50 protein-coding genes, 1 rRNA gene and 1 pseudogene (1 of these 52 running past the window's edge) are annotated in these 57,671 nt (G+C 55.0%); 36 read left to right on the top strand and 16 right to left on the bottom strand.

Going from position 1 to position 57,671, the window contains the following annotated elements; all coding sequences use genetic code 11:
• The 6 genes and pseudogenes from hrpB to fhuB all read left to right on the top strand — a co-directional run.
• Positions 1 to 755, top strand: partial view of an ATP-dependent helicase HrpB gene (gene hrpB / locus ACOTYB_RS00260; RefSeq protein WP_220316740.1) — the end only. 1,675 nt of this gene lie to the left of the window's left edge; only the last 755 of its 2,430 coding nucleotides appear in the window; its start codon lies beyond the left edge, outside the window; the stop codon is at positions 753 to 755.
• Positions 756 to 899: 144 nt separating this feature from the next.
• Complete coding sequence (gene mrcB, locus ACOTYB_RS00255; RefSeq protein WP_003856245.1) at positions 900 to 3,425, top strand: bifunctional glycosyl transferase/transpeptidase; 2,526 nt, start codon at positions 900 to 902, stop codon at positions 3,423 to 3,425.
• A 237-nt stretch (positions 3,426 to 3,662) separates the two neighbouring features.
• Positions 3,663 to 5,866, top strand: a pseudogene (fhuA, locus tag ACOTYB_RS00250) (ferrichrome porin FhuA).
• A gap of 50 nt (positions 5,867 to 5,916) precedes the next feature.
• Positions 5,917 to 6,714 (top strand): Fe3+-hydroxamate ABC transporter ATP-binding protein FhuC, encoded by a 798-nt coding sequence (gene fhuC, locus ACOTYB_RS00245; RefSeq protein ID WP_003856242.1) that lies wholly within the window; start codon positions 5,917 to 5,919, stop codon positions 6,712 to 6,714.
• Positions 6,714 to 7,604 carry a Fe(3+)-hydroxamate ABC transporter substrate-binding protein FhuD gene (gene fhuD / locus ACOTYB_RS00240; protein ID WP_003856240.1) on the top strand — a complete coding sequence of 297 codons (891 nt, stop codon included), beginning with the start codon at positions 6,714 to 6,716 and terminating at the stop codon, positions 7,602 to 7,604. The genes fhuC and fhuD overlap by 1 nt, the downstream gene beginning before the upstream one ends.
• On the top strand, positions 7,601 to 9,583 hold the full coding sequence (gene fhuB / locus ACOTYB_RS00235) for a Fe(3+)-hydroxamate ABC transporter permease FhuB (RefSeq protein ID WP_045342637.1): 1,983 nt from the start codon (positions 7,601 to 7,603) through the stop codon (positions 9,581 to 9,583). The genes fhuD and fhuB overlap by 4 nt, the downstream gene beginning before the upstream one ends.
• A gap of 93 nt (positions 9,584 to 9,676) precedes the next feature.
• Here the strand turns inward: fhuB and hemL are convergent, their stop codons facing one another.
• Positions 9,677 to 10,957: a glutamate-1-semialdehyde 2,1-aminomutase gene (gene hemL, locus ACOTYB_RS00230; protein ID WP_003856235.1), complete on the bottom strand. Its 1,281-nt coding sequence runs from the start codon at positions 10,955 to 10,957 to the stop codon at positions 9,677 to 9,679.
• A gap of 177 nt (positions 10,958 to 11,134) precedes the next feature.
• On the opposite strand from hemL, the gene clcA reads away from it, so the two are divergent.
• Positions 11,135 to 12,535 (top strand): H(+)/Cl(-) exchange transporter ClcA, encoded by a 1,401-nt coding sequence (clcA, locus tag ACOTYB_RS00225; RefSeq protein ID WP_023315429.1) that lies wholly within the window; start codon positions 11,135 to 11,137, stop codon positions 12,533 to 12,535.
• A gap of 85 nt (positions 12,536 to 12,620) precedes the next feature.
• Positions 12,621 to 12,965: an iron-sulfur cluster insertion protein ErpA gene (gene erpA, locus ACOTYB_RS00220; RefSeq protein ID WP_003856230.1), complete on the top strand. Its 345-nt coding sequence runs from the start codon at positions 12,621 to 12,623 to the stop codon at positions 12,963 to 12,965.
• Positions 12,966 to 13,023: 58 nt separating this feature from the next.
• Here the strand turns inward: erpA and ACOTYB_RS00215 are convergent, their stop codons facing one another.
• From ACOTYB_RS00215 to mtnN, 3 genes are read right to left on the bottom strand one after another with little or no spacing between them, the layout of a single operon-like run.
• Positions 13,024 to 13,647 carry a TRIC cation channel family protein gene (locus tag ACOTYB_RS00215; RefSeq protein ID WP_003856227.1) on the bottom strand — a complete coding sequence of 208 codons (624 nt, stop codon included), beginning with the start codon at positions 13,645 to 13,647 and terminating at the stop codon, positions 13,024 to 13,026.
• A gap of 23 nt (positions 13,648 to 13,670) precedes the next feature.
• On the bottom strand, positions 13,671 to 14,480 hold the full coding sequence (gene btuF, locus ACOTYB_RS00210; RefSeq protein WP_032608538.1) for a vitamin B12 ABC transporter substrate-binding protein BtuF: 810 nt from the start codon (positions 14,478 to 14,480) through the stop codon (positions 13,671 to 13,673).
• Positions 14,473 to 15,171, bottom strand: a complete 699-nt coding sequence (gene mtnN / locus ACOTYB_RS00205) for a 5'-methylthioadenosine/S-adenosylhomocysteine nucleosidase (protein WP_003856223.1) — start codon at positions 15,169 to 15,171, stop codon at positions 14,473 to 14,475. The genes btuF and mtnN overlap by 8 nt, the downstream gene beginning before the upstream one ends.
• An 82-nt stretch (positions 15,172 to 15,253) precedes the next feature.
• On the opposite strand from mtnN, the gene dgt reads away from it, so the two are divergent.
• From dgt to ACOTYB_RS00190, 3 genes are all read left to right on the top strand, one after another.
• On the top strand, positions 15,254 to 16,768 hold the full coding sequence (gene dgt / locus ACOTYB_RS00200; protein WP_045342642.1) for a dGTPase: 1,515 nt from the start codon (positions 15,254 to 15,256) through the stop codon (positions 16,766 to 16,768).
• A gap of 132 nt (positions 16,769 to 16,900) precedes the next feature.
• Entirely contained in the window at positions 16,901 to 18,334 is a 1,434-nt protein-coding gene (gene degP, locus ACOTYB_RS00195; protein WP_409248724.1) for a serine endoprotease DegP, read from the top strand.
• 146 nt (positions 18,335 to 18,480) lie between these two features.
• Complete coding sequence (locus tag ACOTYB_RS00190) at positions 18,481 to 19,638, top strand: CdaR family transcriptional regulator (protein WP_003856217.1); 1,158 nt, start codon at positions 18,481 to 18,483, stop codon at positions 19,636 to 19,638.
• A 73-nt stretch (positions 19,639 to 19,711) separates the two neighbouring features.
• Here ACOTYB_RS00190 and ACOTYB_RS00185 read toward each other — a convergent pair whose 3' ends face one another.
• The 4 genes from ACOTYB_RS00185 to map all read right to left on the bottom strand — a co-directional run bounded on the left by ACOTYB_RS00185 (position 19,712) and on the right by map (position 24,599).
• A complete protein-coding gene (locus ACOTYB_RS00185) occupies positions 19,712 to 20,098 on the bottom strand; it encodes a DUF3461 family protein (RefSeq protein ID WP_003856216.1) in 387 nt (128 codons plus the stop codon).
• A gap of 111 nt (positions 20,099 to 20,209) precedes the next feature.
• Positions 20,210 to 21,034, bottom strand: a complete 825-nt coding sequence (gene dapD, locus ACOTYB_RS00180) for a 2,3,4,5-tetrahydropyridine-2,6-dicarboxylate N-succinyltransferase (protein WP_003856214.1) — start codon at positions 21,032 to 21,034, stop codon at positions 20,210 to 20,212.
• A 32-nt stretch (positions 21,035 to 21,066) separates the two neighbouring features.
• Positions 21,067 to 23,742 carry a bifunctional uridylyltransferase/uridylyl-removing protein GlnD gene (glnD, locus tag ACOTYB_RS00175; protein WP_409248725.1) on the bottom strand — a complete coding sequence of 892 codons (2,676 nt, stop codon included), beginning with the start codon at positions 23,740 to 23,742 and terminating at the stop codon, positions 21,067 to 21,069.
• Positions 23,743 to 23,804: 62 nt separating this feature from the next.
• Positions 23,805 to 24,599, bottom strand: coding sequence for a type I methionyl aminopeptidase (gene map / locus ACOTYB_RS00170; protein WP_045342643.1), 795 nt, complete (start codon positions 24,597 to 24,599; stop codon positions 23,805 to 23,807).
• A 321-nt stretch (positions 24,600 to 24,920) separates the two neighbouring features.
• On the opposite strand from map, the gene rpsB reads away from it, so the two are divergent.
• The 20 genes from rpsB (at position 24,921) to tilS (ending at position 48,401) form a co-directional block, all read left to right on the top strand.
• Positions 24,921 to 25,646, top strand: coding sequence for a 30S ribosomal protein S2 (gene rpsB, locus ACOTYB_RS00165; RefSeq protein ID WP_003856207.1), 726 nt, complete (start codon positions 24,921 to 24,923; stop codon positions 25,644 to 25,646).
• Positions 25,647 to 25,763: 117 nt separating this feature from the next.
• Positions 25,764 to 26,615, top strand: coding sequence for a translation elongation factor Ts (gene tsf / locus ACOTYB_RS00160; RefSeq protein ID WP_003856196.1), 852 nt, complete (start codon positions 25,764 to 25,766; stop codon positions 26,613 to 26,615).
• 149 nt (positions 26,616 to 26,764) lie between these two features.
• The gene (gene pyrH, locus ACOTYB_RS00155) at positions 26,765 to 27,490 is read left to right on the top strand and encodes a UMP kinase (protein ID WP_003856194.1); all 726 of its coding nucleotides are present in this window, start codon (positions 26,765 to 26,767) and stop codon (positions 27,488 to 27,490) included.
• Between the two features lie 167 nt (positions 27,491 to 27,657).
• Positions 27,658 to 28,215 carry a ribosome recycling factor gene (gene frr / locus ACOTYB_RS00150; RefSeq protein WP_003856180.1) on the top strand — a complete coding sequence of 186 codons (558 nt, stop codon included), beginning with the start codon at positions 27,658 to 27,660 and terminating at the stop codon, positions 28,213 to 28,215.
• Positions 28,216 to 28,307: 92 nt separating this feature from the next.
• A complete protein-coding gene (ispC, locus tag ACOTYB_RS00145; protein WP_023315432.1) occupies positions 28,308 to 29,507 on the top strand; it encodes a 1-deoxy-D-xylulose-5-phosphate reductoisomerase in 1,200 nt (399 codons plus the stop codon).
• A gap of 185 nt (positions 29,508 to 29,692) precedes the next feature.
• Entirely contained in the window at positions 29,693 to 30,451 is a 759-nt protein-coding gene (gene ispU, locus ACOTYB_RS00140; RefSeq protein ID WP_003856176.1) for a (2E,6E)-farnesyl-diphosphate-specific ditrans,polycis-undecaprenyl-diphosphate synthase, read from the top strand.
• A gap of 12 nt (positions 30,452 to 30,463) precedes the next feature.
• Positions 30,464 to 31,321, top strand: a complete 858-nt coding sequence (gene cdsA, locus ACOTYB_RS00135) for a phosphatidate cytidylyltransferase (RefSeq protein WP_003856175.1) — start codon at positions 30,464 to 30,466, stop codon at positions 31,319 to 31,321.
• A gap of 11 nt (positions 31,322 to 31,332) precedes the next feature.
• Positions 31,333 to 32,685, top strand: a complete 1,353-nt coding sequence (rseP, locus tag ACOTYB_RS00130; protein ID WP_003856174.1) for a sigma E protease regulator RseP — start codon at positions 31,333 to 31,335, stop codon at positions 32,683 to 32,685.
• Positions 32,686 to 32,716: 31 nt separating this feature from the next.
• Positions 32,717 to 35,134, top strand: coding sequence for an outer membrane protein assembly factor BamA (gene bamA / locus ACOTYB_RS00125; protein WP_003856172.1), 2,418 nt, complete (start codon positions 32,717 to 32,719; stop codon positions 35,132 to 35,134).
• 123 nt (positions 35,135 to 35,257) lie between these two features.
• Positions 35,258 to 35,752: a molecular chaperone Skp gene (gene skp / locus ACOTYB_RS00120; protein WP_003856169.1), complete on the top strand. Its 495-nt coding sequence runs from the start codon at positions 35,258 to 35,260 to the stop codon at positions 35,750 to 35,752.
• A gap of 3 nt (positions 35,753 to 35,755) precedes the next feature.
• Entirely contained in the window at positions 35,756 to 36,781 is a 1,026-nt protein-coding gene (gene lpxD / locus ACOTYB_RS00115; RefSeq protein WP_003856168.1) for a UDP-3-O-(3-hydroxymyristoyl)glucosamine N-acyltransferase, read from the top strand.
• Between the two features lie 104 nt (positions 36,782 to 36,885).
• The gene (gene fabZ, locus ACOTYB_RS00110; protein WP_003856165.1) at positions 36,886 to 37,341 is read left to right on the top strand and encodes a 3-hydroxyacyl-ACP dehydratase FabZ; all 456 of its coding nucleotides are present in this window, start codon (positions 36,886 to 36,888) and stop codon (positions 37,339 to 37,341) included.
• 3 nt (positions 37,342 to 37,344) lie between these two features.
• Complete coding sequence (lpxA, locus tag ACOTYB_RS00105; protein ID WP_003856164.1) at positions 37,345 to 38,133, top strand: acyl-ACP--UDP-N-acetylglucosamine O-acyltransferase; 789 nt, start codon at positions 37,345 to 37,347, stop codon at positions 38,131 to 38,133.
• Positions 38,133 to 39,281 (top strand): lipid-A-disaccharide synthase, encoded by a 1,149-nt coding sequence (lpxB, locus tag ACOTYB_RS00100; RefSeq protein WP_003856161.1) that lies wholly within the window; start codon positions 38,133 to 38,135, stop codon positions 39,279 to 39,281. The genes lpxA and lpxB overlap by 1 nt, the downstream gene beginning before the upstream one ends.
• Positions 39,278 to 39,874: a ribonuclease HII gene (rnhB, locus tag ACOTYB_RS00095; RefSeq protein ID WP_003856158.1), complete on the top strand. Its 597-nt coding sequence runs from the start codon at positions 39,278 to 39,280 to the stop codon at positions 39,872 to 39,874. The genes lpxB and rnhB overlap by 4 nt, the downstream gene beginning before the upstream one ends.
• Positions 39,875 to 39,912: 38 nt before the next feature.
• Positions 39,913 to 43,395 carry a DNA polymerase III subunit alpha gene (dnaE, locus tag ACOTYB_RS00090; RefSeq protein WP_003856156.1) on the top strand — a complete coding sequence of 1,161 codons (3,483 nt, stop codon included), beginning with the start codon at positions 39,913 to 39,915 and terminating at the stop codon, positions 43,393 to 43,395.
• A 12-nt stretch (positions 43,396 to 43,407) separates the two neighbouring features.
• Positions 43,408 to 44,367, top strand: coding sequence for an acetyl-CoA carboxylase carboxyl transferase subunit alpha (gene accA, locus ACOTYB_RS00085; protein ID WP_003856154.1), 960 nt, complete (start codon positions 43,408 to 43,410; stop codon positions 44,365 to 44,367).
• Between the two features lie 100 nt (positions 44,368 to 44,467).
• Positions 44,468 to 46,600: a lysine decarboxylase LdcC gene (locus ACOTYB_RS00080; RefSeq protein ID WP_409248726.1), complete on the top strand. Its 2,133-nt coding sequence runs from the start codon at positions 44,468 to 44,470 to the stop codon at positions 46,598 to 46,600.
• 66 nt (positions 46,601 to 46,666) lie between these two features.
• Positions 46,667 to 47,056, top strand: a complete 390-nt coding sequence (locus ACOTYB_RS00075) for a VOC family protein (protein WP_003856151.1) — start codon at positions 46,667 to 46,669, stop codon at positions 47,054 to 47,056.
• Positions 47,057 to 47,114: 58 nt separating this feature from the next.
• A complete protein-coding gene (gene tilS / locus ACOTYB_RS00070; protein WP_220153589.1) occupies positions 47,115 to 48,401 on the top strand; it encodes a tRNA lysidine(34) synthetase TilS in 1,287 nt (428 codons plus the stop codon).
• Between the two features lie 26 nt (positions 48,402 to 48,427).
• Here tilS and rof read toward each other — a convergent pair whose 3' ends face one another.
• Positions 48,428 to 48,688: a Rho-binding antiterminator gene (rof, locus tag ACOTYB_RS00065; protein ID WP_003856148.1), complete on the bottom strand. Its 261-nt coding sequence runs from the start codon at positions 48,686 to 48,688 to the stop codon at positions 48,428 to 48,430.
• Positions 48,675 to 48,875 carry a YaeP family protein gene (locus ACOTYB_RS00060; RefSeq protein ID WP_003856146.1) on the bottom strand — a complete coding sequence of 67 codons (201 nt, stop codon included), beginning with the start codon at positions 48,873 to 48,875 and terminating at the stop codon, positions 48,675 to 48,677. Before ACOTYB_RS00060 ends, rof begins: the two co-directional genes overlap by 14 nt.
• 195 nt (positions 48,876 to 49,070) lie before the next feature.
• Between ACOTYB_RS00060 and ACOTYB_RS00055 the strand changes: the two genes are divergently transcribed.
• The 3 genes from ACOTYB_RS00055 to nlpE are packed head-to-tail and all read left to right on the top strand — an operon-like array spanning position 49,071 to position 50,767.
• Positions 49,071 to 49,616 (top strand): YaeQ family protein, encoded by a 546-nt coding sequence (locus ACOTYB_RS00055; RefSeq protein WP_003856144.1) that lies wholly within the window; start codon positions 49,071 to 49,073, stop codon positions 49,614 to 49,616.
• On the top strand, positions 49,613 to 50,029 hold the full coding sequence (gene arfB, locus ACOTYB_RS00050) for an alternative ribosome rescue aminoacyl-tRNA hydrolase ArfB (protein WP_003856142.1): 417 nt from the start codon (positions 49,613 to 49,615) through the stop codon (positions 50,027 to 50,029). The genes ACOTYB_RS00055 and arfB overlap by 4 nt, the downstream gene beginning before the upstream one ends.
• Before the next feature lie 39 nt (positions 50,030 to 50,068).
• Positions 50,069 to 50,767, top strand: a complete 699-nt coding sequence (gene nlpE, locus ACOTYB_RS00045) for an envelope stress response activation lipoprotein NlpE (protein WP_017383734.1) — start codon at positions 50,069 to 50,071, stop codon at positions 50,765 to 50,767.
• 44 nt (positions 50,768 to 50,811) lie between these two features.
• Here nlpE and proS read toward each other — a convergent pair whose 3' ends face one another.
• From proS to metN, 6 genes are all read right to left on the bottom strand, one after another.
• Positions 50,812 to 52,530 (bottom strand): proline--tRNA ligase, encoded by a 1,719-nt coding sequence (gene proS, locus ACOTYB_RS00040; RefSeq protein ID WP_003856138.1) that lies wholly within the window; start codon positions 52,528 to 52,530, stop codon positions 50,812 to 50,814.
• Positions 52,531 to 52,642: 112 nt separating this feature from the next.
• Positions 52,643 to 53,350 carry a tRNA (N6-threonylcarbamoyladenosine(37)-N6)-methyltransferase TrmO gene (gene tsaA / locus ACOTYB_RS00035; RefSeq protein WP_003856135.1) on the bottom strand — a complete coding sequence of 236 codons (708 nt, stop codon included), beginning with the start codon at positions 53,348 to 53,350 and terminating at the stop codon, positions 52,643 to 52,645.
• Positions 53,347 to 53,751, bottom strand: coding sequence for an Rcs stress response system protein RcsF (rcsF, locus tag ACOTYB_RS00030; RefSeq protein WP_421765730.1), 405 nt, complete (start codon positions 53,749 to 53,751; stop codon positions 53,347 to 53,349). The genes tsaA and rcsF overlap by 4 nt, the downstream gene beginning before the upstream one ends.
• Before the next feature lie 106 nt (positions 53,752 to 53,857).
• Positions 53,858 to 54,673, bottom strand: a complete 816-nt coding sequence (gene metQ, locus ACOTYB_RS00025; RefSeq protein WP_421765729.1) for a methionine ABC transporter substrate-binding lipoprotein MetQ — start codon at positions 54,671 to 54,673, stop codon at positions 53,858 to 53,860.
• Positions 54,674 to 54,713: 40 nt separating this feature from the next.
• Complete coding sequence (locus ACOTYB_RS00020) at positions 54,714 to 55,367, bottom strand: methionine ABC transporter permease MetI (protein WP_003856130.1); 654 nt, start codon at positions 55,365 to 55,367, stop codon at positions 54,714 to 54,716.
• Complete coding sequence (gene metN / locus ACOTYB_RS00015; protein ID WP_220153590.1) at positions 55,360 to 56,391, bottom strand: methionine ABC transporter ATP-binding protein MetN; 1,032 nt, start codon at positions 56,389 to 56,391, stop codon at positions 55,360 to 55,362. The genes ACOTYB_RS00020 and metN overlap by 8 nt, the downstream gene beginning before the upstream one ends.
• 188 nt (positions 56,392 to 56,579) lie before the next feature.
• On the opposite strand from metN, the gene gmhB reads away from it, so the two are divergent.
• Positions 56,580 to 57,146: a D-glycero-beta-D-manno-heptose 1,7-bisphosphate 7-phosphatase gene (gmhB, locus tag ACOTYB_RS00010; protein ID WP_032608554.1), complete on the top strand. Its 567-nt coding sequence runs from the start codon at positions 56,580 to 56,582 to the stop codon at positions 57,144 to 57,146.
• A gap of 366 nt (positions 57,147 to 57,512) precedes the next feature.
• A 16S ribosomal RNA gene (locus ACOTYB_RS00005) occupies positions 57,513 to 57,671 on the top strand; the annotation flags it as partial.

The following is a 57,671-nucleotide window of genomic DNA, read 5'->3' as shown; positions in this document are numbered from 1 at the left end:
TGACGCGTGCCTGCCCGCAGCTGCTTCAGCAATCTGACATCGTGGAATGGGATGATACCCAGGGCACGCTGAAGGCGTTCCGTCGTAGCCAGATTGGCAAACTGACGCTCGGGACGAAACCGCTGGCGAAGCCGTCGGAGGAAGAGTTACACCAGGCGATGCTGAATGGCATTCGGGAAAAAGGGCTGAGCGTACTGAACTGGACGCCGGAGGCTGAACAATATCGTATACGTCTGCACTGCGCCGCGAAGTGGCTGCCGGAACAGGGGTGGCCAGCGGTGGATGATGAGACGCTGCTCGCGACGCTTGAACAGTGGCTGTTGCCGCAGACGAGCGGCGTACACTCGCTGCGCGCCCTGAAGGCGCTTGATGTTAAGGCTGCGTTACAGAATTTACTGGACTGGTCGTTACGTCAACGTCTGGATAGTGAACTGCCTGGGCATTACACTGTGCCAACCGGGAGCCGGATTGCCATTCGTTATCATGAGGATAATCCGCCGGCGCTGGCGGTTCGGATGCAGGAGATGTTTGGTGAGGCCACCACGCCGTCCATTGCTGAAGGCCGTGTGCCGTTAGTGCTTGAGCTGCTTTCGCCTGCGCATCGTCCCTTGCAGATCACCCGCGACTTGGGAGCGTTCTGGGCGGGGAGCTATCGTGAAGTGCAGAAAGAGATGAAAGGGCGATATCCCAAACACGTCTGGCCGGACGATCCGGCGAATACCGCGCCGACACGGCGCACGAAAAAATATTCGTAATGGGGAAAGTGCGGGCTGATGCCCTCACCCCGGCCCTCTCCCACAGGGAGAGGGAGAAACAAACTTTGAGAGATTTCTTCTTTCACTGACCTGTGCAAGATAAGAAAATCTGGCCTTTGCGCCTGAATGTTGCGGAGAAAAAGCATGGCGGGGAATGACCGCGAGCCAATAGGACGTAAGGGAAAGCCGACGCGTCCGGCGAAAGAAAAGGTAAGCCGTCGTCGCCTCAGAGATGAGGAGTATGACGATGACTATGAAGACGATTATGAGGATGAAGAACCGATGCCGCGTAAAGGGAAAGGCAAAGGGCGTAAGCCTCGTGGTAAGCGCGGCTGGTTCTGGCTGCTGCTGAAGCTGTTCATTGTTTTTGTTGTCCTGATCGCGATTTACGGCGTTTATCTGGATCAGAAGATCCGCAGCCGTATTGACGGGAAAGTCTGGCAATTGCCTGCGGCAGTATACGGCCGCATGGTGAACCTTGAGCCGGACATGTCCATCAGCAAGAACGAGATGGTGAAGCTGCTGCAAGCCACGCAGTATCGTCAGGTCACGAAAATGACCCGTCCAGGCGAATTTACCGTCCAGGCGAAAAGTATTGAGATGATCCGCCGTCCGTTCGACTTCCCGGACAGTAAAGAAGGGCAGGTTCGCGCGCGTCTGACCTTTGACGGCGATCGTCTTGAAACCATTGAGAACATGGATAACGATCGCCAGTTCGGTTTCTTCCGTCTCGATCCGCGTCTCATCACCATGCTGTCGTCCGCAAACGGCGAACAGCGGCTGTTCGTGGCGCGTAACGGCTTCCCGGATTTGCTGGTGGATACCCTGCTGGCAACCGAAGATCGCCACTTCTACGAGCACGACGGTATCAGCCTTTACTCCATTGGTCGTGCGGTACTGGCGAACCTGACCGCCGGGCGTACGGTGCAGGGGGCGAGTACCCTGACCCAGCAGCTGGTGAAAAACCTGTTCCTCTCCAGCGAGCGCTCTTACTGGCGTAAAGCCAACGAAGCGTACATGGCTGTGCTGATGGATGCGCGCTACAGCAAGGATCGTATTCTTGAGCTGTACATGAACGAGGTGTACCTCGGTCAGAGCGGCGATAACGAGATCCGCGGCTTCCCGCTGGCGAGCCTGTACTACTTTGGCCGTCCGGTAGAAGAGCTGAGCCTTGACCAGCAGGCGCTGCTGGTGGGCATGGTGAAAGGCGCGTCGATCTACAACCCGTGGCGTAACCCGAAACTGGCGCTGGAGCGTCGTAACCTGGTGCTGCGTCTGCTGCAACAACAGCAGGTGATTGACCAGGAGCTGTACGACATGCTGAGCGCGCGTCCGCTGGGCGTTCAGCCGCGCGGTGGGGTGATCTCTCCGCAGCCTGCCTTTATGCAGATGGTGCGTCAGGAGTTGCAGTCTAAGCTCGGAGATAAAGTGAAAGATCTCTCAGGCGTGAAGATCTTTACCACCTTTGATTCCGTGGCGCAGGATGCGGCAGAAAAAGCGGCGGTAGAAGGTATTCCGGCGCTGAAAAAGCAGCGTAAGCTGAGCGATCTGGAAACCGCGATGGTAGTGGTTGACCGTAACACCGGCGAAGTTCGTGCCATGGTGGGCGGTGCTGAGCCGCAGTATGCGGGCTATAACCGCGCAATGCAGGCGCGTCGTTCGATTGGTTCTCTGGCAAAACCGGCAACCTACCTGACCGCGCTGAGCCAGCCGAACCTCTATCGACTGAACACCTGGATTGCCGATGCGCCAATCTCCCTGCGCCAGCCTAACGGCCAGGTATGGTCACCGCAGAACGATGACAGACAGTTCAGCGGTCAGGTGATGCTGGTGGATGCGTTAACCCGCTCGATGAACGTGCCAACGGTTAACCTCGGGATGGCGCTGGGCCTGCCAGCCATCACCGACACCTGGCAGAAGCTGGGCGTACCGAAAGATCAGCTGCACCCTGTGCCAGCGATGATCCTGGGGGCGCTTAACCTGACGCCAATCGAAGTGGCGCAGGCGTTCCAGACCATCGCCAGCGGCGGTAACCGAGCGCCGCTCTCCGCCCTGCGTTCGGTGATTGCCGAAGATGGCTCCGTGCTGTATCAGAGCTTCCCGCAGGCGGAGCGCGCTGTTCCGGCGCAGGCGGCCTATATGACGCTGTGGACCATGCAGCAGGTGGTTCAGCGCGGTACCGGTCGTCAGCTGGGGGCGAAGTATCCTGGTCTGCATCTGGCGGGTAAAACCGGGACCACCAACAACAATGTCGATACCTGGTTCGCCGGTATTGATGGTCGTGAAGTGGTCATCACCTGGGTGGGGCGCGATAACAACCAGCCGACCAAACTGTATGGCGCGAGCGGTGCGATGTCGATTTACCAGCGCTACCTCGCGAATCAGTCTCCGGTGCCGCTGAACCTCGTTGCTCCGGAAGATATCGTCGATATGGGCGTGGACAGCTCGGGTAACTTCATTTGCGGCGGTGGCGTGCGTACGCTGCCGGTCTGGACGACCAACCCGGATGCGCTGTGCCAGCAAAGCCAGCCAGAAGAACCGACAGGTAACCCGTTCGATCAGTCTTCTCAACCTCAGCAGCCGCAGCAGCAACAGCCGCAGCAGCAGGAAGAGAAGAAAGACAGCGACGGCGTCGCCGGCTGGATCAAGGATATGTTCGGCGGGAACTAACCCTACTGATACCCCCTTCTCAGGAAGGGGGTATTTTTTCACCTCAGTAACTCATTTCCTTAACCCTGTTTACAATCCTTATTAACGACCCATTTTCCGTTGATTATTTCTTAAACCCTCAATTCTTGTAGGGCCGCATATCGCTTGCTATGCCGTCAGCGTTTCGCATATTATTCTGCGGTCATAATAATAATTCTCGTTTACGTTATCATTCACCTTTTCCATCAGAGATCCATCATGGCGCTTTCCAATACTGCTCAGCCAATTAACACGTCGCTGCGTAAACTCGCAGTCGTCGTAGCCACAGCGGTTGCCGGCATGTCTGCTTACGCACAGGCCGCTGAAACCCCCAAGAAAGAAGAAACCATCACCGTGACTGCCGCACCGGCTGCACAGGAAAGTGCCTGGGGTCCTGCACCGACGATTGCAGCAAAGCGCACTGCAACGGCGACGAAAACCGATACACCGATCGAGAAAACCCCGCAGTCTATTTCCGTGGTTACACGTGAAGAGATGGACATGAAACAGCCGGGAACGGTTAAACAGGCGCTGGCCTATACCCCAAGCGTTTTCGCAACGCGCGGCGCATCAACAACTTACGATGTGGTTTCGATTCGTGGTTTCACGACCTCCAGCACCGTGAATACTAACCAGTATCTGGATGGTATGAAGTTGCAGGGAGACAACTACTCTGAAGCGTCCATGGACCCGTACTTCCTTGAGCGCTGCTGCGTGGCCCGACGTCTGTACTGTATGGCAAAAGCCATCCTGGCGGCGTAGTGAGTATGGTCAGCAAGCGTCCAACTACGGAACCGTTGAAAGAAATTCAGTTCAAAATGGGGACGGATAACCTCTGGCAGACCGGTTTTGATTTCAGCGACGCGATTGACGATGACGGCGTGTGGTCCTACCGTCTGACCGGTCTGGGGCGCAGTGAAAATGCGCAGCAGGAAATGGTGAAGTCTACTCGTTACGCGATTGCGCCGTCTTTCAGCTGGCGTCCTGATGATAAAACCGATTTCACTTTCCTGAGCAACTTCCAGAGCGATCCGGATGCGGGTTACTACGGCTGGCTGCCGCGTGAAGGTACCGTTGTGCCTTACTATGATGCTAACGGAAAAGCGCACAAACTGCCGACCGACTTCAACGAAGGCGATGAAGACAATAAGATCTCCCGTCGTCAAAAAATGGTGGGTTACAGCTTCGCGCATGAATTCAACGACACCTTCACCGTGCGTCAGAACCTGCGTTATACCAAAATCAACACGCTTTACCGTTCAGTTTACGGTAACGGCTATATCGCCCCGGCCCAGATCAGCCGCGCGTACGTGCGCTCAGATGAAGACCTCAACTCGTTCACGGTTGATACACAGCTCCAGTCGAAATTCGCGACCGGCGCCGTTGACCATACCCTGCTGACAGGTGTGGATTACCTTCGTATGCGCAATGACATTGATGCTGACTACGGTACCGCCGATCCGATCAGTATGAACAATCCGCAGCACGGCAATGCGAACGTTAATGTGAACTTCCCGTATGCCATGCTCAATCGCCAGGAGCAGACCGGGCTCTATGCGCAGGATCAGGCGGAATGGGATAAGTGGGTACTCACCTTGGGTGGCCGCTATGACTTTGCGAAAACGTCTGCCTTCAACCGTAATAACGGAACCACCGCGGAAATTAACGATCAGGCATTTACCTGGCGCGGGGGGATTAACTACCTGTTCGATAACGGGATTACACCATACTTCAGCTACAGTGAATCTTTCGAACCGCTCTCTGGCACTACTCAGGGTGGTAAACCGTTCGATCCGGCACGCGGCAAGCAATATGAAGCGGGCGTGAAGTATGTTCCGAAAGATCTGCCTGTTGTGGTGACGGCAGCGGTATACCAGCTGACCAAGAACAACAACCTGACCGCCGATCCGGCGAACCCGACCAGCGGCTTCAGCGTGCAGGGCGGTGAAATCCGCTCCCGTGGCTTTGAGCTGGAAGCGAAAGCGGCGGTGTCGGCTAACGTGAACGTGACGGCGGCCTACAGCTACACCGATGCGGAATACACCCACGATACCTGGTATGAAGGTCGTCGTCCGGCAGAAGTACCGCGCAACATGGCATCCCTGTGGGCGGATTACACCTTCCACGAGACGGCGCTGAGTGGCCTGACCGTCGGTGCAGGCGCGCGTTACATCGGTAACACGGTGACGTACTACTCCTCAGCGTCGCCTAAAGCCTATGAGTCCTTTAACGTCGCGGGTTATGCCCTGGCGGATGCGACCGTGAAATACGATCTGGCGCGCTTCGGTCTGCCGGGCTCTTCCGTCGGCGTCAACGTGAACAACATCTTTGACCGTGAATACGTCTCCAGCTGCTACAGCGAGTATGCATGCTACTGGGGAGCAGGACGCCAGGTTGTTGCCACGGCGACCTTCCGCTTCTAACCTCTTTATGGGCACGGTTCGCCGTGCCCTTTTTATTTAAGTTGGCTGACATGCAGGATAACAAAACGCAATCCGACTCCACCTTCACGCTCAATAATCTCTCCTTTCGCGTACCCGGGCGCACCTTGCTGCATCCGCTCTCTTTGACGTTTCCCGCAGGTAAAGTGACCGGTTTAATCGGGCACAATGGTTCCGGTAAATCGACGCTGCTGAAGATGCTGGGCCGTCATCAGCCACCGTCCGAAGGCGACATTTTGCTGGATGACCAGCCGCTGGCGAGCTGGAGCAGTAAGGCCTTTGCCCGCAAGGTGGCCTATCTGCCGCAGCAGTTGCCGCAGGCGGAGGGGATGACGGTGCGCGAGCTGGTGGCGATTGGACGTTATCCGTGGCACGGTGCGCTCGGGCGTTTTGGCGTTGCTGACAGAGAGAAAGTGGAAGAGGCGATCGCGCTGGTGGGATTAAAACCGCTGGCGCACCGTCTGGTGGATAGCCTGTCCGGTGGCGAGCGTCAGCGCGCATGGATCGCAATGCTGGTGGCGCAGGACAGCCGCTGCCTGCTGCTCGACGAACCCACGTCGGCGCTGGATATTGCTCATCAGGTTGACGTCCTGGCGCTGGTGCATCGCTTAAGTCAGCAGCGCGGCCTGACGGTGATAGCCGTTCTGCATGATATCAACATGGCGGCACGCTATTGCGACTATCTGGTAGCGCTGCGCGGCGGTGAAATGATCGCTCAGGGTACGCCTGCCGAACTGATGCGTAGCGAAACGCTGGAACATATCTACGGTATTCCTATGGGCATCCTGCCTCACCCGGCCGGGGCTGCACCCGTGAGCTTTGTCTACTGATGCTGGATTCAACTTTCATTAGCCGCCGTCGCCTGCTGACGGCCATGGCGCTCTCACCGCTGCTGTTAAAGATGGGCCCGGCCCGCGCTGCCGCTATCGATCCGCACCGCATCGTGGCGCTGGAGTGGTTGCCCGTTGAACTGATGATGGCGCTGGGCGTGACGCCTTACGGTGTGGCCGATATTCCCAACTACACCCTGTGGGTGAATGAGCCAAAACTGCCGGACTCCGTCATCGACATCGGTCTGCGTACGGAGCCGAACCTTGAGCTTCTCACCCAGATGAAACCGTCTTATTTATTCTGGTCTGCGGGGTATGGTCCGTCGGAAGAGACCATGGCGAAGATTGCGCCCGGACGGGGCTTTTCCTTTAGCGACGGTAAAAAGCCGCTGACCATGGCAAAAAATTCCATCCACGAGATGGCGCAGTTCCTCAACCGTGAGGCTCAGGCGAAAAAACATCTCGATGAATTTGATGCGCTGATTGATTCCCTTAAGCCGCGCTTTGCCCACCGTGGCGATCGGCCTTTGCTGATGGTGACCCTGCTGGATGCCCGCCATATGCTGGTCTTTGGAAATAACTGTCTGTTCCAGGAAGTGCTCGACAGCTTTGGCATTCGCAATGCCTGGGAAGGCGAGATGACGTTCTGGGGCAGTACCGCTGTGGGGATTGACCGTCTGGCGGCGTTTCGTGATGTGGACGTGCTGTGCTTTGACCACGGCAATGAGCGCGAAATGCAAACCCTGATGGCGACCCCGCTCTGGCAGGCAATGCCGTTCGTCCGCGAGCAGCGCTTCCTGCGCGCGCCAGCGGTATGGTTCTACGGCGCGACGCTGTCGGCCATGCATTTTGCCCGCGTGCTGGACAATGCACTGGGAGGCAAGGCATGAGCACGCGTATGGCCCGTTTCCCGATGTTACTGTTAGCGCTCATTTTTCTGGCTGCCCTGGCGTTAACCGGCTTTAACCTGACCACGGCGTTGCCGCGCGATCAGTGGGCAGCCGCGTTTTCCGCACCGGATATCGATAATATTCAGCAAATGCTGTTCCACTACAGCCTGCTGCCGCGTCTGGCTATCTCCCTGCTGGTCGGGGCGGGACTGGGACTGGTGGGCGTACTGTTTCAGCAGGTGCTACGTAACCCGCTGGCGGAGCCGACCACGCTGGGCGTGGCGACGGGGGCTCAGTTGGGGATCACCGTCACCACTCTCTGGACCCTGCCGGGAGCGTTAACCTCGCAGTTTGCCGCGCTGGCAGGCGCATGCGTGGTCGGTGCGCTGGTCTTTGGCGTGGCCTGGGGAAAACGTCTCTCGCCGGTCACGCTGATCCTCGCGGGGCTGGTCGTCAGCCTCTACTGTGGGGCGATCAACCAGCTGCTGGTGCTGTTTCACCACGACCAGTTGCAAAGCATGTTTATGTGGAGTACCGGCACGCTCACCCAGACCGACTGGAGTATCGTTCAGCGCCTGTGGCCGCAGCTGTTTGGCGGCGTGGTGCTGACACTGCTGCTGCTGCGTCCGCTCACGCTGATGGGCCTGGACGACGGCGTGGCGCGCAATCTCGGGCTGGCGCTGTCGCTGGCGCGTCTGGCGGCCCTGACCCTGGCGATTGTGCTCAGCGCGTTACTGGTTAACGCCGTCGGCATCATCGGCTTTATCGGCCTGTTTGCGCCGCTGCTGGCAAAAATGCTCGGCGCACGCCGTCTGCTGGCGCGCCTGATGCTGGCGCCGCTGATTGGTGCGCTGATCCTCTGGCTTTCCGATCAGCTCATTCTCTGGCTGACGCGCGTCTGGATGGAAGTTTCCACGGGCTCGGTGACGGCCCTGATCGGTGCGCCGCTGCTGCTGTGGCTCTTGCCGCGCCTGCGCAGCATTAGCGCCCCGGCAATGGATGCCGGCGATAAAGTACATGCTGAGCGTCAGTCGGTGGTGTGGTTCAGCCTTGCCGGACTGGCAGTGCTGGTTATCGCCTCGTTTGCCGCACTCTCGCTGGGACGCGACGCCACGGGCTGGCACTGGGCGACGGGGGATTTGCTGCATGAACTCATGCAGTGGCGCTGGCCGCGGATCTTCTCCGCGCTGATTGCGGGCGTCATGCTGGCGGTGGCGGGCTGTATTATCCAGCGTCTGACCGGTAACCCGATGGCAAGCCCGGAAGTCCTGGGCATCAGTTCCGGCGCCGCGTTTGGCGTGGTGTTGATGCTGTTTCTCGTGCCGGGGAATGCCTTCGGCTGGCTGATGCCTGCCGGGAGTATCGGTGCGGCGGCGACGCTGATGATTATCCTGATCGCCTCCGGGCGCGGCGGTTTCTCGCCTCACCGCATGCTGCTGGCCGGGATGGCGCTCAGCACCGCGTTTACTATGCTGCTGATGATGTTGCAGGCGAGCGGCGATCCGCGCATGGCGCAGATCCTGACCTGGATTTCCGGTTCAACATACAACGCCACCGGCAGTCAGGTGGTGCATACCGGGATTGTGATGATCGTGCTGCTGGCGATTGTGCCGCTGTGCCGTCGCTGGATGACCATTCTGCCGCTGGGTGGGGATACCGCTCGCGCGGTCGGGGTGGCGCTGACGCCAACGCGCATCGCCCTGTTGCTGCTGGCCGCGTGCCTGACGGCGACGGCCACCATGACTATCGGCCCGCTCAGTTTTGTTGGATTAATGGCGCCGCATATCGCCCGTATGATGGGCTTCCGCAGGACTTTGCCACATATCGTGATCTCTGCGCTGACGGGCGGGGCGATCCTGGTCTTTGCTGACTGGTGCGGAAGGATGGTGCTGTTCCCGTATCAGATCCCGGCGGGCCTGCTGTCGACCTTTATCGGCGCGCCGTACTTTATATATCTGTTGAGAAAGCAGAGTCGGTAATAAAAGTAAACGGCAATCCTTAGATCACCGTTTTAGCGTTTGCTCCCTCTCCCTGTGGGAGAGGGCTGGGGTGAGGACATCAAGCCGCACATTTTACAGCTTCGCAAACACCTTACGCGCTGCGTCGATGGTGTTATTGATATCTTCTTCGCTGTGCGCCACGGACATAAAGCCCGCTTCAAACGCTGACGGGGCCAGATACACGCCTTCTTCCAGCATCAGGTGGAAGAAGCGTTTGAAGCGTTCCACGTCGCATTTCACCACGTCCTGATAGCAGGTCACGGTTTTCGCCTCGGTGAAGAAAATCCCGAACATCCCGCCGACGTGGTTTACCACCAGCGGAATACCCGCGTCTTCTGCGGCTTCCAGCAGACCGTTTGCCAGCTGCGTCGTCCGGTCCGTCAGGGTTTGGTGGATGCCCGGCTGCGCCACTTCGGTCAGACAGGCAAAGCCCGCCGCCATCGCAATCGGGTTACCGGAGAGCGTACCCGCCTGGTAAACCGGACCGGTTGGCGCCAGCGCGTCCATTACGTCCTTACGGCCGCCAAACGCGCCGACAGGCATGCCGCCGCCAATGATCTTGCCGAGGCAGGTCAGATCCGGCTCGACGCCGTAGTATGACTGCGCCCCCGCCAGTGCGACGCGGAAACCGGTCATCACTTCGTCGATGATCAGCAGCGCGCCGAACTCATCGCACAGTGCGCGCAGGCCCGGCAGGAAGTCAGGCTGCGGTGGGATACAGTTCATGTTGCCCGCCACCGGTTCGACGATAATGCAGGCGATCTCCTGCGGATACTGCTCGAACGCCGCGCGAACGGTGTCCAGATCGTTATAGGTGCAGGTGAGGGTGTGTTTTGCGAAGTCAGCCGGCACGCCCGGAGAGTTAGGCTGACCGAGCGTCAGCGCGCCGGAACCGGCTTTTACCAGCAGGCAGTCGGCGTGGCCATGGTAACAGCCTTCGAACTTGATAATCTTGTCACGGCCGGTAAAGCCGCGCGCCAGACGGATGGCGCTCATGGTCGCTTCCGTACCGGAGTTCACCATACGTACCATGTCCATTGTCGGCACCAGCTCGGTGACCAGCTCCGCCATTTTAACTTCCATCTCGGTTGGCGCGCCGAAGCTCAGGCCGCGCTGAGCGGCTTCAATCACCGCGTTGCGGATCGCCGGGTGGTTGTGGCCCAGTACCATCGGGCCCCAGGAGCCGACGTAATCAACATAGGCTTTACCATCCACATCATACAGATATGCGCCATCCGCACGTTCGATAAACAGCGGGGTGCCACCCACGCCGGTAAAGGCGCGCACGGGTGAGTTTACGCCGCCTGGGATAAGCTCGCGGGCTGCGCTGTAGAGGTTTTCAGACTTGCTCATGGCGTCGTTCCTGGTTCGTAGAAATAAGTTAAGGCAACTATTCTAAGTGATTCGGAAGAGGTTATAAAATTTTTGCCCCTCAGAAGGCTTAACAACTGTTAAGTATTTTTCAGGGGACGAGGGGATTGTCTCTGGTAAAATCCCTGCGGCCATTTGTATGACGAAACAGAACAGGTAATGAACGAGAACACGCCTTCTTTTGAACAACAGCAGTTTACGCGCGCGAAGCACCGGGTCAGTATCCGGCGGTTGCTCAACCGTGACAAAACCCCGTTGGCCATTCTGCTGGCAGCTGCCGTTGTGGGCACGCTGGCCGGTCTCGTGGGCGTCGCGTTTGAAAAAGCCGTCAACGCGGTGCTCAACTGGCGCATAGGCACCGTCGCCAGCTTTGCGGATCGGGAATGGCTGGTCTGGGTGTGGGCCTTTGGCCTTTCGGCCCTGTTTGCCATGGTGGGCTATTTCCTGGTACGTAAATTCGCACCCGAAGCGGGCGGCTCGGGGATCCCGGAAATTGAAGGGGCTCTGGAGGAGCTACGCCCGGTTCGCTGGTGGCGGGTACTTCCTGTGAAATTTATCGGCGGGATGGGAACGCTCGGGGCGGGCATGGTGCTCGGTCGGGAAGGGCCAACGGTACAGCTGGGCGGTAACGTCGGGCGCATGGTTGGCGATCTGTTCCGTATGCGCAGCGCCGAAGCACGGCATACGTTGCTGGCGACGGGGGCGGCGGCGGGGCTGTCTGCGGCGTTTAACGCGCCGCTGGCGGGTATCCTGTTTATCATTGAAGAGATGCGCGCCCAGTTCCGCTACAACCTGATCTCCATTAAAGCGGTGTTTACCGGCGTGATTATGTCGAGCATTGTCTTTCGCGTCTTTAATGGCGAAGGGGCGGTGATTGAAGTTGGCAAGCTAACCAATGCGTCGGTCAATACTTTGTGGCTGTATCTGGTTCTTGGGATGATTTTTGGCGTCGTTGGCCCGCTTTTTAACACCCTGATTTTACGGGCTCAGGATATGTTTCAGCGCATCCATGGCGGAAATACCACGAAATGGGTGCTGGTGGGGGGCCTGCTTGGCGGCGTGTGCGGGATCCTCGGCTTTATCGAACCGAACGCGGCAGGCGGCGGATTTGGGCTGATACCCGTTGCGGCGGCGGGCAATTTTAGCGTCGGCCTGCTGCTGTTTATGTTTATCTCGCGGGTAATTACGACCGTGCTGTGCTTCTCCTCCGGCGCACCGGGCGGCATATTTGCCCCGATGCTGGCGCTGGGAACGCTGCTGGGCACGGCGTTTGGCATGGCGGCAGCGGTTGGCTTCCCGGCCTATCATCTGGACGCGGGGACGTTTGCGGTGGCGGGAATGGGGGCGCTGCTGGCGGCCTCCCTGCGCGCGCCGCTTACCGGGATCGTACTGGTGCTGGAAATGACCGACAATTACCAGCTCATTTTGCCAATGATCATTACCTGTCTCGGCGCGACACTATTAGCCCAATTCCTGGGTGGAAAACCGCTATACTCCACCATTCTTGCCCGTACCCTGGCGAAACAGGAAGCTGAACAGGCCCTGAAGCAGAATACTTGAATGAATTACCAGGGTATTAGATAATGACAAAAAGAATTGGGTGATTTTTGCCCAATAGCAGTCGCAGTATTCATGGGAGCATAAGATGAGTGATGACGTAGCGTTGCCGCTGGAATTTACCGAAGCAGCAGCGAAAAAAGTGAAAACCCTGATTGCCGACGAGGACAATCCGGATCTGAAACTGCGTGTTTATATTACCGGCGGCGGCTGTAGTGGCTTCCAGTATGGTTTTACCTTTGACGACCAGGTTAACGATGGTGATATGACTATCGAGAAACAGGGCGTCGCGCTGGTGGTTGATCCGATGAGCCTGCAATATCTGGTGGGCGGTTCAGTGGACTACACTGAAGGTCTGGAAGGTTCGCGCTTTGTGGTGACTAACCCGAATGCGACCAGCACCTGCGGGTGTGGTTCTTCGTTCAGTATTTAAGCCTGGACGCAGATTGTAGGCCCGGTAAGCGAAGCGCTACCGGGCTTATAAACGACACCTATCTTGAATTTTCATCCAGCGCAAAGGTCGGCAGCTTCAGGTGCCAGCGTATCGCCGCTAAACGGATCACCAGCGTGACCACCATCCCCAGCATCGCCGCATTCTCCAGCGGGACAGCAAAGGTGTAATACGCCGTGGCGTGAACGATCCCCCCGATGATACAGGCCGTCGCGTAGATTTCCGTTCGCAGGATCATCGGGACTTCTCGCGCCAGTATGTCGCGAATAATCCCTCCGCCCACGCCGGTTAACACGCCCATACAGATCGCCACCAGCGGGCCAGTCCCGGCAATAAAAGCTTTATTCACGCCTATTCCCACAAAGACCGCCAGACCGACGGCATCCAGCACCGGCAATATCCATTTTGGCAGTCTGCGAGGCTGACGAACCAGCACGATGGTTAACAGGCAGGTGACCATCGCCACCACCAGATCCGTGGGATCTTTTACCCAAAATACCGGGCCATTTGCCAGCGCCATATCGCGGATCGTTCCGCCTCCCACCGCCGTAACGACGCCGAGCACCAGTACGCCAAAAGGATCCATGCGTAGTTTTCCGGCAAGCAAAACGCCGGAGATAGCAAAAACGGCTGTGCCAAGAATATCCAGCCAATACACGAGCATCGTTAAATCCTCGAAGGGGGTATTTATCTGTTTGAGTGACTCTCTGCCAGTTCGGCGCAGAGTTGTTTTGCGGCGAGGATAATACGCGGGCTGGCGCGTTCAAACCAGTCGCTGTTGAGTGCGATGACCGGAATTTTAAGCTGCCGATGCCAGAATTGTTCTATTTTAGGAATCTCGCTCGCATTTCCGACCACCACAATGGCCTGCGGTTGTCGCGCCAGAACCTGCTCACGACTGACCTGAGGCCAGGGGACCCGGCTTTCGGCAAAGATATTTTCACCTCCACAGGTTTCAAGCACCTGGTTCTGGATCGAACCTTTCCCGGTAGTGAACAGCGGCTGGCTGCCAAATTGCAGAAAAACGCGTTGTTTCGGTTGCGTGCCGTATCGGGCTTTTAGCGCGGCATAGTCGTTGAGCATCTGCTGTGCAGCCTGTCCGGCGCGTTGGGGGGTAGGGCTGAAGGGCGCGAGGTCACGGAGGGTTTGCGCCACCTGTTCGATGCTCACCGCGTCCACCCATTTAACCGTTATTCCCAGCGAAGAGAGCTGGTTTACCTGCCGTTCGGCATTACCGCCGCGCCAGGCGAGTACCAGATCGGGCTTTAGCGCAACGATGCGTTCCAGATTCATTCCCTGCCAGGTGGCAACCTGTTCGATTTGGGCGGCCTGCGGTGGATAATCGGAAAAGCTGCTCACCGCAACGGGCGTGATCCCGGCGGCAAACGCCAGTTCCGTATTGGCAGGGGAGAGTGTGATCACCCGCGGCGCGGCGATGAGCCAGGCCGGAGCGAACAGAAGCAGGGCGACCAGCGCCCTGAATGACACCTTACCCACGCGCCAGTTTCTGCACCAGGGTTTCCACCATCACGGTGGACTGCTTGGCCGCAACGGCCAGGAACTCGTCGAAGCTGATGTGGGACTGCTGGTCCGCTACGTCAGAGATCGCGCGAACGACCACGAACGGCACGCTGAAGTTATGGCACACGTGCGCAATGGCCGTGGCTTCCATCTCAACGGCCACAGCCTGCGGGAAGTTATGACGGATTTTCGCCAGACCAACAGAGCCGTTGATAAAGGCATCGCCGCTGACGATCAGGCCACGCACCGCATTGAGGTTCAGCTCGTTGATGCAGCTTTCAGCGGCGGCAATCAGCTTATCATCCGCTTTAAACCCGGCCGGGCAGCCCGGAAGCTGACCATATTCGTAGCCGAATGCGGTGACGTCTGCATCGTGGTAACGCGCTTCGTCGGAAACCACGATATCGCCCACTTTCAGCGTCGGCGCCAGACCGCCCGCAGAACCTGTATTAATGATAACGTCAGGCTTGCAGCGCTCAAGCAGCAGGGTCGCGCCCAGTGCCGCTGCAACTTTACCGATGCCTGATTTCAGCAGAGCCACGTCAACACCGTTCAGCTGGCCGGTGTAGATCTCACAGCCACCGAGGGAGAGGGTCTGACGGTTCTCAATTTTGTCACGCAGCAGCGTAACTTCTTCTTCCATTGCACCAATAATGCCGATTTTCATAGATTTACTCGCGATGTGCCTTGTTAAGATGCATAGTCTATCATGCGGTTAAGGGGAAACGCATTCTCACGCGGGGGAGCACATGGCACCAATCGATTTTCGCACCAAAATTAACTGGCACCGACGTTTCCGTTCGCCACAGGGCGATAAGAGCGAACATGAGATCCTGCGCATTTTTGAAAGCGATCGCGGACGCATCATCAATTCGCCCGCCATCCGCCGGTTACAGCAAAAAACCCAGGTGTTCCCGCTGGAGCGTAACGCCGCGGTGCGTACGCGGTTAACGCACTCCATGGAAGTGCAGCAGGTGGGGCGCTACATTGCGAAAGAGATCCTCAGCCGCCTTAAAGAGCAACGTCTGCTGGAAACCTACGGACTGGATGAACTGACCGGCCCGTTCGAAAGCATCGTTGAGATGGCCTGCCTGATGCACGATATCGGCAATCCTCCCTTTGGTCATTTCGGCGAGGCCGCCATCAATGACTGGTTTAAACAGCGGCTTTTTCCCTCTGATGCCATAAGCCAGCCGCTCAGCGATGACCGCTGTTTGGTACGCGATTTACGCCTGCGTGAAGGTGAAGATAGCCTGAACGATCTGCGCCGTAAGGTGCGCCAGGATCTGTGTCATTTCGAAGGTAACGCGCAGGGGATCCGTTTGGTGCACTCCCTGATGCGGATGAATCTGACCTGGGCCCAGGTGGGCTGTATTCTTAAATACACGCGTCCCGCGTGGTGGACCGGAGAAACGCCCGCCACGCATAGCTACCTGATGAAAAAACCGGGCTATTACTTATCGGAAGAAGCATATATCGCGCGGTTGCGTAAAGAACTGTCTCTGACCCCCAATGGCCGTTTTCCATTGACATGGATTATGGAAGCGGCTGATGACATTTCTTATTGCGTGGCCGATCTGGAAGACGCGGTGGAAAAAAGAATATTCAGCGTCGAGGAGCTCTATCAGCATCTTCATGATGCCTGGGGAGAGCATGAAAAAGGTTCTCTGTTTGCGCAGGTCGTCGAGAATGCCTGGGATAAATCGCGTTCAAATTCGCTGAGCCGCAGTACCGAAGATCAGTTCTTTATGTATTTGCGAGTAAACACGCTGAATAAACTGGTGCCGTATGCGGCCGCCCGTTTCATTGATAATTTGCCGATGATATTTAGCGGGGAATTTAATCACGCCCTGCTGGAAGATGATAGCAGTTTTAGCCAGCTTCTTGAATTATATAAAAACGTGGCTGTTCGCCATGTTTTCAGCCACCCGGATGTCGAACAGCTGGAGCTGCAAGGATACCGGGTTATCAGCGGGTTGCTGGAAATTTATGGCCCGCTGCTCCAGCTAACGGTCGATGAGTTTAGCGAGCTGGTCGAAAATGAACGTGTTCGCCGCCTGCCGATTGAATCTCGTCTCTATCAGAAGCTTTCAACGCGCCACCGGCTGGCATACATTGAAGCCGTCAGTAAAATAGATCGTCATTCTTCCCAATGGCCAGTCATGGAATATTATTATCGCTGTCGTCTTATCCAGGACTATATCAGCGGGATGACAGATTTGTATGCCTGGGATGAATACCGCAAGCTTATGGCCGTTGAATAAGCCATGAGTTTTGTAAAGACGACCAATAAATTTTTACTTTTTCCATAAACTTAATCCCGGAACTAAGCGGTATAAAACGAATCTGAGTTACACAGCAATTTTGCGTTATCTGGTAAATCGAGATTGAGAAACATGAAAAAAACCACATTAGCAATGAGTGCACTGGCTCTGAGTTTAGGTTTAGCGCTGTCCCCTCTGGCGACGGCGGCCGAGACAGCTTCCTCGGCAGCGACTGCACAGCAGATGCCAAGCCTGGCCCCGATGCTCGAAAAAGTGATGCCATCGGTGGTGAGTATTAACATTGAGGGCAGCACAACCGTCAATACGCCGCGTATGCCGCGTAATTTCCAGCAGTTCTTCGGCGACAATTCGCCGTTCTGCCAGGACGGTTCGCCATTCCAGAGCTCCCCGTTCTGTCAGGGCGGCGGTGCAGGGGATGACGGCATGGGCGGCGGCCAGCAGCAGAAATTCATGGCACTCGGCTCGGGCGTGATTATTGATGCAGCCAAAGGCTACGTGGTGACCAATAACCACGTGGTAGATAATGCTAACACCATTAAGGTGCAGATGAGCGATGGCCGTAAATTCGATGCTAAAGTGGTCGGTAAAGACCCGCGTTCCGATATCGCGCTGATTCAAATCCAGGATCCGAAGAACCTGACGGCGATTAAGCTTGCCGACTCTGACGCGCTGCGCGTGGGTGACTACACCGTCGCCATCGGTAACCCGTTTGGTCTGGGCGAAACCGTGACCTCGGGTATCGTCTCGGCGCTGGGACGTAGCGGCCTGAATGCGGAAAACTATGAAAACTTCATCCAGACGGATGCGGCCATTAACCGTGGTAACTCCGGCGGTGCGCTGGTTAACCTGAATGGTGAACTGATCGGTATCAACACCGCTATCCTGGCACCGGACGGTGGCAACATCGGTATCGGCTTTGCTATCCCGAGCAACATGGTGAAAAACCTGACTGCGCAGATGGTGCAATATGGACAGGTGAAACGCGGTGAGCTGGGTATCATGGGTACCGAGCTGAACTCCGAGCTGGCGAAAGCGATGAAAGTAGACGCTCAGCGCGGCGCATTCGTAAGCCAGGTCATGCCGAACTCCTCGGCGGCGAAAGCCGGCATTAAAGCGGGTGACGTGATCACCTCTCTGAACGGTAAACCGATCAGCAGCTTTGCCGCCCTGCGTGCGGAAGTGGGTTCTATGCCAATCGGCAGTAAAGTGACCCTCGGCCTGCTGCGTGAAGGTAAGCCGGTTAACGTGAGCCTGGAACTGCAACAGAGCAGTCAGAATCAGGTGGATTCCAGCACCATCTTCAGCGGTATTGAAGGTGCTGAGATGAGCAACAAAGGGGCAGATAAAGGCGTGGTGGTGAACAACGTGAAAGCAAACTCACCTGCTGCCCGTATCGGCCTGAAAAAAGGTGATGTGATCATGGGCGCTAACCAGCAGCCGGTGAAAAACATCGCTGAACTGCGCAAAATTCTCGACAGCAAGCCGTCCGTGCTGGCACTGAATATTCAGCGTGGTGATACTTCTATTTATCTCCTGATGCAGTAATCATCTTAAGCCCCTGTTCGCAGGGGCTTTCTCGTTTCTGTGACCTTTCCCACAACTCCATACATCTCTCTCTGCCTTTGGGCATCTGCACAATGCAGCCTTAGCTGAACTTCCCTATGCTTGAGCTCTGCTCACGGGAGGGTTTTATGGCTGGCTGGCATCTTGATACCAAAATGGCGCAGGATATCGTGGCGCGAACCATGCGCATCATTGATACCAATATCAACGTAATGGATGCCCGTGGGCGCATTATCGGCAGCGGCGATCGTGAGCGTATTGGGGAATTGCACGAAGGGGCGTTGCTGGTGCTCTCTCAGGGGCGCGTGGTCGACATCGATGACGCCGTGGCGAAACATCTGCACGGGGTTCGTCAGGGGATCAACCTGCCGCTGCGTCTGGAAGGAGAGATTGTTGGCGTTATCGGTCTGACCGGCGATCCTGAATCGCTGCGTAAATACGGTGAGCTGGTCTGCATGACGGCGGAGATGATGCTGGAGCAGTCGCGTCTGATGCACCTGCTCGCCCAGGACAGCCGCCTGCGCGAAGAGCTGGTGATGAATTTGATTCAGGCGGAGGAGCACACGCCTGCCCTGAGCGAGTGGGCGCAGCGTCTGGGTATCGACCTGAATCAGCCGCGCGTGGTTGCCGTTATTGAGGTGGATAGCGGCCAGCTTGGCGTGGACAGCGCTATGGTGGAGCTACAGCAGCTGCAAAACATGCTGGCGACGCCGGAGCGTAACAACCTGGTGGCAATCGTCTCTTTAACGGAAATGGTGGTGCTCAAGCCTGCGCTTAATCAGTTTGGCCGCTGGGACGCGGAAGATCATCGTCGCCGCGTTGAGCTGCTCATCGAGCGCATGAAGGAGAACGGACAGCTCCGTTTTCGCGTCGCGCTGGGAAATTACTTTACCGGGCCGGGGAGTATCGCCCGTTCATGGCGAACGGCGCGCACCACCATGATGGTGGGTAAACAGCGCATGCCGGAGAGCCGCAGTTATTTCTATCAGGATCTGATGCTGCCGGTCCTGCTCGACAGCCTGCGCGGTGGCTGGCAGGCCAACGAGCTGGCGCGCCCGCTGGTGCGTCTGAAAGCGATGGACAACAACGGGCTGCTGCGCCGCACGTTGCAGGCGTGGTTCCGGCATAACGTGCAGCCGCTGGCAACGTCAAAAGCGCTGTTTATTCACCGTAATACGCTGGAGTATCGGCTTAACCGGATCTCGGAACTGACGGGGCTGGATTTAGGGAATTTTGACGACCGGCTACTGCTGTATGTTGCGTTGCAGCTGGATGAGCAGAGATAAGGTTGTGTGCGGTTTTCACCCTCTCCCTGTGGGAGAGGGCCGGGGTGAGGGCATCAGACCGCACCGGAATAACTTATTTCCGCGTCAATTTCTCAAGATCCGCTTCAATCTCGCTGATCTTATTGGTGACAACGCTTTCCAGGTGACGCAGGTCGTCAAGGATCTTACGTTTCAGATCGACTTCGCTGCGATCGCGCTGGCAGATTTGATCGAGTTCGTCGATCACGTAGCGCAGGTTAGGGCTGATTTCCTGTACTTCTTTATATCCCTGACCGATACCGTCAGCGACAACGGTCTTACGCTGGCGAGGGTATTTAAACTTCACGCTTTTGGCGAAGAACTCTCCTTTGTCCTTGTGAAAATAGATTTTCAAAATATCGTTATTGGCTTCCTGGCGAAGACTATAACGATCAATTTCATCAGGATTGGTAATGCCCAGACTTTTCAGATTATCGTACATAGCGGTACCCTTGATCTCAACATAACCTATGAATAATTAACGAAAAAATCTATTTTCGCCACCTTCGGATATAAAAAAAGCGGGGTTGCCCCCGCTTTTTGTTATACCCGATTAATCGATGGTGCGCAGCAGTTCATTGATGCCTACTTTACCGCGCGTTTTCGCGTCCACTTTTTTCACGATGACCGCGCAATACAGGCTGTATTTGCCATCTTTAGACGGCAGGTTGCCGGAAACCACAACGGAACCGGCTGGAACGCGGCCGTAGTGAATTTCACCGGTTTCGCGATCGTAAATACGGGTGCTCTGGCCAATGTACACGCCCATGGAGATCACAGAACCTTCTTCGACGATCACGCCTTCAACCACTTCGGAACGTGCGCCGATGAAGCAGTTGTCTTCGATGATGGTTGGGTTAGCCTGAAGTGGCTCAAGAACGCCACCGATGCCCACGCCGCCGGACAGGTGAACGTTTTTACCGATCTGCGCGCAGGAGCCGACGGTAGCCCAGGTGTCCACCATGGTGCCTTCGTCAACGTAGGCGCCGATGTTCACGTAGGATGGCATCAGCACGGTGTTGCGTGCGATGAATGCCCCCTGACGAACGGCTGCCGGTGGTACTACGCGGAAGCCCTCTTTCTGGAAGCGCGCTTCGTCGTAATCCGCAAATTTCATTGGCACTTTATCGAAGTAGCGGCTTTCTGCTCCGTCGATAACCTGGTTATCGTTGATGCGGAAAGAGAGCAGCACAGCTTTCTTCAGCCATTGATGAGTAACCCACTGACCGTCGATTTTTTCTGCCACGCGCAGCGCGCCGGAATCCAGCAGGGAAATAACCTGGTTTACCGCTTCACGGGTCACGGTATCCACATTTGCCGGAGTGATGTCGGCGCGACGCTCAAAAGCGGACTCAATAACGTTCTGTAACTGCTGCATTGTTTACTCTTTCCATTTCACTAAAAAACACGTCACCCTTTATCGTTTGGATTGAGGGCTGCTGTCAACCGTTGTTGCACTTCAAGTTGCAGGTCATTATTAAGGGCACGTCGGTCGGCCGTCGCGATTATAAATAAATCTTCTACTCGTTCGCCAATCGTTGTAATTCGGGCGCCGTGAAGCGAAATTCCCAGATCGGCAAAAACCTGGCCGACGCGGGCGAGTAGCCCTGGCTGGTCGAGCGCAATCAGCTCAAGGAACGATTTACGGTCGGTATGGGTCGGCAGGAAATTGACCTCGGTATCGACGGTAAAGTGGCGCAGTTTTGCCGCCTGACGGCGCGGCTGCGGAGGTTGCCAGCTGCGCTGCGTAATCGCCTGCTCAAGGCCAAAGCGTATCCCCTCATGCCTGTCCGACGATAGCGGGCTGCCGTCCGGCTCCAGCACAATAAAGGTGTCCATCGCCATGCCGTCGCGGGTGGTAAAAATCTGCGCGTCGTGAACGCTCAGGTTACGCCTGTCCAGCTCGGCACAGACCGCTGCAAACAAATAAGGCCGGTCCGGGCTCCAGATAAAGATCTCCGTCCCGCCGCGTGTGGCCTGCGGGCTAAGCAGAATCATCGGTTTCGTCAGGTCGTGCATCAGCAGATGCCGGGCGTGCCAGGCAAGCTGGTTTGGGCTGTGGCGCACAAAGTAGTTGGCGCGACAGCGCGCCCAAATCTGATGCAGCGCCTCTTCGTTGATGTTATCCATGCGCAGCAGGGCCAGCGCTTGCAACTGGTGATGGCGCACACGCTCGCGCATGTCCGGGGTATTCTGCATCCCGCGACGCAGCTGTTTTTCGGTAGCGAAATACAGCTCGCGCAGCAGGCTCTGCTTCCAGCTGTTCCACAGGGTTTCGTTGGTGGCGCAGATATCGGCTACCGTCAGGCAGACCAGGTAGCGCAGGCGGTTCTCCGTTTGCACTTCCTCGGCGAACTGCTTGATCACTTCCGGATCCTGAATATCACGACGCTGAGCGGTAACCGACATCAGCAGATGATGGCGAACCAGCCAGGCGATAAGCTGCGTTTCACGCGAGTTCAGGCCGTGCAGCTCGGCAAATTTCAGCACGTCCTGGGCACCGAGTACGGAGTGGTCGCCGCCGCGACCTTTGGCGATATCATGGAACAGAGCAGCGATCAGGATCAGCTCCGGGTGTGCCAGACGTGGCCACAGATCAACGCACAGCGGATGGCGGGATCGCGTCTCTTCTTTAGCGAAACTTTCCAGCTTCAGCATGACGCGGATCGTGTGCTCATCCACCGTATAGGCGTGAAACAGGTCGAACTGCATCTGCCCGACAATATGCGACCACTGAGGCATATAGGCCCACAGCACGCTGTGACGGTGCATTGGCAGCAGTCCGCGGCTGACGGCGCCCGGATGACGAAGCATGCTCAGGAACAACGAGCGCGCCTCCGGGATGTAACACAGCGGCTGCTTCAGATGACGCCGTGCATGGCGCAGATGACGCAGGGTAGTGGAGTAGATCCCGGTGATCGTGCTGTTGCGCACCATGGTATAGAACATTCGCAGGATCGCTTCCGGTTCGCGAATGAACAGCGTTTCGTCGCGCAGATCGATAAGCGTGCCGCGCAGCTGAAATTCGTCATCAATCGGACGCGGTTTTTCGTCAGCCGTCAGCGCGAGGATCGCCTCATCGAACAGCTGTAACAGCATCTGGTTCAGCTCAGAGACGCGGCGGGTGACGCGGAAGAAATCCTTCATCATTTGCTCGACCGGCTCGTTGCCCTCGCCCTGGTAATTCAGGCGCTGCGCCACGCTGAGCTGTCGGTCAAACAGCAGGCGGTTATCGTAGCGGGTGACTTCCAGGTGCAGGGCAAAACGGATGCGCCACAGCAGATGCAGACACTCATTGAGTTCGTTACGTTCGGCTTCGGTCAGAAAACCAAACCCGACCATTTCGTCCAGCGATGTTGCCCCAAAATGGCGACGGGCGACCCATTGCAGCGTGTGGATATCGCGCAGGCCACCGGGGCTGCTTTTAATATCCGGTTCGAGATTATAGCTGGTACCGTGATAGCGCTGGTGGCGCTGGTTTTGTTCTTCGACTTTCGCAGCGAAGAATTTTTCCGAAGGCCAGAAGCCGTCGCTAAAGATGTGCTTTTGCAGTTCGAGGAACAGCGCCACGTCGCCAATCAGGAGGCGAGTTTCAATCAGGTTGGTGGCGACGGTCAGGTCAGATAACCCTTCCAGCAGACACTCTTCCAGCGTGCGTACGCTGTGGCCCACTTCCAGCTTTACGTCCCAGAGCAGGGTCAACAGTTCACCGATTTTCTGCGCCCGATCGTCCGGCAGTTTTTTACGGCTTAAGATCAGCAGGTCGATATCAGAGAGCGGATGCAGTTCACCCCGGCCATAGCCGCCAACAGCAACCAGCGCGACGTCGCTCACCTGTCCGAAACCGTAGTCGATCCAGAGACGTTGCAGGAGCTGGTCGATAAATTCGGTGCGCGCTTCAATGAGCTGCTCGGCCGAAACGCCTGCGTCAAATGCGCTTCCCAGCCAGCGATGGAAAACCTCCATGTGGGCTTTGATATGCGCGCAGGTCAGTTCATGCGGTGGCCAGACGCCCGGGTTATCAGGCTGGTCGGGGAGGGTGGGAAGTGCTGTGTTAGCATACTGTTCGGGTAAGAGATTACTCATCGTGCGCCACCCATAAGAAAAAGCTATCGCCATTAAAAAAGCCGGCATTCGCCGGCTTCTTATCACTCAATGTTCGTCAGTATCGCCGGGATGGTGTCATCCTTGCGCAACGTCATAATTTCGCAGCCGTTGTCTGTAACCACAATAGTATGCTCGTACTGGGCAGACAAGCTTCTGTCTTTGGTTTTTACCGTCCAGCCATCTTTCATGGTACGGATGCGGTAATCACCCGCGTTGACCATTGGCTCGATCGTGAAGGTCATGCCCTTTTGCAGCACTACGCCGCCGTCGTCTGCATCGTAGTGCAGAACCTGCGGTTCTTCATGGAAGACGCGGCCAATACCGTGACCGCAGTATTCGCGCACCACGGAGAACCCTTCCGCTTCCACAAATTTCTGGATTGCGGCGCCGATGGTGCGCAGGCGGATGCCCGGCTTCACCATTGTCAGCGCCAGGTAGAGGCTCTCTTGCGTTACTTTGCACAGACGCTCGCCCAGAATCGTTGGCTTGCCAACGATGAACATCTTAGAGGTGTCGCCGTGGTAGTCGTCTTTGATGACGGTCACGTCGATGTTGACGATGTCGCCATCTTTCAGCAGCTTCTCGTCATCCGGAATGCCGTGGCAAACCACTTCATTAATAGAGATGCAGACGGATTTCGGGAAACCGTGATAGCCAAGGCAGGCGGAGACCGCGTGCTGCTCGTTGACGATATAGTCGTTACAGATGCGATCCAGTTCGCCAGTGCTGACGCCCGGTTTCACAAACGGCTCAATCATTTCCAGCACGTCCGCGGCCAGACGACCGGCGACGCGCATCTTTTCAATTTCTTCAGGTGTCTTAATAGAGATAGCCATGTAATCTGTCCATCGGTGTCGATTTTTTCGACAATACTAGTGTAAGTGTTGTCAATGGTATCAGTCAGGCGCACCCCGTGCCAAATTGAGAATCATTAACAGCACACTCCGCCAACAATTATTGGTTTCTGGCCGTGTTTTGTGATATAAAGCGCGCCGGACTTCCGATCCATCTCAGATACACAGGCTGGACGGGAGCGACAAATCTCACTTTGTGTAACAACACACACGTATCGGCACATATTCCGGGGTGCCCTTCGGGGTCGGTAATATGGGATACGTGGAGGCATAACCCCAACTTTCAATATAGAGGTTTTAAACATGGCAACTGTTTCCATGCGCGACATGCTCAAGGCTGGTGTTCACTTCGGTCACCAGACCCGTTACTGGAACCCGAAAATGAAGCCTTTCATCTTCGGCGCACGTAACAAAGTTCACATCATCAACCTTGAGAAGACTGTACCAATGTTCAACGAAGCCCTGGCTGAGCTGAACAAGATCTCTTCCCGTAAAGGTAAGATTCTGTTCGTTGGTACTAAGCGCGCTGCAAGCGAAGCTGTGAAAGATGCTGCTAACAGCTGCGACCAGTTCTTCGTGAACCATCGCTGGTTGGGCGGCATGCTGACCAACTGGAAAACTGTTCGTCAGTCCATCAAGCGCCTGAAAGATCTGGAAACCCAGTCTCAGGACGGTACTTTCGATAAGCTGACTAAGAAAGAAGCGCTGATGCGCACTCGTGAACTGGACAAGCTGGAAAACAGCCTGGGCGGTATCAAAGATATGGGCGGCCTGCCAGACGCGCTGTTCGTAATCGATGCAGACCACGAGCACATCGCAATCAAAGAAGCTAACAACCTGGGTATCCCGGTATTCGCTATCGTTGATACCAACTCCGATCCGGACGGTGTTGACTTCGTTATCCCGGGTAACGACGACGCAATCCGTGCTGTTAGCCTGTACCTGAGCGCTGTAGCTGCTACCGTTCGTGAAGGCCGTTCCCAGGATCTGGCTTCTCAGGCGGAAGAAAGCTTCGTAGAAGCTGAATAATAAGGTTTTACCCCTTATTAGTACCGTGTATGAATAGGGGCCCATTATCGGCCCCTTTTTTCAATTTATACTGTTTGGCTCCCGGCCGGGCAGTTCACATCTCCCGAGGATTTAAGAATGGCTGAAATTACCGCATCCCTGGTAAAAGAGCTGCGTGAGCGTACTGGCGCAGGCATGATGGATTGCAAAAAAGCGCTGACCGAAGCGAACGGCGACATCGAGCTGGCAATCGAAAACATGCGTAAATCCGGTGCGATCAAAGCAGCTAAGAAAGCAGGCAACGTTGCTGCTGACGGCGTGATCATCACTAAAATCGACGGCAACTACGGCATCATTCTGGAAGTTAACTGCCAGACTGACTTCGTTGCTAAAGATGCTGGTTTCCAGGCATTTGCTAACAAAGTTCTGGACGCAGCGGTTGCAGGCAAAATCACTGACGTTGAAGTTCTGAAAGCACAGTTCGAAGAAGAGCGTGTTGCGCTGGTTGCTAAAATCGGTGAGAACATCAACATCCGTCGCGTTGCTTCCCTGGAAGGTGACGTTCTGGGCTCTTACCAGCACGGCGCGCGTATCGGTGTTCTGGTTGCGGCTAAAGGCGCTGACGAAGAGCTGGTTAAACAGCTGGCAATGCACATCGCTGCAAGCAAACCAGAATTCGTTAAGCCAGAAGACGTGTCTGCTGAAGTGGTAGAGAAAGAGTACCAGGTTCAGCTGGACATCGCGATGCAGTCTGGTAAGCCAAAAGAAATCGCAGAGAAAATGGTTGAAGGCCGCATGAAGAAATTCACCGGCGAAGTTTCTCTGACTGGCCAGCCTTTCGTAATGGATCCAAGCAAGTCTGTTGCTCAGCTGCTGAAAGAGCACAACGCTGATGTAACTGGCTTCATCCGCTTCGAAGTGGGCGAAGGCATCGAGAAAGTTGAGACTGACTTCGCAGCAGAAGTTGCTGCAATGTCCAAGCAGTCTTAATGATTGAAAAGGAGCCGCCTGAGGGCGGCTTCTTTTTGTCACCCGTCTCACGAAATCAGACAGGCTCCAGTATCGCTGTGCTGATTTGCGACATATCATGTCGCCAGAATTAACCCCATCTTAATCGTTGACAGTCTCAGGAAAGAAACATGGCTACCAATGCAAAACCCGTGTACAAACGCATTCTGCTTAAGCTGAGTGGCGAAGCGCTGCAAGGATCGGAAGGCTTCGGTATTGACGCAAGCATCCTTGATCGCATGGCACAGGAAATCAAAGAACTGGTCGAACTGGGTATTCAGGTTGGCGTGGTCATTGGCGGTGGCAACCTTTTCCGTGGTGCTGGTCTGGCGAAAGCGGGGATGAACCGCGTAGTGGGCGACCACATGGGTATGCTGGCAACCGTGATGAATGGCCTGGCGATGCGTGATGCGCTTCATCGCGCCTATGTGAACGCTCGCCTGATGTCCGCTATTCCTTTGAATGGCGTATGCGATAATTACAGCTGGGCAGAGGCCATCAGCCTGCTGCGCAACAACCGCGTGGTGATCCTCTCCGCCGGTACGGGTAACCCGTTCTTTACCACCGATTCCGCAGCCTGCCTGCGCGGTATCGAAATCGAAGCCGATGTGGTGCTGAAAGCGACCAAAGTAGATGGCGTGTTTACTGCCGACCCGGCAAAAGATCCTTCAGCGACCATGTACGATCAGCTGAGCTACAGCGAAGTGCTGGAAAAAGAGCTAAAAGTGATGGATCTTGCCGCCTTTACGCTGGCTCGTGACCACAAACTGCCGATCCGTGTCTTCAATATGAACAAGCCTGGCGCGCTGCGTCGCGTTGTTATGGGCGAAAAAGAAGGCACTTTGATCACGGAATAATTTCCGTCGGCGATAAATACAGGTAAGATTCCGCTTTATTTCGACGTGGTATCTTACCCGGGCGCGCCTTTGGCGTTGTCATGAATTAAACGCGACTATACTTAGCACACCTGTAGCGCTGTGCTGGCGGATAGTCTGCCTGAGACAAGTTTTCAAGGATCCGTAACGTGATTAACGACATCAGAAAAGATGCTGAAGTACGCATGGACAAATGCGTAGAAGCGTTCAAAAACCAAATCAGCAAAATCCGTACTGGCCGAGCTTCCCCAAGCCTGCTGGATGGCATCATCGTAGAATACTACGGTACGCCTACGCCACTGCGTCAGCTGGCGAGCGTGACGGTAGAAGATACCCGTACCCTGAAAATCAACGTGTTCGATCGCTCAATGAGCCCGGCCGTTGAAAAAGCGATCATGGCATCTGACCTGGGTCTGAACCCAAGCTCAGCCGGCGCGGATATTCGCGTTCCACTGCCTCCGCTGACGGAAGAGCGTCGTAAAGACCTGATCAAAGTAGTTCGTGGTGAAGCTGAGCAGGGTCGTGTTTCCGTACGTAACGTGCGTCGCGATGCGAACGATAAAGTGAAAGCCCTGCTGAAAGAAAAAGAGATCAGCGAAGACGACGATCGTCGTTCTCAGGACGACATTCAGAAAATGACCGACGCGGCGATCAAGAAAATTGATGCGGCGCTGGCAGAAAAAGAAGCGGAACTGATGCAGTTCTGATTTTCGCTGTACACTGATAAACGCCGTTCAGAAGGACATTGAGTCTTGCTGGCGGCGTTTTGCTTTTATCTGATCTAACTTTTGGGCATCTCATGAAGCATCTCACTCTCCTCGGCTCGACCGGCTCTATCGGTTGCAGCACTCTCGACGTTGTACGTCATAATCCTGACAGCTACACCGTGGCCGCGCTTGTGGCCGGAAAAAACGTGCAGCGAATGGTCGAACAGTGCCTGGAGTTTACCCCCCGTTTTGCGGTGATGGATGATGAAGAGAGCGCCCGCCAGGTAAAAGCGCTGTTGCAGGAGAAGGGCTGCCGTACCGAGGTGCTCAGCGGGCAACAGGCGGCGTGCGATATGGCCGCGCTTGATGAAGTTGATCAGGTTATGGCGGCAATCGTCGGGGCGGCGGGTCTTCTGCCGACGCTTGCCGCGATCGATGCGGGAAAAGATGTCCTGCTTGCGAACAAAGAGTCGCTGGTCACCTGCGGACGCCTCTTTATGGAGGCGGTAAAACAGCGTGGGGCGCGTCTTTTGCCGGTCGATAGCGAGCACAACGCCATTTTTCAGAGTTTACCCCAACCTTTTCAACAAAACCTGGGGTACGCTGACCTGGAGCAGAATGGCGTTGTGTCGATTCTGCTTACCGGGTCTGGTGGCCCGTTCCGTGAAACGCCACTGTCTGAATTGAGCGCAATGACGCCGGATCAGGCATGTCGTCATCCGAACTGGTCAATGGGGCGTAAGATCTCCGTCGATTCGGCCACCATGATGAACAAAGGTCTGGAATACATTGAAGCTCGCTGGCTGTTCAATGCGTCGGCGAAACAGATGGAAGTGCTGATCCACCCGCAGTCGGTGATTCACTCGATGGTGCGCTATCAGGACGGCAGCGTGCTGGCCCAGCTGGGCGAACCGGATATGCGTACGCCAATTGCTCATACGATGGCGTGGCCAAACCGCGTAAAATCGGGCGTTAAGCCTCTCGATTTTTGTAAGCTGAGTTCACTGACGTTTAGCGAGCCTGATTACGACCGTTATCCCTGTCTGAAACTGGCGATGACGGCCTTCGATCAGGGGCAGGCGGCGACAACGGCGCTTAATGCAGCCAATGAAGTGACCGTTGAAGCATTCCTGAATCAGCAGATCCGCTTTACTGACATCGCCGCGTTGAATTTATCCGTGCTGGAGATGATGGATTTGCGTGAGCCGCAGAGCGTGGAAGAGGTGCTGGCCGTGGATGAACAGGCACGCATTGTTGCGCGTAAACAGGTGACACGTCTCGCAAGCTGGTGATAAAGCAAGCACTAGTCGTCGTGCTATTTGTTAGCGTTGGGCTTCAGTGATATAGTCTGCGCCACCTGATCGCAGGTATTTGGCTTTAAGTGGTCAGGTAAGCCGTGGTTTGACACGGCTTTTTTATGTATAGGCTTCAGTATTCCTGTGTACCGTTAAATCCTTTCAGGGACTAAAAACGCGTTATGTTGTCTGCGAATCAACCAATAAGCGAAAACTTGCCAGCACATGGCTGTCGCCATGTTGCAATCATCATGGATGGCAATGGCCGCTGGGCGAAAAGACAAGGGAAGATACGAGCCTTTGGGCATAAAGCTGGGGCGAAATCTGTTCGCCGCGCCGTTTCTTTTGCCGCCAATAACGGCATTGATGCGTTAACGCTCTATGCTTTTAGCAGTGAGAACTGGAATCGACCTGCGCAGGAAGTGACTGCGTTGATGGAACTGTTCGTGTGGGCGCTCGATAGCGAAGTAAAAAGCCTGCACCGCCACAACGTCCGCTTGCGTATTATTGGCGAAACCAGTCGTTTTAACTCACGTTTGCAGGAACGGATTCGCAAAGCAGAAGCGCTGACGGAAAATAATACCGGCCTGACGCTCAATATCGCGGCGAATTACGGCGGACGCTGGGATATTATCCAGGGGGTTCGGCATCTGGCTGAGCAGGTTCAGGAAGGGCTGTTAAGACCCGACCAGATTGATGAAGAGGCGCTGAGTCAGCAAATCTGCATGAATGAACTGGCACCCGTGGATTTGGTTATAAGGACAGGGGGGGAGCATCGCATTAGTAACTTTTTGCTGTGGCAAATTGCCTACGCCGAACTTTACTTTACGGATGTTCTTTGGCCAGATTTTGATGAACAAGACTTTGAAGGTGCGCTGCATGCCTTTGCCAATCGAGAGCGTCGTTTCGGCGGCACCGAGCCTGGTGGCGATAATGCCTGATGGGGGTAGCTTTTGCTGAAGTATCGCCTGATTTCCGCTTTTGTATTAATACCCGTCGTCATCGCAGCGCTGTTTTTACTGCCTCCGGTGGGATTCGCTATTGTTACGCTGGTGGTGTGTATGCTCGCCGCGTGGGAATGGGGGCAGCTTAGCGGCTTTACCTCGCGCACTCAGCGGGTATGGCTGGCGGTACTCTGTGGTTTTTTACTGGCCCTGATGCTGTATACCTTGCCTGAATATCATCACGATGTTCACCAGCCGCTGGTTGCCGGATCCTTATGGATATCGCTGGCCTGGTGGATTGCTGCGCTTGTTTTAGTGCTTTTCTATCCGGGCTCTGCGGCGATCTGGCGTAACTCTAAAGTGTTGCGCCTTATTTTTGGTCTGCTCACGATTGTTCCCTTTTTCTGGGGGATGGTTGCGCTGCGCGCCTGGCACTATGACGAAAACCACTACAGCGGCGCGATATGGCTGCTTTATGTGATGATTCTCGTCTGGGGGGCTGACTCCGGGGCCTATATGTTTGGTAAACTGTTCGGCAAACATAAACTGGCGCCAAAGGTTTCTCCGGGCAAAACCTGGCAAGGCTTCATTGGCGGCCTGTTTACGGCAGCGATTATCTCCTGGGGCTATGGCGTCTGGGCGAATCTTGAGGTTGCCCCCTCCACGCTGCTGGTATGTTCGATTTTCGCGGCGCTGGCATCGGTGCTGGGTGATTTAACCGAGAGTATGTTTAAGCGTGAAGCAGGGATTAAGGACAGTGGTCACCTGATTCCAGGACATGGCGGAATACTGGATCGCATTGACAGCCTTACCGCGGCTGTTCCTGTATTTGCTTGCCTGCTTTTACTGGTGTTTGGGACGATATAACGGAAGGTTTTATGCTGAGCATTCTCTGGAATCTGGCGGCGTTCATTGTTGCACTGGGTGTACTGATTACCGTGCATGAATTTGGCCATTTCTGGGTTGCCCGGCGCTGTGGTGTGCGGGTGGAGCGATTCTCGATTGGCTTTGGCAAATCGCTCTGGAAGCGCACCGATAAGCATGGCACCGAGTTTGTCATTGCTCTGATTCCCCTGGGCGGCTATGTCAAAATGCTCGACGAACGCGTTGAGCCTGTCGCCCCGGAACTTCGCCATCGCGCGTTTAACAATAAAACTGTTGGACAACGTGCTGCCATCATCGCTGCCGGCCCGGTAGCCAATTTCATCTTCGCTATCTTCGCCTACTGGCTGGTGTTTATCATCGGCGTGCCTGGCGTGCGCCCGGTCGTGGGCGAAATCACCACGGGTTCTATTGCGGCAACGGCGCAAATTACACCGGGAATGGAACTTAAAGCGATTGATGGTATCGAAACCCCTGATTGGGATGCCGTGAGGTTACAACTGGTTGCCAAAATTGGTGATGAGCAGACAACCGTCAGCGTATCGCCATTTGGTTCCGACCAGCGGCAGGAAAAAGTGCTGGATTTACGCCACTGGCGCTTTGAGCCAGACAAAGAGGACCCTGTCGCCGCACTCGGGATTCGACCGCGCGGCGCGCAGATCGAGCCGGTATTAGCCGAAGTACAGGCCAAATCGGCAGCGAGTAAAGCAGGTTTACAAGCGGGTGACAGGATCGTTAAAGTCGATGGTCAGCCATTAACACAATGGATGACCTTTGTTACTCTGGTGCGCGATAATCCAGGCAAGCCGCTCGCGCTGGAAGTGGAAAGGCAGGGGAGTTCGCTCTCACTGACCCTTACTCCGGATACCAAATCGGGCGGCGGTAAGGCGGAAGGGTTTGCAGGCGTTGTGCCGAAAGTGATCCCACTGCCAGATGAGTACAAGACAATACGCCAGTATGGGCCGTTTAGCGCCATCGTTGAGGCCACGGATAAAACATGGCAGCTGATGAAGCTTACGGTCAACATGTTGGGGAAATTGATAACCGGTGATGTGAAACTGAACAACCTCAGTGGGCCAATTTCGATTGCTCAGGGGGCTGGGATGTCAGCGGAGTTCGGGGTGATTTACTATCTCATGTTCCTTGCGCTGATTAGCGTGAACCTGGGGATAATCAACCTGTTCCCGCTTCCCGTACTAGATGGGGGCCATTTGCTGTTTTTAGCGATTGAAAAGCTAAAAGGCGGACCGGTATCCGAGCGAGTTCAAGACTTTAGTTATCGCATTGGCTCGATTTTGCTGGTGCTGTTAATGGGGCTTGCACTTTTCAATGATTTCTCTCGGTTGTAAGAGAGTTAGTTAGGAAGAACGCATAATAACGATGGCGATGAAAAAGTTGCTCATAGCGTCGCTGCTGTTTAGCAGCGCGACCGTATACGGTGCTGACGGGTTCGTAGTGAAAGATATTCATTTCGAAGGCCTTCAGCGTGTCGCCGTTGGTGCGGCCCTCCTCAGTATGCCTGTGCGCCCCGGCGATACGGTTAATGATGAAGATATCAGTAACACCATCCGTGCTCTGTTTGCCACTGGCAACTTTGAGGACGTCCGCGTCCTGCGCGATGGTGATACGCTGGTGGTTCAGGTAAAAGAACGTCCAACGATTGCCAGCATCACTTTCTCCGGCAACAAGTCGGTGAAAGATGACATGCTCAAGCAGAACCTTGAGGCATCGGGTGTTCGTGTGGGGGAATCTCTGGACCGCACAACCCTTGCAGACATTGAAAAAGGTCTGGAAGATTTCTATTACAGCGTCGGTAAATACAGCGCGAGCGTTAAAGCGGTTGTTACACCGCTGCCACGTAACCGTGTCGACCTGAAACTGGTCTTCCAGGAAGGTGTTTCTGCGAAGATCCAGCAGATCAACATCGTGGGTAACCACGCGTTCAGCACCGACGAACTGATCTCCAACTTCCAGCTGCGTGACGAAGTGCCGTGGTGGAACGTGGTGGGCGATCGTAAATACCAGAAACAGAAACTGGCGGGTGACCTTGAAACCCTGCGCAGCTACTATCTGGATCGCGGTTACGCCCGTTTCAACATCGATTCAACTCAGGTGAGTCTGACTCCGGACAAGAAAGGTATCTACATTACCGTTAACATCACTGAAGGCGATAAGTACACGCTTTCAGGTGTTGAAGTCAGCGGCAACCTGGCAGGACATTCAGCTGAAATTGAATCTCTGACCAAAATTCAGCCGGGCGATCTGTACAGCGGATCTAAAGTCACCAAAATGGAAGACAGCATTAAGAAGCTGCTCGGCCGTTATGGTTATGCGTATCCGCGTGTGCAAACGCAGCCGGAAATTAACGACACGGATAAAACCGTTAAGCTGCACGTTAACGTTGATGCGGGCAACCGTTTCTATGTGCGTAAGATCCGCTTCGAAGGTAACGATACCTCTAAAGACTCCGTTCTGCGCCGTGAAATGCGCCAGATGGAAGGGGCATGGCTGGGAAGCGATCTGGTAGACCAGGGTAAAGAGCGTCTGAACCGTCTGGGCTATTTCGAAACGGTCGATACCGATACTCAGCGTGTACCAGGTCGTCCGGATCAGGTTGATGTTGTTTATAAAGTTAAAGAACGTAATACCGGTAGCTTCAACTTCGGTATTGGTTACGGTACTGAAAGTGGCGTGAGCTTCCAGGTCGGTGTTCAGCAGGATAACTGGCTGGGTACGGGCTACTCTGTCGGTATCAACGGGACGAAAAACGACTACCAGACCTACTCTGAGTTCTCTGTTACCAACCCATACTTCACCGTTGACGGTGTAAGCCTGGGCGGTCGTATCTTCTATAATGACTTTAAAGCGGACGATGCGGACCTCTCCTCGTATACCAACAAGAGTTACGGTCTGGATGGTACGCTCGGCTTCCCGGTTAACGAATACAACACCCTGCGCGCAGGTTTAGGGTACGTGCATAACGACCTGTCCAACATGCAACCGCAGGTGGCGATGTGGCGTTACCTGGACTCCATCGGTCAGTCGGCGAGTACGTCCAGCGATGACAACGGTTTCGCCGCGGATGACTTCACCTTCAACTACGGTTGGACCTACAACCGTCTTGACCGTGGCTACTTCCCGACGGAAGGTTCACGTGTCAACCTGAACGGTAAAGTGACTATCCCGGGCTCGGATAACGAGTTCTACAAGGTCACGCTGGATACGGCGTCCTACTTCCCAATTGATGAAGACCACAAGTGGGTTGTTCTGGGTCGTACCCGTTGGGGTTATGGTGACGGTATTGGAAGCAAAGAACTGCCGTTCTATGAAAACTTCTACGCCGGTGGTTCAAGCACCGTGCGTGGCTTCCAGTCCAATAACATTGGTCCGAAAGCGGTTTATTACGGCGGTAATGACGAAGATAACTGCGCAAGCCGTGATCCTAAGCAAGTATGTAGCTCTGATGACGCAGTAGGTGGTAACGCTATGGCCGTGGCGAGCCTCGAGTTCATCACGCCTACGCCGTTTATCAGCGACAAGTACGCAAACTCTGTCCGCACCTCCTTCTTTATGGATGCAGGTACAGTGTGGGACACCAACTGGGAGAACACCGCCCAGATGCGTGCGGCGGGGGTTCCGGACTACAGCGATCCGAGCAACATTCGCATGTCCGCAGGTATCGCATTACAATGGATGTCACCGCTGGGGCCGTTGGTCTTCTCTTACGCCCAGCCGTTTAAGAAATACGATGGAGACAAAGCGGAGCAGTTCCAGTTTAACATTGGTAAAACCTGGTAATAATCCGCTGCAATGGAATGCGTTGGCAGTGTAGCGCTGACAACCGGCGATCGGTAAAACGATCGCCTTGCCACGCAAAGAACGGTACCCCTCGGGTGCCAATGGGATGGTAAGGAGTTAATTGTGAAAAAGTGGTTATTAGCTGCAGGTCTCGGTTTAGCGATGGCAACTTCTGCTCAGGCAGCGGATAAAATTGCAATCGTCAACATGGGTAATTTGTTCCAGCAGGTTGCACAGAAAACCGGTGTTTCTGCAACGCTGGAAAACGAATTCAAAGGCCGTGCGAGCGAACTGCAACGTATGGAAGGTGATCTTCAGTCCAAGATGCAGCGTCTTCAGCGTGATGGTTCTACCATGAAAGCGAGCGAGCGCAGCAAACTGGAAAAAGACGTCATGTCTCAGCGCCAGACCTTCTCTCAGAAAGCGCAGGCTTTCGAGCAGGATCGTCAGCGTCGTTCTAACGAAGAGCGTGGCAAACTGGTGACGCGTATTCAGTCTGCCGTTAAAGCAGTCGCAGCCGATCAGAGCATCGATCTGGTTGTTGATTCGAACGCCGTTGCATTCAACAGCAGCGATGTTAAAGACATCACCGCTGATGTTCTGAAACAGGTTAAATAAGTAATGCCTTCAATTCGACTGGCTGATTTAGCTCAGCAGTTGGATGCAGAATTACACGGTGATGGCGATATCGTCATCACCGCTGTTGCGTCCATGCAATCTGCTAAAGCAGGCACTATTACCTTCATGGTAAGCCCTAAGTACCGTGAACACCTGGCCCAGTGCCAGGCGTCTGCCGTTGTTCTGACGCAGGACGATCTTCCGTTTGCCACTAGCGCTGCACTGGTAGTGAAAAATCCCTACCTGACCTATGCGCGCATGGCCCAAATTCTTGATACCACGCCGCAGCCGGCACAGAACATTGCAGCCAGTGCTGCGATTGATCCGACGGCTCAGCTGGGTAACAACGTATCAGTCGGCGCAAACGCCGTTATCGAATCCGGCGTCGTGCTGGGTGATAACGTGGTGATTGGCCCAGGCTGCTTTGTTGGAAAAAATACGAAAATTGGCGCAGGGACTCGTCTGTGGGCCAATGTCTCTGTCTACCATGAGGTTGAGATTGGCGAGAATTGTCTCGTACAGTCCAGCACGGTGATTGGTTCTGACGGATTTGGTTACGCTAACGATCGGGGTAACTGGGTTAAGATCCCTCAGCTGGGTCGCGTGATTATCGGCGATCGTGTGGAGATCGGCGCTTGCACCACCATCGACCGCGGTGCGCTTGACGACACCATTATTGGTAACGGTGTTATCATAGACAACCAGTGCCAGATTGCACATAACGTTGTGATTGGCGACAATACCGCAGTTGCGGGTGGTGTTATCATGGCAGGCAGCCTGAAAATTGGCCGTTACTGCATGATTGGCGGTGCCAGCGTGATCAATGGCCATATGGAAATATGCGACAAAGTCACGGTGACGGGGATGGGCATGGTGATGCGTCCAATCACTGAGCCTGGCGTTTATTCCTCCGGTATTCCGCTGCAACCGAACAAGGTCTGGCGTAAAACAGCTGCACTGGTGATGAATATTGATGATATGAGCAAGCGACTCAAAGCGATTGAGCGCAAAATCGATCAACAAGACTAAGCGTTCATCCGTTTAACGCTAAATTTCCCGGCCTGTCGGCTTTGTTTATAAACCGGCAGGCCGTGTTATTATTGCTACTTAGTACATTTGACAGGAAGAGTATTTTGACTACTGACACTCATACTCTGCATATTGAAGAGATTTTAGAACTTCTGCCGCACCGCTATCCGTTTTTACTGGTAGACCGTGTGCTGGATTTTGAAGAAGGTCGTTTTCTGCGCGCAGTGAAAAATGTCTCCGTTAACGAGCCGTTCTTCCAGGGGCACTTCCCTGGTAAGCCTATCTTCCCGGGGGTATTGATCCTGGAAGCGATGGCACAGGCTACCGGTATTCTGGCGTTTAAAAGCGTAGGTAAACTGGAACCGGGTGAACTCTATTACTTCGCGGGTATCGATGAAGCGCGCTTCAAGCGTCCGGTCGTGCCTGGTGATCAAATGATCATGGAAGTCACTTTTGAAAAAACGCGTCGCGGCCTGACTCGCTTCAAAGGCGTAGCTATGGTTGACGGCAAAGTTGTTTGCGAAGCGACAATGATGTGTGCGCGTAGCCGGGAGGCCTGATACGTGATTGATAAATCCGCCTTTATTCATCCTACCGCCATTGTGGAAACGGGTGCCATCATTGGTGCCAATGTCCACATCGGCCCGTTTTGTATTGTTGGACCCCATGTCGAAATTGGTGAGGGTACAGTACTGAAATCTCACGTTGTCGTGAATGGTCATACCACCATTGGCTGCAACAATGAGATCTATCAGTTCGCCTCCATCGGCGAAGTTAACCAGGATCTCAAGTATGCTGGCGAACCGACCCGCGTGGAAATCGGCGATCGTAACCGCATTCGCGAAAGCGTCACCATTCATCGTGGTACAACGCAAGGCGGTGGATTGACGAAGGTGGGCAGCGACAACCTGTTTATGGTTAATGCGCACATTGCGCACGACTGTACCGTGGGGAGCCGCTGTATTCTCGCCAACAACGCAACGCTGGCGGGACACGTATCGGTCGATGATTTCGCCATTATTGGCGGCATGACCGCAGTCCATCAGTTCTGCATCATTGGTGCACACGTGATGGTCGGCGGATGCTCCGGTGTGGCGCAGGACGTCCCACCGTTTGTGATTGCGCAGGGCAACCATGCCACGCCGTTTGGCGTGAACATTGAAGGTCTCAAGCGTCGTGGCTTCAGCCGCGAAGCGATTACCGCGATCCGCAACGCGTACAAATTGCTGTACCGTAGCGGTAAAACGCTGGAAGAGGCTAAGCCGGAAATTGCCGAGCTGGCGAATAAGCACCCTGAAGTGAAAACGTTCATGGAATTCTTTGAACGTTCAACCCGTGGTCTGATTCGTTAATGGTCGACAGTCGTCCGCTTACCATCGCCCTGGTCGCCGGAGAAACCTCCGGCGATATTCTTGGTGCAGGTCTTATCCGCGCGCTTAAAGCCCGTGTACCCAATGCCCGCTTTGTGGGCGTGGCTGGGCCGCTAATGCAGGCCGAAGGCTGCGAAGCCTGGTATGAAATGGAAGAGCTGGCTGTGATGGGCATCGTCGAGGTGCTGGGCCGCTTGCGTCGCCTGCTGCATATCCGCGCCGACCTTACCCGCCGCTTTACCGACCTCAAGCCCGATGTATTTGTCGGCATTGATGCGCCTGATTTCAATATTACCCTTGAAGGGAACCTGAAAAAGCAGGGGATCAAAACGATCCATTACGTCAGCCCATCCGTGTGGGCGTGGCGACAGAAACGCGTTTTCAAAATCGGACGGTCCACCAATCTGGTGCTGGCTTTTCTGCCTTTCGAAAAAGCGTTTTACGACAGATTTAATGTCCCGTGCCGTTTTATCGGTCATACCATGGCGGATGCCATGCCACTGGATCCGGATAAAAACGCGGCGCGTGACGAACTGGGCATCCCGCATGATGTGCATTGTCTGGCGCTGCTGCCAGGAAGCCGGGGTGCGGAAGTTGAAATGCTCAGTGCCGATTTCCTGAAAACGGCGCAAATTCTTCGCAAGACTTACCCCGATCTTGAAGTGGTCGTGCCGCTGGTGAATGCCAAACGCCGGGAGCAGTTTGAGCGTATCAAAGCCGACGTCGCCCCGGATCTTCACGTCCGCTTGCTGGACGGAAAAGGGCGGCAAGCTATGTTTGCGAGCGATGCCGCACTGCTGGCTTCCGGCACGGCTGCGCTGGAGTGTATGCTGGCAAAATGCCCAATGGTGGTCGGTTATCGCATGAAGCCGTTTACCTTCTGGCTGGCAAAACGTCTGGTAAAAACAGATTACGTATCTCTGCCAAACCTGCTTGCGGGTCGCGAGCTGGTGAAAGAGCTCTTGCAGGATGAATGTCAGCCGCAGGCGCTGGCAGATGCGCTGCTGCCGCTGCTGGCCAACGGTAAAACCAGCCACCAGATGCATGATACCTTCCGTGAACTGCATCAACTGATCCGCTGTAATGCTGATGAGCAGGCGGCCGATGCGGTGCTGGAGTTAGCACAATGATGGAATTTATTTATCCCCATACCCACCTCGTTGCCGGTGTGGATGAAGTCGGTCGTGGCCCGTTAGTGGGTGCCGTTGTGACCGCGGCGGTGATCCTCGATCCAGCCCGCCCGATCGTTGGCCTGAACGACTCGAAAAAACTGAGCGAAAAGCGTCGTTTAGCGCTGTTCGATGAAATTAAAGAGAAAGCGCTGGCCTGGAGTCTCGGGCGCGCAGAACCGCATGAGATTGACGATCTAAACATTCTGCACGCTACCATGCTGGCGATGCAGCGTGCCGTTGCGGGCCTGAAGATTGTGCCTGAGTATGTACTGATCGACGGTAACCGTTGCCCGGCGCTGCCGATGCCTTCCATGGCTGTTGTTAAAGGCGATAGCCGCGTCGCAGAAATCAGTGCGGCGTCAATCATTGCCAAAGTGACGCGCGATGCTGAAATGGCCGCGCTGGACCTCACTTATCCCGCGTATGGTTTCGCCCAACACAAGGGATATCCAACGGCTTTCCATCTGGAAAAGCTGGCTGAACATGGCGCAACTGAACATCATCGGCGCAGCTTTGGCCCGGTGAAACGCGCGCTGGGACTGGTGTCCTGAATCAAGACGCAAGCAATTAAGTAACGCGGGATTTGAAGATGGCTGAACCACGTTTCGTACACCTGCGGGTGCATAGCGACTACTCCATGATCGATGGGCTGGCAAAGACCGGGCCGCTGGTAAAAAAGGCGGCCTCGCTTGGCATGCCTGCGCTGGCGATCACCGATTTTACCAACCTGTGTGGCTTGGTGAAGTTCTACGGAACGGCGCATGGCGCAGGATTAAAGCCCATCGTCGGTGCGGATTTTCATGTGCAGAGCGACCTGCTCGGCGATGAGATGACGCAAATTTCCGTGTTAGCCATGAATAACACGGGCTATCAGAACCTCACTCTGCTGATCTCAAAAGCCTACCAGCGCGGCTACGGCGCACTGGGCCCATGGATTGACCGCGACTGGCTGGCAGAGCTGAACGAAGGTTTGCTGCTGATCTCCGGTGGTCGTATGGGGGATGTCGGAAAATGTCTGCTGCGCGGTAACAACGCGCTGGTGGATCAGTGCGTCTCGTTCTACGAAGAGTATTTCCCGGATCGCTATTACCTGGAGCTGATCCGTACCGGGCGTGCGGACGAAGAGAGCTATCTGCATGCGGCCGTCGCCCTGGCGGAAGCGCGTGGCCTGCCTGTAGTGGCCACCAACGATGTGCGCTTCCTTGAGGCGGGCGATTTTGACGCGCATGAAATTCGCGTCGCTATCCACGACGGCTTCACCCTCGACGATCCGAAACGCCCGCGCAACTACTCATCGCAGCAGTACATGCGCAGCGAAGAGGAGATGTGTGAGCTTTTCTCGGACATCCCGGAAGCGCTGGAAAACAGCGTAGAGATTGCCAAGCGCTGTAACGTCACCGTGCGTCTCGGCGAATACTTCCTGCCGCAGTTCCCGACGGGCGACATGACCACCGAAGATTTCCTGGTCATGAAATCGAAAGAGGGTCTGGAAGAGCGTCTGGAATTCCTTTTCCCGGATGAAGCGGTCCGTAAAGAGAAGCGTCCTGAATATGACGAGCGCCTGGATATTGAACTCCAGGTGATCAACCAGATGGGGTTCCCTGGCTACTTCCTGATCGTGATGGAGTTCATCCAGTGGTCGAAGGATAACGGCGTGCCGGTAGGCCCGGGCCGTGGTTCCGGTGCCGGCTCGCTGGTGGCGTACGCACTGAAAATCACCGACCTCGATCCGTTGGAATTCGACCTGCTGTTCGAACGTTTCCTCAACCCGGAACGTGTCTCCATGCCCGACTTTGACGTCGACTTCTGCATGGAAAAACGCGACCAGGTGATTGAGCACGTGGCCGATATGTACGGTCGTGATGCGGTTTCACAGATCATTACCTTCGGGACGATGGCGGCGAAAGCGGTTATCCGCGACGTGGGCCGCGTTCTGGGCCACCCGTACGGTTTTGTCGATCGTATCTCTAAGCTGGTCCCGCCCGATCCGGGCATGACCCTGGCGAAAGCCTTTGAAGCCGAACCTCAGCTGCCGGAAATCTACGAAGCCGACGAAGAGGTGAAAGCGCTGATCGACATGGCGCGCAAGCTGGAAGGCGTCACGCGTAACGCCGGTAAGCATGCGGGGGGCGTGGTTATCGCCCCGACCAAAATCACCGACTTCGCGCCGCTGTACTGCGATGAAGCGGGCCAGCATCCGGTCACCCAGTTCGACAAGAACGACGTGGAATACGCCGGGCTGGTGAAGTTTGACTTCCTCGGCCTGCGTACGCTGACCATCATCAACTGGGCGCTGGAGATGATCAACGCCCGTCGCGAGAAGAACGGCGAACCGCCGCTGGATATCGCGGCTATCCCGCTTGATGACAAGAAAAGTTTCGACATGCTGCAACGCTCGGAGACGACAGCCGTCTTCCAGCTTGAATCCCGCGGCATGAAAGATTTGATTAAGCGTCTGCAACCAGACTGCTTCGAAGATATGATCGCGCTGGTGGCCCTGTTCCGTCCGGGGCCGTTGCAGTCGGGGATGGTGGATAACTTTATCGACCGTAAGCACGGGCGCGAAGAAATTTCCTACCCGGACGTGCAGTGGCAGCATGAAAGCCTGAAACCGGTACTGGAGCCAACCTATGGCATCATCCTGTATCAGGAACAGGTGATGCAGATCGCCCAGGTACTTTCGGGTTATACCCTTGGCGGCGCAGACATGCTGCGTCGTGCGATGGGTAAGAAAAAGCCGGAAGAGATGGCCAAGCAGCGCTCCATCTTTGAAGATGGAGCGAAGAAAAACGGCATCGATGGCGAACTGGCGATGAAAATCTTCGACCTGGTGGAGAAATTCGCCGGGTACGGATTTAACAAATCTCACTCCGCCGCCTATGCTTTGGTTTCGTATCAGACGCTGTGGCTGAAAGCTCACTATCCCGCTGAGTTTATGGCAGCGGTAATGACTGCCGATATGGACAACACCGAGAAGGTGGTTGGCCTGGTGGACGAGTGCTGGCGCATGGGGCTGAAGATCCTGCCGCCGGATATTAACTCGGGCCTGTATCATTTTCACGTTAACGATGACGGGGAAATCGTCTATGGGATCGGCGCGATCAAGGGCGTGGGTGAGGGGCCGATCGAGGCGATCATTGAAGCGCGTAACAACGGCGGCTACTTCCGTGAGCTGTTCGATCTGTGCGCCCGTACCGATACCAAAAAACTGAACCGCCGCGTGCTGGAAAAACTGATCATGTCCGGCGCGTTTGACCGTCTGGGGCCACACCGCGCCGCGCTGATGAACTCGCTCGGCGATGCGCTGAAGGCGGCCGATCAGCATGCGAAAGCGGAAGCCATTGGCCAGGCGGATATGTTCGGCGTGCTGGCGGAAGAGCCAGAGCAGATCGAGCAGTCCTATTCCAACTGCCAGCCGTGGCCAGAACAGGTAGTGCTGGATGGAGAGCGGGAAACGTTAGGTCTGTACCTGACGGGGCACCCGATCAACCAGTATCTTAAAGAAATTGAGCGCTATGTCGGCGGCCACAGGCTTAAAGACATGCATCCGACAGAACGTGGTAAAATCACCACGGCTGCGGGGCTCGTGATTGCTGCAAGGGTAATGGTCACCAAGCGCGGCAATCGTATCGGCATCTGTACCCTGGATGACCGTTCCGGGCGTCTGGAGGTGATGTTGTTCACCGACGCGCTGGATAAATACCAGCAATTGCTGGAAAAAGACCGCATACTTATCGTCAGCGGACAGGTCAGCTTTGATGACTTCAGCGGGGGGCTTAAAATGACCGCCCGCGAAGTGATGGACATTGACGAAGCCCGGGAAAAATATGCTCGCGGGCTTGCTATCTCGCTGACGGACAGGCAAATTGATGACCAGCTTTTAAACCGACTCCGTCAGTCTCTGGAACCCCACCGCTCGGGGACCATTCCAGTACATCTCTACTATCAGAGGGCGGATGCACGCGCGCGGTTGCGCTTTGGTGCAACGTGGCGTGTCTCTCCGAGCGATCGTTTACTGAACGATCTCCGTGGCCTCATTGGTTCGGAGCAGGTGGAACTGGAGTTTGACTAATACAGGAATACTATGAGTCTGAATTTCCTTGATTTCGAACAGCCGATTGCAGAGCTGGAAGCGAAAATCGATTCTCTGACAGCCGTGAGCCGTCAGGATGAAAAACTGGATATTAACATCGACGAAGAAGTGCATCGTCTGCGCGAAAAAAGCGTAGAACTGACGCGCAAAATCTTTGCCGATCTCGGCGCATGGCAGATCGCCCAGCTGGCGCGACATCCACAGCGTCCGTACACCCTGGATTATGTCCGCCTGGCGTTTGACGAATTTGACGAACTGGCAGGCGACCGCGCATACGCTGACGATAAAGCTATCGTCGGCGGTATCGCGCGTCTGGATGGACGTCCGGTGATGATCATTGGTCATCAGAAAGGCCGTGAAACCAAAGAGAAAATCCGTCGTAACTTCGGTATGCCAGCACCAGAAGGCTACCGTAAGGCCCTGCGTCTGATGGAGATGGCTGAGCGTTTCAATATGCCTATCATCACCTTCATCGACACGCCGGGTGCTTACCCGGGTGTTGGCGCTGAAGAGCGCGGTCAGTCTGAAGCCATCGCACGCAACCTGCGCGAGATGTCTCGCCTGAAAGTGCCGGTTATCTGTACCGTTATCGGTGAAGGTGGGTCCGGCGGTGCGCTGGCAATTGGCGTGGGCGATAAAGTGAATATGCTACAGTACAGTACCTATTCCGTTATCTCTCCGGAAGGCTGTGCCTCCATCCTGTGGAAAAGTGCCGATAAAGCGCCGCTGGCTGCTGAAGCGATGGGCATCATTGCCCCACGTCTGAAAGAGCTGAAGCTGATCGACACCGTTATCCCTGAACCGCTGGGTGGCGCGCATCGTAAGCCGGAAGTGATGGCTGCTTCCCTGAAAGCGCAGCTGCTGGCAGACCTGGCGGACCTGGACGTGCTGAGCACAGAAGATCTGCTCAACCGTCGTTATCAGCGTCTGATGACCTACGGTTACGCGTAAGCCTCACAATTATCCTAAAAGCCGCACATTGTTGCGGCTTTTTTTATACCTGCCGTTTACCTTAACTATGCTTATCTGATGTTTTTCAAGGAGGTAAACCATGAACATCATTGCCATCATGGGGCCACACGGCGTCTTTTATAAAGACGAACCCATCAAGGAGCTGGAGCAAGCCCTTAAAGCACGCGGATACCAGCTGATCTGGCCGCAAAACAGCGCCGACCTGCTGAAATTTATCGAACGCAATCCGCGCATCTGTGGCGTGATATTCGACTGGGACGAATACGACATGGAATTGTGCAGCGATATCAATAAGCTCAACGAATATCTTCCGCTGTACGCGTTTATCAACACTCACTCGACCATGGACGTGAGTGCGCACGATATGCGTATGGCGCTGTGGTTCTTCGAATACTCACTCGGCGTTGCCGAGGACATTGCGACCCGCATTCAGCAGTACACCGGTGAATACCTCGATAACATCACACCGCCGTTTACGCGCGCATTGTTCACCTATGTGAAAGAAGGGAAGTACACCTTCTGTACGCCAGGCCATATGGCGGGAACGGCCTATCAAAAAAGCCCGGTGGGATGCCTGTTCTACGATTTCTTCGGCGGTAACACGCTGAAGGCGGACGTGTCGATTTCGGTCACCGAGTTAGGCTCTCTGCTGGATCATACCGGCCCGCATCTGGAAGCTGAAGAATACATCGCCCGGACCTTTGGCGCCGAGCAAAGCTACATGGTGACCAACGGTACCTCAACCTCGAACAAAATCGTCGGGATGTATGCCGCGCCTGCCGGCAGTACGCTGTTGATTGACCGAAACTGCCATAAATCACTGGCGCATTTGCTGATGATGAGCGATGTGGTGCCGCTCTGGCTGTCGCCTACGCGTAATGCGCTGGGTATTCTCGGCGGCATTCCTCGCCGTGAGTTCGCGCATGAAGCCATTGAGAATAAGATCGCGGCTATCCCCGAGGCAAGCTGGCCTGTGCATGCGGTGATCACCAACTCCACCTATGACGGGCTGCTTTACAACACGAACTGGATCAAGCAGACGCTGGACGTGCCGTCGATTCACTTTGACTCCGCGTGGGTGCCTTACACTAATTTCCACCCGATTTACTCGGGTAAAAGTGGGATGAGCGGCGAGCGGGTGCCGGGCAAGGTGTTCTTCGAAACGCAGTCGACGCACAAAATGCTGGCCGCGTTTTCCCAGGCGTCTCTCATTCACATCAAGGGTGAGTACGACGAGGACACCTTCAACGAAGCTTTCATGATGCACACGACCACGTCGCCAAGCTACCCGCTGGTGGCGTCCATCGAAACGGCGGCAGCGATGCTGCGCGGTAATCCGGGTAAACGCCTGATCAATCGTTCGGTGGAGCGGGCGTTGCATTTCCGAAAAGAGGTTCAGCGACTTAAAGATGAAGCGGACGGCTGGTTCTTTGATATCTGGCAGCCGGAAGAGATTGATGAGGCAGAATGCTGGCCCGTCGCGCCGGGGGAGAGCTGGCACGGTTTTCGGGATGCTGATGCGGACCACATGTTCCTCGATCCGGTTAAGGTGATAATCCTGACGCCGGGCATGGATGAGCAGGGTGTGATGGGTGAGGAAGGGATCCCGGCAGCGCTGGTGGCGAAGTTCCTTGATGAGCGCGGCGTGGTGGTGGAGAAAACCGGCCCCTATAATCTGCTGTTCCTGTTCAGCATCGGGATCGATAAAACCCGCGCGATGGGGCTGCTCAGGGGACTGATGGAGTTTAAGCGCGCATACGATCTGAACCTGCGGGTGAAGAACATGCTGCCGGATCTCTACGCGGAAGATCCTGACTTCTACCGCAATATGCGTATTCAGGATCTGGCCCAGGGGATTCACAGGCTGATCCGCCAGCACGATCTGCCGCGCCTGATGTTGCAAGCATTTGATGTTCTGCCTGAAATGAAGCTGACGCCGCACAGGGCGTGGCAGCGCCAGGTGAAAGGGGAGGTTGAAACCGTTGAACTGGAGAACCTGGTCGGGCGGGTATCGGCCAACATGATCCTGCCTTATCCGCCGGGCGTGCCGCTGCTGATGCCGGGTGAAATGATCACCGAGGAGAGCCGGGCGGTGCTCGATTTCCTGCTGATGCTCTGTTCGGTGGGGCGCCACTATCCTGGCTTTGAAACGGATATTCATGGCGCGAAACGCGATGATAACGGCGTGTACTGGGTGAGAGTCCTAAAATAAAAGGGGCCGCTTGCCAGGGGCGGGTTGTCGGTTGTAACGTTCAGGGCATCATAAAAAGGAGAAACTATGCTGGGTTTAAAAGCGGTTCATCATATTGCGATCATTGCCACCGATTATGCGAAAAGTAAGGCATTCTACTGCGACGTTCTCGGCTTTACGCTGTTGAGCGAGGCCTACCGTGAGGAGCGCGACTCCTGGAAAGGCGATCTGGCGTTAAACGGTCAATATGTGATTGAGCTGTTCTCTTTTCCTTTCCCGCCAGCGCGTCCTTCACGCCCGGAAGCCTGCGGCCTGCGCCACCTGGCCTTCAGTGTCGATGACCTGGACAGCGCGGTAAAACATCTGGAAGCCCACGGCGTGGCCTGCGAAGCGATTCGTGTCGATCCCTTTACCGATAAACGTTTCACTTTTTTCAACGATCCGGACGGCCTGCCGCTGGAGCTTTATCAGCAGTAATCGCCGTCATGTGTGATAATGCCCGTTCAGTTCGGGCATTTTTTATGTGTAATTTCCTATGACCTTACCCGCTATCGCGCACGCCGTTTCACCCTACCGCCAGCTGCTGGTGGGGTTCAGCGGTGGCCTGGATTCCACCGTTTTGCTGCACCGCCTTAAGCTCTGGCGCGACCGTGAGCCTGACGTCCAGCTGCGGGCGATGCATATCCATCACGGCTTAAGCCCCCATGCCGAAGACTGGGTGGCGCACTGCGAAGCGGTGTGCTCAGGGTGGGAGATCCCGCTGATCGTTGAACGCGTCACGCTTGAGGATGAGGGGCTGGGTATTGAGGCGCAGGCGCGGAAAGCCCGCTACGCCGCGTTTTCTGGCGCATTACAGCCTGGAGAAGCGTTGGTCACCGCGCAGCATCTGGACGACCAGTGCGAGACGTTTTTACTGGCGCTCAAGCGGGGCAGCGGGCCTGCGGGTTTATCCGCCATGCCTGAGCGCGCTGATTTTGCTGAAACAGAGCTCATCCGCCCGCTGCTGGGTGAGACGCGCGCATCACTGGAAGCCTGGGCGCAGCAGCATCATCTGTGCTGGATTGAAGACGACAGCAATCAGGACGACAGTTACGACCGTAACTTCCTGCGCCTGCGCGTCTTACCGCTGCTGAGTGAGCGCTGGGCGCATTTTTCCGAAGCGGCGGCCAGAAGCGCCATGCTGTGTGCTGAACAGGAAAGCTTGCTGGATGAGTTGCTGAGCGGGGAGCTGAATATACTGATTACCGCTGACGGTGCCCTGAACGTTGCGCCGTTGAAGGTGATGAGCCCCGTGCGTCGGGCTGCTCTGATTCGCCGCTGGCTGGCTTACCACCGTGCGGTTATGCCGTCCAGGGCGATGCTCAACCGTATCTGGGAGGAAGTTGCACAGGCGAGGGAAGATGCCGCACCGTGTATACACCTGAATGGTTATGACGTCAGGCGTTATAAAGGGCAACTCTGGTGGGTAAAATCTGTGCCGTCGCTGGCTGACGTTGTGCTCGACTGGCCGTCGCCGGAAAAAGCATTAACGCTACCGATGAATGCCGGTGTCGTTGCGTTAAGTCATTCGGGCAATGTGCGTCTACCTGAGCCGGACGAGAACGTTACCATACGCTTCAGGGCCAGCGGCATGCTGCATATCGTCGGTCGTAACGGCGGGCGTAAGCTGAAGAAAATCTGGCAGGAACAGAACGTTCCGCCCTGGCGACGTGATACCACGCCGCTTCTGTTTTACGGCGACACGCTCATCGCGGCGGCAGGGGTGTTCATCACTGAAGAGGGGTGGGCTGAAGCGGGTGTTAATTTTGAATGGAAAGCGTAACGGGCAGCCTGGCTGCCCGTTGGTTATCAGGATTCGCTCACCACGACGGTGCCGATTTCCGGATGGCTGAAACTGGCAATTTTGTCGAGGCGTAGCTCACGCGTTGCACCTGCATCTTCCACAACCAGGTATTCCACATTTTTACGGGAAACCAGATCGCTGGCCTTTGCCTTTAGCACTTCGCCATCTTTTAGCTCCAGCGTCAGTATTAAATGATGCTGGCAGGCGAGTTCGAGGTTGTCATAGTCATCACAATTGATGGGTTGATAGGTATCATTCATCGACATAATCGCTCACCAGTAAATTCGCCGCAGCATACGCTGCTTTTTCCCTGACCGATTCAGAAAGGCTCTCATCAGAGGCCACTTCATTTAGCACGTTCAATACACAGCCCAACGCATCCGGAATGTACCCCAGATCTCCGCTGGCGATCTCCGCATACCGTCTGCGAATCAACTCACAATAATTATTCACATCACCTCCTGCCAGCGTACTGACTTACTGTGAGATATCATTAAGCCTACGAAGTTAAACTCGGTTTAGCAAGGTGACTATACCATACTCATTTAAGCAATATCAGCGCCTTGATAAGAGTGAGCCACCACCTCGTAACAGCCTTTTGCCGCGGTTTTCGCTACAATGTACGCCTGATTCGAAAGGAGTTCTCTCATGGCGCTGAAAGCGACTATTTATAAAGCTGTGGTCAATGTGGCGGATCTTGACCGTAACCAGTTTCTGGATGCGTCATTGACGCTGGCGCGTCACCCTTCTGAAACCCAGGAGCGCATGATGCTGCGCCTGCTGGCGTGGATTAAGTATGCCGACGAGCGTCTGCAATTTACCCGTGGTTTAAGCGCGGAAGATGAACCGGAAGCCTGGCTGCGCAACGATCATCTGGGTATCGATTTATGGATTGAGCTTGGCCTGCCGGATGAACGCCGGATCAAAAAGGCCTGCACCCAGTCTGCTGAAGTGGCGTTGTTTGCCTACAACCAGCGCGCGGCGGAGATCTGGTGGCAACAAAATAAAAATAAATGTGCGCAGTTCAAAAATCTTACCGTCTGGTATCTGGATGATGAACAGCTGGCGCAGCTGAGTGCGTTCGCCAGCCGGACGATGGCGCTACAGGCAACAATTCAGGACGGTGCCATCTGGCTTTCCGATTCTCAGAATAATCTGGAAATTCATCTCACGGCCTGGCAGCCCGCATCATGATTGTATTGTCCCGAAATGTCAGCATCCCTGATAACGAGCTGGAGATCACCGCTATCCGGGCCCAGGGCGCAGGGGGGCAGCACGTTAACAAGGCCTCAACGGCTATCCATTTGCGCTTTGACATTCGGGCCTCCAGCCTGCCAGAGTATTATAAAGAAAGCCTGCTTGCCGCCAGCCATCACCTGATCACCAGCGAGGGTGTGATAGTGATTAAAGCGCAGGAGTATCGCAGCCAGGAGCTTAACCGGGAAGCGGCAATTGCCCGGCTGGTCGCGGTCATCAAAGAGCTGACGGCTGTACAAAAAAGTCGCCGGGCAACACGTCCAACGCGGGCATCGAAAGAACGTCGGTTGTCATCGAAGGCGCAGAAATCCACCGTAAAATCACTGCGTGGCAAAGTCCGTCACCCATAATGTGACGAAAGGGATACCCTTTTTCATAAGGAAAGTATTGTGAAAAAAGCATTATTATCAGCGCTGGCCGTGACAAGCCTGTTTGCGCTTTTTGGCTGTAATAACCGTTCGGAAACGCAGGTACTACAGCCAACGCAAAATGAAGAATTAAAGCCGATGCAGCAAAGCTGGCGCGGCGTATTACCGTGTGCAGATTGCGAGGGCATCGAAACCTCTCTGTTCCTGCAAAAAGATGGCACCTGGGTCATGAACCAGCGTTACCAGGGGGCGAAAGAACCGTCTTCTTTTGCATCTTACGGAACATGGGCGCGTACGGCTGAGAAGCTGGTATTGACGGATACCACGGGCGATAAAACCTTCTTCCGCGCCAAAGGCGAGGGGATGGAGATGCTCGATCGCGAAGGCAATCCGATTGAATCCCAGTTCAACTACACGTTGGCCCCGGTGAAAGCGACCCTGCCAGCCACCCCAATGGCGATGCGAGGAATGTATTTCTACATGGCGGATGCGGCGATCTTCACTGACTGTGCAACCGGGAAGAAAGTCAGCGTGGCGAACAATGCCCAGCTGGAGCGAGACTATGCCGTCGCGCGCGGCAACGACAGTAAGCCAGTGTTGCTGACGGTTGAAGGGCATTTTACGCTGGAGCCAAACCCGGATAGCGGCGAGCTGGTGAAAACGCTGGTGGCTGATAAAGACGCGAAGTTTGCTGCGGGGAAAGACTGCGAAAGCAAATAAGATATAGCCATTAAAAACCCCGCACTGGCGGGGTTTTTTGTTTCTTAACCTTTGATGGCTTTCACCAGGTAATCAAGAATATCGCCCGTCTTGATCATCTGTTTTTCGCCGTTGCGACGGTACTTGTATTCAATCTCGTCACTGTCGAGGTTACGGTCGCCAATGACGATGGTATGTGGAATACCGATCAGTTCCATGTCAGCAAACATCACGCCAGGACGCTCTTTACGGTCATCCATCAGCACGTCGATACCTTTCGCGCTCAGCTCAGCGTAGAGTTTCTCAGCCAGCTCCTGCACGCGGTAAGACTTGTGCATGTTCATTGGCAGGATCGCTACCTGGAACGGCGCGATGTTATCCGGCCAGACGATTCCGCGTTCGTCATAGTTCTGCTCGATAGCGGCAGCAACAACGCGCGTTACGCCAATGCCGTAGCAGCCCATGGTCAGAACCTGGTTACGACCATCTTCGCCCTGAACGGCAGCGTTCATTGCGCGTGAGTACTTATCGCCCAGCTGGAAGATGTGGCCTACTTCGATACCGCGTTTGATCATCAGGGTACCCTTGCCGTCTGGGCTTGGATCGCCTGCGACCACGTTACGGATGTCAGCCACTTCCGGCGTCGCCACGTCCCGATCCCAGTTGATGCCGAAGTAGTGTTTACCGTCGATGTTTGCGCCCGCAGCGAAGTCGCTCATCGCCGCAACGGTGCGGTCAATGACCACCGGAACAGGCATGTTCACCGGGCCCAGAGAACCAGGACCTGCATTCACCACGGCGCGGATCTCCGCTTCCGTTGCGAAGGTCAGCGGGCTGGCAACCTGCGGCAGCTTCTCGGCTTTCACTTCGTTCAGCTCGTGATCGCCTCGTACCAGCAGGGCAACCAGTGGATAAGCGCTACCTTCAGCCGATTTCACCAGCAGGGTTTTCACGGTTTTTTCGATCGGCAGAGTAAACTGCTCAACCAGCTCGGCGATGGTTTTCGCGTTTGGCGTATCAACCAGCGTCATCTCTTGCGTTGCCGCGCCGCGTGGTTCTTTTGGTGCCAGCGCTTCTGCAAATTCGATGTTCGCGGCGTAATCAGAGGAGTCAGAGAAGATCACATCGTCTTCGCCGCTCTGCGCCAGAACCTGGAATTCATGGGAGGCGCTACCGCCGATTGAACCGGTATCAGCCTGTACAGCACGGAAATCCAGCCCCATGCGGGAGAAGATTTTACTGTAGGCCGCGTACATTTTGTCGTAGGTCTCTTGCAGCGATTCCTGAGAAGTATGGAAAGAGTAAGCATCTTTCATCAGGAACTCGCGAGAACGCATGACGCCAAAGCGTGGACGCACTTCGTCACGGAACTTGGTCTGGATCTGGAAGAAGTTCAGCGGCAGCTGTTTGTAAGAGCTCAGCTCGTTACGGATCAGATCGGTGATCACTTCTTCATGCGTTGGGCCGAGGACGAATGGACGATCGCCACGATCGGCAATACGCAGCAGTTCAGGACCGTACTGCTCCCAGCGACCGCTCTCCTGCCACAGTTCAGAGGGCTGAACGACCGGCATTAACACCTCGATAGCACCGGCGTTGTTCATCTCTTCACGCACGATGTTTTCGACTTTTTTCAGGACGCGCACGCCGGTCGGCAGCCAGGTGTATAACCCGGAGGCCAGCTTGCGGATCATCCCGGCGCGCAGCATCAGCTGGTGGCTGATCACCTCGGCGTCGGCAGGTGTCTCCTTCAGAGTGGAGAGCAGATATTGGCTAGTACGCATGTTGTTACGGTTCCATTTCGACGATTGGAACAGGCTGAAACACCAGCCTGACACAAAAAAAGTGGTTTAGTTTACCAGTGTGGCAAAGATGCCAAAAGAGAGGATAACAAAATTACCTGGGTTCCAGGGCAAACACTTCAAAACCCGCCGCAGTCACGCGCCAGCGCACGTTAAAGTCCAGCAGCCAGACGGCGTACGTTTTCCCGGCTTCCTCTTCTTTGCGGTAGGCGGGACGGGGGTCCTGCGCCAGCACTTCAACGATAAAGTCACGCAGACGTGGATAACGCTTTTCCAGCTCGCTGATTTGCGTCGTTATTTCAGACGTGAAGTGAACCGGCATATCTGCCTGCGGTGCGTCCTGAGCATAGCTTGCCCGGGCATCCGGCAGCGCTTCGGCGAAGGGCAGGTAAGGCTTAATATCTATGACCGGTGTGCCATCAACCAGGTCAAGGCTACCTAACTCCAGGATCACCTGATCTCTCTGACAACGTATGCCTTTCAGCTCGACCAGCGACATTCCGATGGGGTTGGGACGAAAGGTTGAGCGGGTGGCAAAGACCCCCATTCTGGCATTTCCGCCCAGACGAGGAGGACGCACAGTGGGACGCCAGCCGCCTTCCATGGTCTGGTGAAACACAAAGACCACCCATAAATGGCTGAACGCCTCAAGCCCGCGCACTGCATCGGCCTGGTTATACGGCGCGACAAGATGAAGCTCGCCGCCGCCGTGAATGACCAGACCCGGCTGACGCGGCACGGCGAACTTTTCTTTATAAGGGGAGCGGATAACGCCTATCTGCTCGAACTGAAATGAACTCATTTCGCCGTAATGTTAAGCGCAGAACCGATACATACCGCCTGACGATAGCAACCTGGTGTGCCGCTGGTGACTTCACAGCTGTGCAGCAACACCGCGTTGGCTTTCATTTTCGACGCGTTGATTTGCATACGCTTGCGGGCTGTCGGAATATTGGGTGGAGAGTCCTGATTCGTTGCCTGGCAGGATTCGCCGCTCACTTCGCCCAGTTCACGGAATGGCTTACCGACCAGCTCGTCGGCTTTGGTAATAATACGTACCGGCGCAGCGCGAGGCGCTTTCGGTTTTGCTGGCTCCGCTTTTGGCGGGGTTGCAGTGCTTTGAACAGGTTCAACAGGAGATCTGCTTAGCATAGAACAGCCGCTCAGCATCAGTGCTAAAAGACAGATCGGTAAAGCATGCATAATAATTCCTCAGTGGATAATCAAAACGTCAGATATTGAAGCAGTTGACCGCACAAATGACAAGACGGGCAAATGCCCGTCTTGATGATATTACACTGCCGGGAGATTACCAGCCTTTAACCGCGCCGCCGTTAAACACCTTATTGGCTTCCTGGTACACTTCTTCAGACTGATATGCCTGTATGAATTTCTTCACATTCTCCGCGTCTTTGTTGTCTTCGCGAGTCACGATCAGGTTGACGTACGGGGAATCTTTATGTTCAACGAAGATGCCATCTTTCGCTGGGGTCAGGCCGATCTGGCTGGCGTAAGTGGTGTTGATCACGGCCAGGGCGATCTGCGCATCGTCCAGAGAACGTGGCAGCTGTGGTGCTTCCAGCTCAACAATTTTCAGATTTTTCGGGTTTTCGGTTACGTCCAGAACGGTCGGTAACAGGCCAACGCCGTCTTTCAGTTTAATCAGGCCCACTTTCTGTAGCAGAAGCAGGGAACGGCCAAGGTTGGTTGGGTCGTTAGGGACGGCAACCTGTGAACCCGGCTGGAGTTCATCCAGAGATTTAATTTTCTTGGAGTAGCCGGCAATCGGGTAAACGAAGGTGTTACCGACAGCAACCAGTTTGTAGCCGCGATCTTTGATCTGCTGATCCAGGTACGGTTTATGCTGGAAGGCGTTAGCGTCAATGTCGCCTTTGCTCAGCGCTTCGTTCGGCAGAACGTAATCGTTGAAGGTCACCAGTTCAACGTCCAGGCCATATTTCTCTTTAGCGATTTTCTGCGCGGCCTCAGCAACCTGCTGTTCTGCACCGACGATAACGCCTACTTTGATGTGGTTTGGATCTTTTTCGTCCTGACCGCAACCCACCAGTGCCAGCGAGCCAATCAGTGCGCCTACTGCTGCGAAGGTCTTAAATTTAAACGCCATGTTATATCCTTAACTCGTCGAGTTTGTGTTGTTTGTAACGTTATTTATGCGTAACAGCCCGGACGATACGATCGCCAGAGAATTGAATTAAGTAAACCAGCACAACCAGCAATACCAGAACGGTATTCATTACGGTAGCGTTATAGCCAATATAGCCGTACTGATAGCCAATCTGGCCTAAACCGCCTGCACCTACGGCACCGCCCATCGCGGAATAACCGACAAGCGTGATAAGCGTAATGGTCGCCGCGTTCACCAGCCCTGGCAGCGCTTCAGGCAGCAGTACTTTGCGCACGATCTGCATTGGTGTTGCACCCATCGCGCGGGAAGCTTCAATCAGGCCTGTTGGGATTTCCAGCAGGGCGTTTTCCACCATACGGGCGATAAACGGTGCCGCGCCTACTGTCAGCGGGACAATTGCCGCCTGCAAACCAATCGACGTCCCGACGATCACGCGAGTAAACGGAATCATCCACACCAGCAGAATAATGAACGGAATAGACCGGAAAATGTTCACCAGCGCAGAGAGCGTGCGATACAGCTTCGCGTTTTCAATAATTTGACCCGGGCGCGTGACGTACAGCAACACGCCGACCGGCAGCCCAATCACAAAACCAAAGAAGCCCGATACGAAGGTCATTGCCAGCGTTTCCCAAACGCCGCGAACCAGTAGCCACATCATCGGCTCAGACATAACCCAGTACCTCTACTTTTACGTGATGTTCTTGCAGCCAGGCAATTGCCGCCTGGGTTTCTTCCTGTGTGCCGTGCATTTCCGTCAGCATAATGCCGAACTTCACGCCACCGGCGTAGTCCATCTGCGCGCTAATAATGTTGTTATTCACGTTAAAGCGACGCGCGGTTTCGGACAGCAGCGGTGCGTCAACGGACTGGCCCGTGAACTCCATGCGCAGCATCGGGACGCTGTCAGGCGTTGCGTCTGTTTTTAAACGTTCCAGATAATCTTCCGGAATATCAAGATGCAGTGTGGACAGAATGAACTGCTGAGCCAGCGGCGTTTTCGGGTGCGAGAAGACTTCGCTCACCGTGTCCTGCTCAATCAGCTCACCGTTGCTGATGACTGCTACACAGTCGCAGATACGTTTCACTACATCCATTTCATGTGTAATAAGGAGGATAGTCAGGCCCAGACGACGGTTAATGTCTTTTAACAGTTCCAGAATAGAGCGCGTGGTAGCCGGATCTAATGCGCTGGTGGCTTCATCGCACAGCAGCACTTTTGGGTTGCTTGCCAGCGCGCGAGCGATTGCTACTCGCTGTTTTTGCCCGCCGGACAGATTTGCCGGGTAGCTGTCATGTTTATCACCCAGACCAACCAGATCGAGCAGTTCGGTGACGCGACGCGTAATTTCTTCTTTTGGTGTGTTATCAAGCTCCAGGGGTAACGCAACGTTACCGAAAACGGTGCGTGAGGCCAGCAGGTTAAAGTGCTGGAAAATCATGCCAATCTGGCGACGCGCTTTGGTGAGTTCTTTTTCTGAGAGAGCGGTAAGCTCCTGGCCGCCAACTTCTACGCTGCCCTGGGTTGGGCGCTCAAGCAGGTTAACACAACGGATCAGCGTACTTTTACCTGCACCCGATGCGCCAATGACGCCATAAATCTGACCAGCAGGCACATGCAGGCTGACGTTGTTCAGCGCCTGAATGGTTCGGTTCCCCTGCTGGAACACTTTGGTGATATTGGAAAGTTTAATCATTAGATTATTTTTATCGTAAGTAAGTTAGCCGTGGCATTTTCTTCTGCCAGATACGGGGAATGACCGTAAACAAAATGGATGTTAAGGCATCCAGACGTCTAAATCAATCCACCTCTTTGCGATGAGCACTTTATTGCGCTGCGATTCATGAGATACTAGCCGAACAAGCCTTTTTCAGGAGCAAACCGGTGGCAAAATCTGTACCCGCAATTTTTCTCGATCGTGACGGCACTATTAATGTGGATCACGGTTACGTCCATGAGATTGATGAGTTCGAATTTATCGAGGGCGTAATAGATGCCATGCGCCAGTTGAAAGAGATGGGCTATGCGCTGGTGGTGGTAACTAACCAGTCCGGTATCGCCCGGGGTAAATTTACCGAAGCGCAGTTCGAGACGCTGACGGAATGGATGGACTGGTCTCTGGCCGATCGCGGCGTCGATCTTGATGGCATCTATTATTGTCCGCATCACCCGCAGGGAAGTGTAGAGGCGTATCGTCAGACCTGCGATTGCCGTAAGCCACACCCGGGCATGTTTATCTCTGCAAAGGAATTCCTGCACATTGATATGGCCGCATCTTATATGGTGGGCGATAAACTGGAAGATATGCAGGCAGCAACGGCGGCAGGTGTAGGTACCAAAGTATTAGTGCGTACCGGTAAACCGGTCACCCCAGAAGCAGAAAATGCAGCCGACTGGGTGATAACTAGTCTGGCAGAACTGCCAAAAGAGATTAAAAAGCACCAAAAATAGGCGTTTTGGCGAAAAGGTGAGCGGTTGAAATAAAAATGCATTTTTCCGCTTGTCATTCCTCGGCGGCTCCCTATAATGCGCCTCCATCGACACGGCGGATGTGAATCACTTCACAAACAACCCGGTCGGCTGAAGAGAAAAAATCCTTAAAATCAGGGTTGACTCTGAAAGAGGAAAGCGTAACATACGCCACCTCGCAACGGTGAGCGAAAGCCGCGTTGCACTGCTCTTTAACAATTTATCAGACAATCTGTGTGGGCACTCAAAGTGACATGGATTCTTAACGTCCTCGGACGAAAAATGAATACCAAGTCTCTGAGTGAACACGTAATTCATTACGAAGTTTAATTCAAGAGCATCAAACTTAAATTGAAGAGTTTGATCATGGCTCAGATTGAACGCTGGCGGCAGGCCTAACACATGCAAGTCGAACGGTAACAGAAAGCAGCTTGCTGCTTTGCTGACGAGTGGCGGACGGGTGAGTAATGTCTGGGAAACTGCCTGATGGAGGGGGATAACTACTGG

This window comes from Enterobacter cloacae complex sp. IR5450 (genome assembly GCF_049238665.1).
In the GTDB taxonomy this organism is placed as follows: domain Bacteria; phylum Pseudomonadota; class Gammaproteobacteria; order Enterobacterales; family Enterobacteriaceae; genus Enterobacter; species Enterobacter hormaechei_C.
Note: the sequence above shows the minus strand (reverse complement) of the source record. Positions and strands in the feature narration are given on the sequence as shown.

Excerpts from the sequence above, each read along its gene's own strand:
- erpA (WP_003856230.1), top strand. The coding sequence starts at position 12,621 with ATGAGTGATGACGTAGCGTTGCCGCTGGAATTTACCGAAGCAGCAGCG.
- ACOTYB_RS00215 (WP_003856227.1), bottom strand. The coding sequence starts at position 13,647 with ATGCTCGTGTATTGGCTGGATATTCTTGGCACAGCCGTTTTTGCTATC.
- mrcB (WP_003856245.1), top strand. The coding sequence starts at position 900 with ATGGCGGGGAATGACCGCGAGCCAATAGGACGTAAGGGAAAGCCGACG.
- ACOTYB_RS00075 (WP_003856151.1), top strand. The coding sequence starts at position 46,667 with ATGCTGGGTTTAAAAGCGGTTCATCATATTGCGATCATTGCCACCGAT.
- clcA (WP_023315429.1), top strand. The coding sequence starts at position 11,135 with ATGAACGAGAACACGCCTTCTTTTGAACAACAGCAGTTTACGCGCGCG.
- bamA (WP_003856172.1), top strand. The coding sequence starts at position 32,717 with ATGGCGATGAAAAAGTTGCTCATAGCGTCGCTGCTGTTTAGCAGCGCG.
- ACOTYB_RS00055 (WP_003856144.1), top strand. The coding sequence starts at position 49,071 with ATGGCGCTGAAAGCGACTATTTATAAAGCTGTGGTCAATGTGGCGGAT.
- tilS (WP_220153589.1), top strand. The coding sequence starts at position 47,115 with ATGACCTTACCCGCTATCGCGCACGCCGTTTCACCCTACCGCCAGCTG.
- fhuD (WP_003856240.1), top strand. The coding sequence starts at position 6,714 with ATGCTGGATTCAACTTTCATTAGCCGCCGTCGCCTGCTGACGGCCATG.
- metQ (WP_421765729.1), bottom strand. The coding sequence starts at position 54,673 with ATGGCGTTTAAATTTAAGACCTTCGCAGCAGTAGGCGCACTGATTGGC.
- ACOTYB_RS00020 (WP_003856130.1), bottom strand. The coding sequence starts at position 55,367 with ATGTCTGAGCCGATGATGTGGCTACTGGTTCGCGGCGTTTGGGAAACG.
- rcsF (WP_421765730.1), bottom strand. The coding sequence starts at position 53,751 with ATGCATGCTTTACCGATCTGTCTTTTAGCACTGATGCTGAGCGGCTGT.
- lpxD (WP_003856168.1), top strand. The coding sequence starts at position 35,756 with ATGCCTTCAATTCGACTGGCTGATTTAGCTCAGCAGTTGGATGCAGAA.
- lpxB (WP_003856161.1), top strand. The coding sequence starts at position 38,133 with ATGGTCGACAGTCGTCCGCTTACCATCGCCCTGGTCGCCGGAGAAACC.
- ACOTYB_RS00185 (WP_003856216.1), bottom strand. The coding sequence starts at position 20,098 with ATGTACGATAATCTGAAAAGTCTGGGCATTACCAATCCTGATGAAATT.
- metN (WP_220153590.1), bottom strand. The coding sequence starts at position 56,391 with ATGATTAAACTTTCCAATATCACCAAAGTGTTCCAGCAGGGGAACCGA.
- degP (WP_409248724.1), top strand. The coding sequence starts at position 16,901 with ATGAAAAAAACCACATTAGCAATGAGTGCACTGGCTCTGAGTTTAGGT.
- glnD (WP_409248725.1), bottom strand. The coding sequence starts at position 23,742 with ATGAGTAATCTCTTACCCGAACAGTATGCTAACACAGCACTTCCCACC.
- tsf (WP_003856196.1), top strand. The coding sequence starts at position 25,764 with ATGGCTGAAATTACCGCATCCCTGGTAAAAGAGCTGCGTGAGCGTACT.
- rpsB (WP_003856207.1), top strand. The coding sequence starts at position 24,921 with ATGGCAACTGTTTCCATGCGCGACATGCTCAAGGCTGGTGTTCACTTC.
- rof (WP_003856148.1), bottom strand. The coding sequence starts at position 48,688 with ATGTCGATGAATGATACCTATCAACCCATCAATTGTGATGACTATGAC.
- rseP (WP_003856174.1), top strand. The coding sequence starts at position 31,333 with ATGCTGAGCATTCTCTGGAATCTGGCGGCGTTCATTGTTGCACTGGGT.
- dnaE (WP_003856156.1), top strand. The coding sequence starts at position 39,913 with ATGGCTGAACCACGTTTCGTACACCTGCGGGTGCATAGCGACTACTCC.
- fhuC (WP_003856242.1), top strand. The coding sequence starts at position 5,917 with ATGCAGGATAACAAAACGCAATCCGACTCCACCTTCACGCTCAATAAT.
- proS (WP_003856138.1), bottom strand. The coding sequence starts at position 52,530 with ATGCGTACTAGCCAATATCTGCTCTCCACTCTGAAGGAGACACCTGCC.
- arfB (WP_003856142.1), top strand. The coding sequence starts at position 49,613 with ATGATTGTATTGTCCCGAAATGTCAGCATCCCTGATAACGAGCTGGAG.
- accA (WP_003856154.1), top strand. The coding sequence starts at position 43,408 with ATGAGTCTGAATTTCCTTGATTTCGAACAGCCGATTGCAGAGCTGGAA.
- fhuB (WP_045342637.1), top strand. The coding sequence starts at position 7,601 with ATGAGCACGCGTATGGCCCGTTTCCCGATGTTACTGTTAGCGCTCATT.
- ispU (WP_003856176.1), top strand. The coding sequence starts at position 29,693 with ATGTTGTCTGCGAATCAACCAATAAGCGAAAACTTGCCAGCACATGGC.
- ACOTYB_RS00080 (WP_409248726.1), top strand. The coding sequence starts at position 44,468 with ATGAACATCATTGCCATCATGGGGCCACACGGCGTCTTTTATAAAGAC.
- ACOTYB_RS00190 (WP_003856217.1), top strand. The coding sequence starts at position 18,481 with ATGGCTGGCTGGCATCTTGATACCAAAATGGCGCAGGATATCGTGGCG.
- mtnN (WP_003856223.1), bottom strand. The coding sequence starts at position 15,171 with ATGAAAATCGGCATTATTGGTGCAATGGAAGAAGAAGTTACGCTGCTG.
- rnhB (WP_003856158.1), top strand. The coding sequence starts at position 39,278 with ATGATGGAATTTATTTATCCCCATACCCACCTCGTTGCCGGTGTGGAT.
- tsaA (WP_003856135.1), bottom strand. The coding sequence starts at position 53,350 with ATGAGTTCATTTCAGTTCGAGCAGATAGGCGTTATCCGCTCCCCTTAT.
- dgt (WP_045342642.1), top strand. The coding sequence starts at position 15,254 with ATGGCACCAATCGATTTTCGCACCAAAATTAACTGGCACCGACGTTTC.
- hemL (WP_003856235.1), bottom strand. The coding sequence starts at position 10,957 with ATGAGCAAGTCTGAAAACCTCTACAGCGCAGCCCGCGAGCTTATCCCA.
- dapD (WP_003856214.1), bottom strand. The coding sequence starts at position 21,034 with ATGCAGCAGTTACAGAACGTTATTGAGTCCGCTTTTGAGCGTCGCGCC.
- pyrH (WP_003856194.1), top strand. The coding sequence starts at position 26,765 with ATGGCTACCAATGCAAAACCCGTGTACAAACGCATTCTGCTTAAGCTG.
- map (WP_045342643.1), bottom strand. The coding sequence starts at position 24,599 with ATGGCTATCTCTATTAAGACACCTGAAGAAATTGAAAAGATGCGCGTC.
- ispC (WP_023315432.1), top strand. The coding sequence starts at position 28,308 with ATGAAGCATCTCACTCTCCTCGGCTCGACCGGCTCTATCGGTTGCAGC.